The organism is Blastococcus sp. SYSU DS0510 (assembly GCF_054050835.1).
This window is the reverse complement of the sequence record NZ_JBJHAC010000005.1, coordinates 57672-115086: the sequence shown is the minus strand read 5'-3', so window position 1 is coordinate 115086 and position 57415 is coordinate 57672. Positions and strand designations below refer to the sequence as shown.

The 57415-nt window shown below is 73.7% G+C and carries 50 protein-coding genes, 2 tRNA genes and 2 pseudogenes (2 of these 54 only partly in view); 18 read left to right on the top strand and 36 right to left on the bottom strand.

Annotated elements, in window-relative coordinates:
• The 13 genes from ACI79P_RS06160 to ACI79P_RS06100 form a co-directional block, all read right to left on the bottom strand.
• Positions 1-908, bottom strand: the 5' portion of a protein-coding gene (locus ACI79P_RS06160) for a glycosyltransferase (protein ID WP_456580145.1). It extends 307 nt beyond the left edge of the window; the window shows 908 of its 1215 coding nt (coding positions 1-908); its start codon is at positions 906-908; its stop codon lies off the left edge, out of view.
• Between the two features lie 52 nt (positions 909-960).
• A complete protein-coding gene (locus ACI79P_RS06155; RefSeq protein WP_456580144.1) occupies positions 961-1941 on the bottom strand; it encodes a glycosyltransferase in 981 nt (326 codons plus the stop codon).
• Positions 1938-3047: a glycosyltransferase family 9 protein gene (locus tag ACI79P_RS06150; protein ID WP_456580143.1), complete on the bottom strand. Its 1110-nt coding sequence runs from the start codon at positions 3045-3047 to the stop codon at positions 1938-1940. The genes ACI79P_RS06155 and ACI79P_RS06150 overlap by 4 nt, the downstream gene beginning before the upstream one ends.
• Positions 3044-4534 (bottom strand): HAD-IIIA family hydrolase, encoded by a 1491-nt coding sequence (locus ACI79P_RS06145; protein WP_456580142.1) that lies wholly within the window; start codon positions 4532-4534, stop codon positions 3044-3046. The genes ACI79P_RS06150 and ACI79P_RS06145 overlap by 4 nt, the downstream gene beginning before the upstream one ends.
• Positions 4535-4755: 221 nt before the next feature.
• A complete protein-coding gene (locus ACI79P_RS06140) occupies positions 4756-5433 on the bottom strand; it encodes a 3-oxoacid CoA-transferase subunit B (RefSeq protein WP_456580141.1) in 678 nt (225 codons plus the stop codon).
• The gene (locus ACI79P_RS06135) at positions 5430-6095 is read right to left on the bottom strand and encodes a 3-oxoacid CoA-transferase subunit A (protein WP_456580140.1); all 666 of its coding nucleotides are present in this window, start codon (positions 6093-6095) and stop codon (positions 5430-5432) included. Before ACI79P_RS06135 ends, ACI79P_RS06140 begins: the two co-directional genes overlap by 4 nt.
• Positions 6096-6161: 66 nt before the next feature.
• Positions 6162-7841 (bottom strand): tripartite tricarboxylate transporter permease, encoded by a 1680-nt coding sequence (locus tag ACI79P_RS06130; RefSeq protein WP_456580139.1) that lies wholly within the window; start codon positions 7839-7841, stop codon positions 6162-6164.
• Positions 7842-7844: 3 nt separating this feature from the next.
• On the bottom strand, positions 7845-8297 hold the full coding sequence (locus ACI79P_RS06125) for a tripartite tricarboxylate transporter TctB family protein (protein WP_456580138.1): 453 nt from the start codon (positions 8295-8297) through the stop codon (positions 7845-7847).
• 84 nt (positions 8298-8381) lie between these two features.
• A complete protein-coding gene (locus ACI79P_RS06120) occupies positions 8382-9389 on the bottom strand; it encodes a Bug family tripartite tricarboxylate transporter substrate binding protein (protein ID WP_456580137.1) in 1008 nt (335 codons plus the stop codon).
• 42 nt (positions 9390-9431) lie between these two features.
• Entirely contained in the window at positions 9432-10433 is a 1002-nt protein-coding gene (locus ACI79P_RS06115) for a tripartite tricarboxylate transporter substrate binding protein (protein WP_456580136.1), read from the bottom strand.
• 131 nt (positions 10434-10564) lie between these two features.
• Positions 10565-12115 carry an acetolactate synthase large subunit gene (locus ACI79P_RS06110; RefSeq protein WP_456580135.1) on the bottom strand — a complete coding sequence of 517 codons (1551 nt, stop codon included), beginning with the start codon at positions 12113-12115 and terminating at the stop codon, positions 10565-10567.
• A 100-nt stretch (positions 12116-12215) separates the two neighbouring features.
• Positions 12216-12716 carry a MarR family winged helix-turn-helix transcriptional regulator gene (locus tag ACI79P_RS06105; RefSeq protein ID WP_456580134.1) on the bottom strand — a complete coding sequence of 167 codons (501 nt, stop codon included), beginning with the start codon at positions 12714-12716 and terminating at the stop codon, positions 12216-12218.
• Between the two features lie 39 nt (positions 12717-12755).
• Complete coding sequence (locus ACI79P_RS06100) at positions 12756-13769, bottom strand: hypothetical protein (protein WP_456580133.1); 1014 nt, start codon at positions 13767-13769, stop codon at positions 12756-12758.
• A gap of 305 nt (positions 13770-14074) precedes the next feature.
• Here ACI79P_RS06100 and ACI79P_RS06095 point away from each other — a divergent pair, with 305 nt between their 5' ends.
• Positions 14075-15355, top strand: a complete 1281-nt coding sequence (locus ACI79P_RS06095; protein WP_456580132.1) for an alpha-hydroxy-acid oxidizing protein — start codon at positions 14075-14077, stop codon at positions 15353-15355.
• 173 nt (positions 15356-15528) lie between these two features.
• On the opposite strand, the gene ACI79P_RS06090 is transcribed toward ACI79P_RS06095, so the two are convergent.
• The 5 genes from ACI79P_RS06090 to ACI79P_RS06070 form a co-directional block, all read right to left on the bottom strand.
• Positions 15529-18105: a transglycosylase domain-containing protein gene (locus ACI79P_RS06090; protein WP_456580131.1), complete on the bottom strand. Its 2577-nt coding sequence runs from the start codon at positions 18103-18105 to the stop codon at positions 15529-15531.
• A 369-nt stretch (positions 18106-18474) separates the two neighbouring features.
• Positions 18475-19779 (bottom strand): heparin lyase I family protein, encoded by a 1305-nt coding sequence (locus tag ACI79P_RS06085; RefSeq protein WP_456580130.1) that lies wholly within the window; start codon positions 19777-19779, stop codon positions 18475-18477.
• Between the two features lie 426 nt (positions 19780-20205).
• Positions 20206-20278, bottom strand: a tRNA-Arg gene (locus tag ACI79P_RS06080).
• A 20-nt stretch (positions 20279-20298) separates the two neighbouring features.
• A tRNA-Ser gene (locus ACI79P_RS06075) sits at positions 20299-20387 on the bottom strand.
• Positions 20388-20512: 125 nt separating this feature from the next.
• Entirely contained in the window at positions 20513-21712 is a 1200-nt protein-coding gene (locus ACI79P_RS06070) for an MFS transporter (protein ID WP_456580129.1), read from the bottom strand.
• Positions 21713-21816: 104 nt separating this feature from the next.
• On the opposite strand from ACI79P_RS06070, the gene ACI79P_RS06065 reads away from it, so the two are divergent.
• A complete protein-coding gene (locus tag ACI79P_RS06065; RefSeq protein WP_456580128.1) occupies positions 21817-22347 on the top strand; it encodes a CGNR zinc finger domain-containing protein in 531 nt (176 codons plus the stop codon).
• 115 nt (positions 22348-22462) lie between these two features.
• Positions 22463-23029 (top strand): phosphatase PAP2 family protein, encoded by a 567-nt coding sequence (locus ACI79P_RS06060; protein ID WP_456580127.1) that lies wholly within the window; start codon positions 22463-22465, stop codon positions 23027-23029.
• Here ACI79P_RS06060 and ACI79P_RS06055 read toward each other — a convergent pair.
• Both ACI79P_RS06055 and ACI79P_RS06050 read right to left on the bottom strand, forming a co-directional pair.
• Complete coding sequence (locus ACI79P_RS06055; RefSeq protein WP_456580126.1) at positions 23014-23349, bottom strand: hypothetical protein; 336 nt, start codon at positions 23347-23349, stop codon at positions 23014-23016. The genes ACI79P_RS06060 and ACI79P_RS06055 overlap by 16 nt on opposite strands.
• Positions 23350-23415: 66 nt before the next feature.
• The gene (locus ACI79P_RS06050) at positions 23416-23871 is read right to left on the bottom strand and encodes a hypothetical protein (RefSeq protein ID WP_456580125.1); all 456 of its coding nucleotides are present in this window, start codon (positions 23869-23871) and stop codon (positions 23416-23418) included.
• 140 nt (positions 23872-24011) lie between these two features.
• Here ACI79P_RS06050 and ACI79P_RS06045 point away from each other — a divergent pair, with 140 nt between their 5' ends.
• Together ACI79P_RS06045 and ACI79P_RS06040 are read left to right on the top strand one after the other, a co-directional pair.
• On the top strand, positions 24012-24596 hold the full coding sequence (locus ACI79P_RS06045; RefSeq protein WP_456580124.1) for a DoxX family protein: 585 nt from the start codon (positions 24012-24014) through the stop codon (positions 24594-24596).
• Entirely contained in the window at positions 24593-25642 is a 1050-nt protein-coding gene (locus ACI79P_RS06040; protein ID WP_456580222.1) for a PHP domain-containing protein, read from the top strand. Before ACI79P_RS06045 ends, ACI79P_RS06040 begins: the two co-directional genes overlap by 4 nt.
• A gap of 164 nt (positions 25643-25806) precedes the next feature.
• On the opposite strand, the gene ACI79P_RS06035 is transcribed toward ACI79P_RS06040, so the two are convergent.
• Positions 25807-26658: a hypothetical protein gene (locus ACI79P_RS06035; RefSeq protein ID WP_456580123.1), complete on the bottom strand. Its 852-nt coding sequence runs from the start codon at positions 26656-26658 to the stop codon at positions 25807-25809.
• Between the two features lie 298 nt (positions 26659-26956).
• Between ACI79P_RS06035 and ACI79P_RS06030 the strand changes: the two genes are divergently transcribed.
• Together ACI79P_RS06030 and ACI79P_RS06025 are read left to right on the top strand one after the other, a co-directional pair.
• Positions 26957-28204, top strand: a complete 1248-nt coding sequence (locus tag ACI79P_RS06030) for a hypothetical protein (protein ID WP_456580122.1) — start codon at positions 26957-26959, stop codon at positions 28202-28204.
• A 143-nt stretch (positions 28205-28347) separates the two neighbouring features.
• Entirely contained in the window at positions 28348-29853 is a 1506-nt protein-coding gene (locus ACI79P_RS06025; RefSeq protein WP_456580121.1) for a sugar transferase, read from the top strand.
• A 60-nt stretch (positions 29854-29913) separates the two neighbouring features.
• On the opposite strand, the gene ACI79P_RS06020 is transcribed toward ACI79P_RS06025, so the two are convergent.
• Positions 29914-31137, bottom strand: a complete 1224-nt coding sequence (locus tag ACI79P_RS06020; RefSeq protein ID WP_456580120.1) for a hypothetical protein — start codon at positions 31135-31137, stop codon at positions 29914-29916.
• A gap of 277 nt (positions 31138-31414) precedes the next feature.
• On the opposite strand from ACI79P_RS06020, the gene ACI79P_RS06015 reads away from it, so the two are divergent.
• Complete coding sequence (locus ACI79P_RS06015; RefSeq protein ID WP_456580119.1) at positions 31415-31585, top strand: hypothetical protein; 171 nt, start codon at positions 31415-31417, stop codon at positions 31583-31585.
• Here the strand turns inward: ACI79P_RS06015 and ACI79P_RS06010 are convergent.
• Positions 31582-32379: an arsenate reductase/protein-tyrosine-phosphatase family protein gene (locus tag ACI79P_RS06010; RefSeq protein WP_456580118.1), complete on the bottom strand. Its 798-nt coding sequence runs from the start codon at positions 32377-32379 to the stop codon at positions 31582-31584. The genes ACI79P_RS06015 and ACI79P_RS06010 overlap by 4 nt on opposite strands.
• A 251-nt stretch (positions 32380-32630) precedes the next feature.
• Between ACI79P_RS06010 and ACI79P_RS06005 the strand changes: the two genes are divergently transcribed.
• Complete coding sequence (locus ACI79P_RS06005) at positions 32631-33467, top strand: ATP-grasp fold amidoligase family protein (protein WP_456580117.1); 837 nt, start codon at positions 32631-32633, stop codon at positions 33465-33467.
• Entirely contained in the window at positions 33464-34585 is a 1122-nt protein-coding gene (locus ACI79P_RS06000) for a glycosyltransferase family 4 protein (protein ID WP_456580116.1), read from the top strand. Before ACI79P_RS06005 ends, ACI79P_RS06000 begins: the two co-directional genes overlap by 4 nt.
• On the opposite strand, the gene ACI79P_RS05995 is transcribed toward ACI79P_RS06000, so the two are convergent.
• The 5 genes from ACI79P_RS05995 to ACI79P_RS05975 form a co-directional block, all read right to left on the bottom strand.
• Complete coding sequence (locus ACI79P_RS05995; protein ID WP_456580115.1) at positions 34579-36087, bottom strand: sugar transferase; 1509 nt, start codon at positions 36085-36087, stop codon at positions 34579-34581. The two genes, ACI79P_RS06000 and ACI79P_RS05995, sit on opposite strands and share 7 nt — an antisense overlap.
• Positions 36088-36352: 265 nt before the next feature.
• Positions 36353-37957 carry a polysaccharide biosynthesis tyrosine autokinase gene (locus ACI79P_RS05990; protein ID WP_456580114.1) on the bottom strand — a complete coding sequence of 535 codons (1605 nt, stop codon included), beginning with the start codon at positions 37955-37957 and terminating at the stop codon, positions 36353-36355.
• Positions 37958-38055: 98 nt separating this feature from the next.
• Positions 38056-39123 (bottom strand): glycosyltransferase family 4 protein, encoded by a 1068-nt coding sequence (locus ACI79P_RS05985; protein ID WP_456580113.1) that lies wholly within the window; start codon positions 39121-39123, stop codon positions 38056-38058.
• Positions 39120-40085 (bottom strand): glycosyltransferase, encoded by a 966-nt coding sequence (locus ACI79P_RS05980; protein WP_456580112.1) that lies wholly within the window; start codon positions 40083-40085, stop codon positions 39120-39122. Before ACI79P_RS05980 ends, ACI79P_RS05985 begins: the two co-directional genes overlap by 4 nt.
• Before the next feature lie 115 nt (positions 40086-40200).
• Positions 40201-41709: a hypothetical protein gene (locus ACI79P_RS05975; protein ID WP_456580111.1), complete on the bottom strand. Its 1509-nt coding sequence runs from the start codon at positions 41707-41709 to the stop codon at positions 40201-40203.
• Between the two features lie 301 nt (positions 41710-42010).
• Here ACI79P_RS05975 and ACI79P_RS05970 point away from each other — a divergent pair, with 301 nt between their 5' ends.
• Together ACI79P_RS05970 and ACI79P_RS05965 are read left to right on the top strand one after the other, a co-directional pair.
• The gene (locus ACI79P_RS05970; RefSeq protein WP_456580110.1) at positions 42011-43330 is read left to right on the top strand and encodes a UDP-glucose dehydrogenase family protein; all 1320 of its coding nucleotides are present in this window, start codon (positions 42011-42013) and stop codon (positions 43328-43330) included.
• Positions 43331-43373: 43 nt separating this feature from the next.
• Complete coding sequence (locus ACI79P_RS05965) at positions 43374-44699, top strand: hypothetical protein (protein ID WP_456580109.1); 1326 nt, start codon at positions 43374-43376, stop codon at positions 44697-44699.
• A gap of 1 nt (position 44700) precedes the next feature.
• On the opposite strand, the gene ACI79P_RS05960 is transcribed toward ACI79P_RS05965, so the two are convergent.
• Positions 44701-45684 carry a polysaccharide lyase gene (locus tag ACI79P_RS05960; RefSeq protein WP_456580108.1) on the bottom strand — a complete coding sequence of 328 codons (984 nt, stop codon included), beginning with the start codon at positions 45682-45684 and terminating at the stop codon, positions 44701-44703.
• Positions 45685-45985: 301 nt separating this feature from the next.
• Between ACI79P_RS05960 and ACI79P_RS05955 the strand changes: the two genes are divergently transcribed.
• A complete protein-coding gene (locus ACI79P_RS05955; protein ID WP_456580107.1) occupies positions 45986-47218 on the top strand; it encodes an acyltransferase family protein in 1233 nt (410 codons plus the stop codon).
• Positions 47219-47507: 289 nt separating this feature from the next.
• Here the strand turns inward: ACI79P_RS05955 and ACI79P_RS05950 are convergent, their stop codons facing one another.
• The 3 genes and pseudogenes from ACI79P_RS05950 to ACI79P_RS05940 all read right to left on the bottom strand — a co-directional run bounded on the left by ACI79P_RS05950 (position 47508) and on the right by ACI79P_RS05940 (position 49759).
• Positions 47508-47993, bottom strand: a complete 486-nt coding sequence (locus tag ACI79P_RS05950) for a transposase (RefSeq protein ID WP_456580106.1) — start codon at positions 47991-47993, stop codon at positions 47508-47510.
• A 232-nt stretch (positions 47994-48225) separates the two neighbouring features.
• Positions 48226-48576: pseudogene (locus ACI79P_RS05945) on the bottom strand (hypothetical protein); the annotation flags it as partial.
• A 167-nt stretch (positions 48577-48743) separates the two neighbouring features.
• Positions 48744-49759, bottom strand: a pseudogene (locus tag ACI79P_RS05940) (leucine zipper domain-containing protein).
• 198 nt (positions 49760-49957) lie between these two features.
• Here ACI79P_RS05940 and ACI79P_RS05935 point away from each other — a divergent pair.
• Positions 49958-51271 (top strand): O-antigen ligase family protein, encoded by a 1314-nt coding sequence (locus ACI79P_RS05935; protein ID WP_456580105.1) that lies wholly within the window; start codon positions 49958-49960, stop codon positions 51269-51271.
• A 43-nt stretch (positions 51272-51314) separates the two neighbouring features.
• On the top strand, positions 51315-51464 hold the full coding sequence (locus ACI79P_RS05930; protein WP_456580104.1) for a hypothetical protein: 150 nt from the start codon (positions 51315-51317) through the stop codon (positions 51462-51464).
• Between the two features lie 261 nt (positions 51465-51725).
• Here the strand turns inward: ACI79P_RS05930 and ACI79P_RS05925 are convergent, their stop codons facing one another.
• A complete protein-coding gene (locus ACI79P_RS05925) occupies positions 51726-52424 on the bottom strand; it encodes a class I SAM-dependent methyltransferase (RefSeq protein ID WP_456580103.1) in 699 nt (232 codons plus the stop codon).
• 707 nt (positions 52425-53131) lie between these two features.
• On the opposite strand from ACI79P_RS05925, the gene ACI79P_RS05920 reads away from it, so the two are divergent.
• Together ACI79P_RS05920 and ACI79P_RS05915 are read left to right on the top strand one after the other, a co-directional pair.
• Positions 53132-53395, top strand: coding sequence for a hypothetical protein (locus tag ACI79P_RS05920; RefSeq protein ID WP_456580102.1), 264 nt, complete (start codon positions 53132-53134; stop codon positions 53393-53395).
• Between the two features lie 136 nt (positions 53396-53531).
• Positions 53532-54647: an LCP family protein gene (locus tag ACI79P_RS05915; RefSeq protein WP_456580101.1), complete on the top strand. Its 1116-nt coding sequence runs from the start codon at positions 53532-53534 to the stop codon at positions 54645-54647.
• A 27-nt stretch (positions 54648-54674) separates the two neighbouring features.
• On the opposite strand, the gene ACI79P_RS05910 is transcribed toward ACI79P_RS05915, so the two are convergent.
• Positions 54675-55379, bottom strand: coding sequence for an arsenate reductase/protein-tyrosine-phosphatase family protein (locus ACI79P_RS05910; protein WP_456580100.1), 705 nt, complete (start codon positions 55377-55379; stop codon positions 54675-54677).
• Positions 55380-55507: 128 nt separating this feature from the next.
• On the opposite strand from ACI79P_RS05910, the gene ACI79P_RS05905 reads away from it, so the two are divergent.
• The gene (locus ACI79P_RS05905; RefSeq protein ID WP_456580099.1) at positions 55508-56122 is read left to right on the top strand and encodes an arsenate reductase/protein-tyrosine-phosphatase family protein; all 615 of its coding nucleotides are present in this window, start codon (positions 55508-55510) and stop codon (positions 56120-56122) included.
• Here the strand turns inward: ACI79P_RS05905 and ACI79P_RS05900 are convergent.
• Both ACI79P_RS05900 and ACI79P_RS05895 read right to left on the bottom strand, forming a co-directional pair.
• Positions 56119-57198 (bottom strand): LCP family protein, encoded by a 1080-nt coding sequence (locus ACI79P_RS05900; protein ID WP_456580098.1) that lies wholly within the window; start codon positions 57196-57198, stop codon positions 56119-56121. The genes ACI79P_RS05905 and ACI79P_RS05900 overlap by 4 nt on opposite strands.
• Before the next feature lie 153 nt (positions 57199-57351).
• Positions 57352-57415, bottom strand: partial view of a nucleotide sugar dehydrogenase gene (locus ACI79P_RS05895; RefSeq protein WP_456580097.1) — the final stretch only. Its footprint extends 1268 nt past the window's final position; 64 of the gene's 1332 nt are visible here — the last part of the coding sequence; its start codon lies off the right edge, out of view; it ends in the stop codon at positions 57352-57354.

Sequence of the window (57415 nt, the reverse complement as noted above, 5' to 3'; positions counted from 1 at the left end):
TCGTACCACGGGACGGCGAGGACGACGTCGGCCGAGCGGATCCAGGCCGGGACGTCGGCGCGGGCCACGGCGCCGGTGAAGACCAGCCGATCGGCGACGCCCGCCGCGGCCGCGAGCGCGCGCAGCCGGGTCACCTCGGGGTCGGCGTCGAGCTCCCCCGCCGGCGGGCCGCCCACGACGACGAGCTCGGCGTCCGGCACCGCGCGCAGCGCCCGCACGGCGTCGTCCTGGCCCTTGCGCTCGACCAGCCGGCCGAGGACCAGCAGCCGCCTGCGCTCCCCCCGCGGGGCGACCGCGCCGCGGGGCGTGAACAGCGAGGTGTCGACGCCGCAGGGCACGATCGAGACGCGGTCGGTGGTCAGCCCGAGGCGGCGCAGCTCGAACACCTCGTCGGAGCAGGTCGCCACCACGTGGGTCACGTCGCGGCAGAGCCCCCGCTCGAGGTCGATCCGCTCGGCGGGCGAGGTGTCGGCGTCCCCCTGGTGGCGGCGCTTGACCGAGCCCAGGGCGTGGAAGGTCTGCAGCACCGGGACCGGCGTGAGCAGGCTGGCCGAGGCCTCGACCGAGGCCAGGCCGCTCATCCAGAAGTGCGCGTGCACGACGTCGGGGGGCTGGACCGCCCAGCCGTGCCGCAGCACCCGCGCGAAGGCCGGCATGTGCTCGAGCAGCTCGTCCTTGGGCAGCGGCTCGGCCGGGCCGGCGGTGACGTGGACGACGTCGTAGCCGTCCGGCGTGACCACCCGCTCGGGCAGCGACGCGTCGTCGCGGCGGGTGTGCACGGTGACCTCGTGCCCGCGCTGCGCGAGCCCGGCGGCGAGGGCCGCGACGTGCACGTTCTGCCCACCGGCGTCCACGCCGCCGATCGCGGCGAGCGGGCTGGCGTGCTCGCTGACCAGGTGGATCCTCATCGACGCACCTCCGGTGTCGGAGCGGACCGGCTTCGCCGGACTGACAGGCACATCACCGGGTCACCTCCTCGAGCAGCGCGTCCCAGTCGCGCAGGAACCGCGCCAGGCCGTAGCGCTCCAGTGCCGCCGCACGGGCGGCCTTGCCGGCGAGACGGGCCGCGTCCGGGTCGTCGAGGAACTGGCGCACCCCGTCCCAGAGACGCTCGGGGCGGGTGGAGACGACGCCGGCGTCGGCGGGCACCGCCTCGACCACCTCGGTGGTGGCCAGCGCGACCACGGGCATGCCCAGGTGCATGGCCTCCAGCAGGGAGAGGCCCAGGGAGGTCCAGCGCACCGGGTGCACGTAGACCCGGCGGCGGGCGAGCTCGGCGTGCATCGCCGCCTGCGGCGGGTCGTCGAAGAGCGCCACGCGGTCGGGGTCCAGGCCGCAGGCCTCGTGCAGGCCGGTCAGGCCCATGCCGAAGACGTCGACCGGTGCGACCGCGGCGAGCCCGGGCAGCAGGTCCGCGCCCACGGTGCGCCCCCGGCGGACCGGCTCGTTGGTGACGACGGCGGCGCGGGCCAGCTCGCCGGTCCACCGCTCCCCCGGGTCGACGATGCCGTGCTCGATCACCGTCGTCGGCGCCCGGCCGTTGTCGTAGAACAGCTCGTTGAAGTGCGTGACGTGCACGATCGGGATGTCGTCGCGGCCGGCCATCGGGTGCCGGGTGTGCGGGACCGGCCCGTCACCGGGCTCCAGCCCGGGCGCGTTGTGCTCGAGGAAGACCGCGGGCAGGTCGCGGCCCGGCTCGCGCCCCAGCCACTCGCGGCAGAGCTCGAGGTCACGCGGGCGCTGGAGCACGACGACGTCGGGCTGCTCCGCCCGCAGCTGCGCGGGGGTGACCTCCCGCGCCGACGCCGGCCAGTCCCAGGTGCGGGCGCGACCCAGCCCGTCGCCGTCGCGGCCCGGCGTCACCGGGAGCAGGTACTCGTGGCGGCCCTGGACGAACGCCGTCGTCCAGGAGCCGTGCACGTGCCAGATCAGGATCTTCACGCTCTCACCTGGGTGCTCGTCGCCGCCTCTCGGGCTGCGGGGCGGATGCGGTGGACGGCCGGCTGCTGGACCGCGCGCAACTTCTCCACCGCGGCGACCACGTCCGACGCGGTCACCTCGGTGAGGCAGGGGTGGCCGGGCACGGGGCACTCGCGGGCCCGGGTGCCGGCGCAGGGGGCCGACTGGTCGCCCAGCAGCACGCTGGGCACGCCGTAGGGCGCCCAGCGGACGGCGGGGACCACCGGCGCGAACAGGGAGACGACGGGCGTGCCCACGGCGGCGGCGAGGTGCGCCGGGCCGGTGTTGCCGACGACCACCGCGTCCGCGCCGTCGAGCAGCGCGGCCATCTGGGCCAACGAGGTCTCGCCGCCGAGGTCGACGCCGCGGTCGCCGGCGACGGAGGCGGTGAGCGCGCGCTCGGCCGGACCGCCGGTGACCAGGACCCGGTGGCCGGCGTCGGCGAGCGCCTCGACCGCCTCCGCGCAGCGCCGGGCCGGCCACGCACGCGCGGGCACGGAGGCGCCCGGGTGCAGCACGATGTACCCGGGCGACAGATCATGGCCCCGCGGCTCGACGGCGGAAGGGTGCGCGACCGGGGGCAGGGGCCGGCGCACCGCCAGCCGGCCGTCGTCGCCGGCCGGCAGCTCGAACCCGGCGGCCCGCGCGAGCGACAGCGCGCGCTCGGGCTCCGGGAGGTCGTCCTCGACCCGGTGGCGGACGTCGAGCAGCGCGCCGGGGTAGTCCACGCTGATCGCCGAGATGCGCGGCACGCCCGCCGTGCGGAGCACCAGCGCCAGGGGCAGGGGCGACTGGTGGAACGACGTGGAGATGACCGCCTCGTCGGGCGCGAGCGCCCGCACGCGGTCGGTGAGGGCGGCGAGGTCGTCGGCGTCGACCGGCGGCGCGTCGCCGAGGATCCAGGGGCAGGCCCAGGTCCACACCTCGTCGACGCCGGGAAGCAGCTCCGCCGCGGCCGCACCCGACGGTCCGGCGAGGAAGACGACGCGGTCGGCGCCGTGCGCGACCGCGCGCACGAGCGGGCCTTGCAGGAGGACGTCGCCGGCGTTGTCGAGCCGGGCGACCAGGACGGTCCGCGGGGCCCTCACCACAACCCGGCCAGGACGTCGTCGACGGCCGCGGGCAGGCTCGTCGCGCGCTGTGGCGCCGCGGCCACCTCCTCGCGGCGGGTCACCGGGGTCGGCACCAGGATGCCCCGGGCGCCGGCCGCGGCCGCCGCCTCGACGTCGGCCCCGATGTCGCCCACGACGACGCAGCGGGCCGGGTCGACGCCGAGCTCGGCGCACGCGGCGAGGACCATCCCGGGCGCGGGCTTGCGGCAGTCGCAGCCGTCGTCCGGCCCGTGGGGGCAGACCTGGATCGTCTCGAAGGGGCCGAGCAGCTCGTCGAGCCGCTTCATGCAGGCGTCGACCTGGTCGGGGGTGATGAGCCCGCGGGCGACGCCCGACTGGTTGCTGACCACGCCGACCCGCACGCCGCGGGCGCGCAGCCGGTCGAGCGCCTCCAGCGCCCCGTCCACCGGGCGCACCCACTCGGGGTCGCCGTTGTAGGGGAAGTCGTGCACCAGCGTGCCGTCGCGGTCGAAGAGCACCAGCTCGGGCAGCCCGCGCCACCGCTGCACGCCCACGTGCCGCACGACCCCCCGCAGCCAGTGCCAGGTGGCGAGCGGCGGGATCAGCGCGCTGGTGGCGAGCATCGTCGTCACCTCGGCGCGGTCCCGGGGACCGGGGGCGATCCGCCGCCAGGCGAACTCCGCGGTGCCGGCGGCCCAGGCGGCCGCCGCGGCGAGGGCGGCCCGGGGTCGCCGGGCTGCCGCGAGGCCGAGCGCGGCCACCGCCGCGGCGGTGACGGCGGTGTGCTGCGGCCGGCGGCCGAGGGCGGCGTCGGCCCGCTGCCGCCAGCCGGCGCCGTGCAGCCGCCGCATGAGGACGTCGTCGGCGTTGCCGGCCTGGACCCGGATGCTGATCCAACGGTCCGCGGGCCGGACGGGGTGGGTGATCCACCGCTGCCCGCGGACGAGCCGCGCGCCGGTGTCCATGACGCGCAGCGCGAGGTCGGAGTCCTCGCGGAAGGCCCGGGGGAAGCGTTCGTCGAAGCCGCCGACGGCGGCCAGCGCGCTGCGCCGGTAGGCGAGGTCGGCGGTGATCCAGCTGGAGGTGGCGAGCCCCGCGGTGCCGCGCTCCCAGTCGGTGGGGCGGCGGCCCTCGGGCAGCGGCACCCGGACCCGTCCCTGGCTGCCGGCGACGTCGGCCGGCAGGTCGGCGAGGTCGGCCGCCAGGCGCTCGTACCAGTCGGGGTCGGTGATCACGTCGTCGTCGAGGAAGGCGACCCACTCGGTGCGGGCGGTGCGCCAGCCGAGGTTGCGGGCGCGGGCGGGGCCACCGCCCCCGGTGCGGACCACGCGGACCGGCGGCAGGCCGGGGCGGTCGGGGTCCAGCGGCTCCCCGGTGGGGCGGTCGTCGACCACGATCAGCTCGGCGGGGCGCGGGCCCGGGGCGGCGGCCAGCGCGTCGAGCAGGACGTCCAGCGAGGGACGTCCGATCGTCGGCACGACCACGGTGCACTGCGCGAGCATGATCGCGTCCTGCCCGTTCTCGTACGGGCGAAACACTACGGGCTTGAAGTGTTCGGGAGGGCACGCCTCCGGAGGATCCGCCCGACCCGCGCGGCCGGTCGCTCCGACCCGCGGGAAAGGGTCCCCGACACGTCGGTCTCTGCCCACGCTGCGTGGGCAGAGACCGACATCCCGCGGAACAGGTCGACCGGGAGAGGAACCCGATCCCGGCGCCCGACGGGTCAGCGGCCGGACGGCTCCAGGACGGCGACCTCGTCGGCGAACTCCAGCGGGGCGGCGGTGCGCCGCTGCAGCTCCTCGCGGGTGAGCCCGGTGACCATCTCGCGCACGAGCAGCCCGCGCGGGGTGACGTCGATGACGGCGAGCTCGGTGAAGACGCGGTCGACGACGCGCGCGGCGGTCAGCGGGTAGGTGCACTCCGGGAGCAGCTTGGGCCGGCCGTCGGGGGTCGTGTGCATCATCAGCACGAGCACCCGCTTGGCGCCGACCGCCAGGTCCATCGCGCCGCCGACCGCGGGGGGCAGGTGCGCGTCGTCGGTCGCCCAGTTAGCCAGGTCCCCCTGCGCGGAGACCTGGAAAGCGCCCAGCACGGTGACGTGGATGTGGCCGCCGCGCATCATCATGAACGAGTCGGTGTGGTGGAAGTACGAGCCGCCGGTGACCAGGGTGACCGGCACCTTGCCCGCGTTGATCAGCTCCCAGTCCTCCTCGCCGGGCGCCGGGGCGGGGCCCATGCCGAGGATGCCGTTCTCGCTGTGGAAGACGACCTCCTTGCCAGCGGACACGACGTCGCCCACGAGGGTGGGCATGCCGATCCCCAGGTTCACGTAGGAGCCGTCGGGGATCTCCTGGGCCACGCGGGCGGCCATGTCGGTCTGCGACAGCGGGACGGCGGTCATGCGCCCACCTCGACGACCCGGTCGACGAAGATGCCGGGGGTCACGACCGCCTCGGGGTCCAGGTCGCCGAGCTCGACGAACTCCCGCACCTGGACGACGCTCAGCTCTGCGGCGGTGGCCATGGTGGGCCCGAAGTTTCGCGCCGCCTTGTTGTAGACGAGGTTGCCCCAGCGGTCCGCGCGCAGGGCCTTGACCAGGGCGACGTCCCCGCGCAGGGGCTCCTCGAAGACGTGCTGACGTCCACCGATCATGCGCAACTCCTTGCCGCGAGCCAGCAGTGAGTCGGCGCCGGCCGGCGTGAAGAAGCCGCCCAGCCCCGCCCCCGCGGCCCGCATCCGCTCGCTGAGGGTGCCCTGCGGCACCAGCTCGAGGTCGATGTCGCCGGCCCGGTAGAACTCCTCGAACCAGATCGAGCCGGCCGACCGCGGGTACGAGCAGATGATCTTGCGCACCCGCCGTTCCCGGATGAGCGCGGCGACGTCGGTCTCCCCGCTGCCGGCGTTGTTGGTGACGATCGTGAGGTCCCGGGCCCCCTGCTCGAGGAGGGCGTGCACGAGTTCGACGGGCACGCCCGCCGCACCGAACCCGCCGACGAGGACGGTCGCGCCGTCCTGGACGCCGTCGACCGCCTCGGCGAGCGACGCCACCCGCTTGTCGATCACTTTCCCCCCGATGCGTAGGCCGGTGCGTGGTGAGCGGGTGCTGGCGGCGCTACCCACTCGGTTCGGTCAGGAACGGTCAGGCCCCGGCCCCCCGCCCTGTGCCGTCGAGCCGGTCGAGCCGGTCGAGCCGGTGCCCTCCCGCGGCGCTCCGGTCGTGGCGCCCTGCGTGTCGTCGGTGTTCTCGAACCCGGGCGTGCCCTCGGGCTCGGCGGTGGTCCCGGTCGCCGCCAGGTCCTCCTCGCCAGGGACGCTCGGCCGGCTGCGGTTCCGCCGACGACGGATGCCCTGGACGGTGCTCCAGATGATCACCAGGGCCATCACTGCGAAGAGCGTCCCGGACATGGGACGGGTGAAGAACGTGGAGAACTCGCCGCCCGAGATCAGCATCGACCGGCGGAAGTTCGACTCGAGGATCGCGCCCAGGACGAAGGCCAGGACCAGCGGGCCGGGCTCGAACCCGGTCTTCTTCATCAGCCAGCCGATGATCCCGAAGATCAGGACGATCCACATGTCGAAGGGGTCGTTGTTGACCGAGAAGACGCCGGCCATCGTCACCAGCAGGGCGAACGCGGCGAGGATGCCCGCGCGCACTCGCAGCAGCTGGACGAAGAAACCGACGAGCGGGACGTTGAGGATGAGCAGCATCAGGTTGCCGATGGCCATCGACGCGATGACGCCCCAGAAGATCTCGGGCTGCTGCTCGATCAGCTGCGGACCCGGCGTGATGCCCTGGATCAGCAGCGCGCCGAAGATCAGCGCCAGCACCACGTTGGGCGGGATCCCGAGGGTGAGCAGGGGGATGAACGCCGAGGTGGAGGAGGCGTTGTTCGCCGTCTCCGGCCCGGCGACGCCTTCGATGGCGCCCTTGCCGAACCGGGTCGGGTCCTTGGCCCTCCGCTTCTCCATCGCGTAGGAGGCGAGCGAGGAGATGACGCCACCACCGCCGGGCAGCACCCCGATGAAGAACCCGATGACCGAACCTCGCGCGATCGCGCCGGAGGAGTCCTTGAAGTCCTTGCGGGTCGGCCAGATGTTCTTGACCTTGCTCTTGATCGCCTGGGCCTTCTCCGTCTTCTCGACGTTGTAGAGGATCTCGCCGACGCCGAAGAGCCCCATCGCCACCGCGACGAAGTCGAACCCGTCGAACAGCGAGATCGACCCGAAGGTGAAGCGGCCGGTCCCGGTGATCAGGTCCTGCCCGACCGTGGCCAGCAGCAGGCCGAGGGCGGCCATGGACAGGCTCTTCACCGGGTGCCGGGTGCCCAGGTAGGTGACCAGCAGGATGCCCAGCGCGGTCAGGGCCACGTACTCCTGGGAACCGAACTGGACCGCCAGGTCGGCCAGCGGCGGCGCGAGCAGGACCAGCCCGACCACGGAGATCGTGCCGCCGATCCAGGAGCCGACCGCGGCGATGCCCAGTGCCGGGCCGGCGCGGCCCTGCTTGGCCATCTGGTAGCCGTCGAAGGTGGTGACCACCGAGGCGGCCTCGCCCGGCAGCTGCAGCAGAACCGAGGTGATGGTGCCGCCGTACATCGACCCGTAGTAGATGCCCGCGAGCAGGATGACTGCGGTGACCGGCTCGATCTCGTAGGTGATCGGCAGCAGCAGCGCGATGGTCGCCGTCGGCCCGAGGCCCGGCAGCACGCCGATGACCGTGCCGATGAGCACGCCGATGAAGACGTAGAGGAGGTTCGTCGGGTCCAGCGCGACCGAGAACCCCTGGCCGAGACCTTCGAGGATGCCCATGACTCAGCTCCCGGCCGGTGCGAAGAGGATGCCGTCCGGGAACGGTACGGCCAGCGCCTCGACGAAGACGAGGTGGAACGCCAGCGCACCGAGGACGGCGAGGGGCACGGCCAGGCGCCACGGCTCTCGCGCGAAGATCCGCAGCCAGAAGAGCAGCATCAGCACCGCCGAGACCAGGAAGCCGATCGTCTGGAAGAGCACGATGAACACCGCGAGGCTCACCAGCCCCAAGGCGATCCCGAGGGTGCCGCGGGTCCACGGCTCGTAGTCCTCGGGGTCGTCGATGAAGAGCAGCACCACCCCCGTCGCGGTGAGCACGAGCGACACGATGAAGGGCCACAGGCCGGGACCAGGGGCGCCCAGCTCACCGAGACCCAGCCCGCGGGCGCCCAGCATCGCGGCCACACCGAGGGCCACCAGGATCAGCGGCGCGAGCCGGTGCAACTGCTTCGTCATCAGATCTCCGGGGGAAACGGGCGGACGGCACCAGGCGTGCAGCCGCGGGGACCGGCGCAGTGCCGGTCCCCGCAGCTGCGGGGATCACTCCTGCAGGATGGGTCCGTAGGCCTCGACGATCTCGTCGATCCGCGTGGCGAAGTCGTCGCTGCCGATGAACTCGTCGGGAACGTACTGCTCGCCCAGCTGCTGCCGCACCTCGTCCTTCTGGAGGCAGGTGTCCACCGTCTCCTCGAGCGTGGAGACGACGTCGTCCGGGACCCCCGCCGGGGCGGCCAGGCCGAAGACCGAGACGCTGTTGGTCAGCTCCTCGAAGCCGGACTCGGCCAGGGTCGGCGCCTCGATGTAGTCGACCGGCTCCGGCGGGCTGACCGCGAGCGGGACGAAGCTGCCGGCCTCGATGTTCTCCAGCACGTCCTGCGAGCTGTTGATGAAGATGGCGTCGACGTTGCCGCCGAGGATCGCCGTCGTCATCTCGGCGTTGCCCGTGAACGGCACCGCGGTGACCTCGACGCCGTACTCCTCTGCCAGGCGGCGCAGCTCCATCGCCTGCGACGTCGTGGTGCCGGGGACGCCGACGTTGAGCTCGCCCGGGTTCTCCTCCGCGTAGGTGAAGAACTCCTCCGCGGTCGAGAACTGCGAGTCCGCCCCCACGATGAGCGCCGAGGGGATCTCGGTGACCGCGGCGATCGGGACGTAGTCCTCGTTGGTGTAGCCGACGTCGTCCTGCAGCGGGTTGGTGGCCGAGGCCGGCACCGCGATCAGCGACAGCGTGTACCCGTCGTTCCCGCCGGCGAGCATCGCCTGCATGCCGACCGAGCCGGAGGCGCCCTCGCGGTTCTCCACGATGACGGTCTGGCCCAGCTCCTCCTCGATGCAGCTGCCGATGGTGCGCGCCGCCAGGTCGGTCGGGCCACCCGCGGCGTAGGGGACGATCAGGTTGATGCTCTCGGTCGGGTAGTCCGAGGCCGCGGCCTCGCCGCCACCGCCGCCGGTGGCGGCCTCCTCACCACCGTCGTCGCCGCCGCAGGCGGCGAGGGTGAGCACGGACGCGGCGATGAGCGCGGGGAAGGTCGAGCGGGTACGGCGCATGGGTTCCTCCGGTGGTCGGGGGCGGGTCGTACGGGGATCGGATCAGCCGAGGATCGGTTCGTAGACCTCCTGGGTGCGGTCGAGGACCGCGGCGAGCTCCTCGGCGCCGGCGAACTCCTCGAGGACGTACTCCTCGCCGAGCGTCTGCTGGACCTCGGGCTTCTCCAGGCAGGTCTGCAGGGTGTCCTCCAGCGTCGAGACGACGTCGTCGGGCAGCCCGGCCGGGCCGGCGAGGCCGAAGGTCGACCCGGACAGGGTCAGGCCGTCGTAGCCGAGCTCGGTGAACGTCGGGGTGTCGGGCAGCCAGGACAGCCGCTCCTCGGGCGAGGCCACGAGCGGGACGAACGCGCCGGACTCGATGTTCTGCACGACGTCGCTCGAGGCGTTGATGAGCACGGCGTCGACGTTCCCGCCGAGCAGGGCGGTGGTCATCTCGGCGTTGCCGTTGAAGGGCACCGCGGTCACCTGCACGCCGTGCTCCTCGGCCAGCCGCTGCAGCTCGATCGCCTGGGGCGTGGAGGCTCCGGGGGTGCCGACGGTGATGGTGCCCGGCTGGGCCTCGACGGCGGCGAAGAAGTCCTCCGCGGAGGCGTACGGCGAGTTCTCCCCCACGGCCAGGACCGACGGCACCTCGGTCATGACGCCGACCGGGGTGATGTCGTCCTTGGTGTAGCCCACCTCGTTGGCCAGCGGGGTCAGCACCATGGTGCCGGCGGTGACCAGCGACAGGGTGTACCCGTCGGGCTCGGCGGCGATGAGCTCGGTCGTCGCCAGGGCACCGGAGCCACCGGGCAGGTTCTCGACCACCACGGTCTGCCCGAGCTCCTCCTCGATGCAGGCGCCGACGGTGCGGGTGGTCAGGTCGGTCGGCCCACCCGCGCCGTAGGGCACGATCATGCGGATCGACTCGGTCGGGTAGGACGAGGCGGCGTCACCGCCACCGGTGCCGCTGTCGGCCGCCGTGCCACCTCCGCCGTCGTCCCCGCCGCACGCGGAGACCAGTCCGATCAAGGCCACGCCTGCGAGGCCTGCCGAGATGCGCATGCTTCCTCCCCCATCGGTCGTCGTCGACCGCTCGCCACCGCCGGATGCCTCCGGTCGGTGGTGTGGATCACCTGGATACAAGCACAGGGTCCGCGCACGCACGGCCCCGGGAGGCAACGATCCGGACTCGGTCAGCCCACGGAGAGCACGACGTCGATCACGTGCGGTCCGGGTTCGGTGACCGCGCGCCGGAACTGCTCGACGAACTCGTCCGCGGTCGTCGCCCGGCTGCCGGGAACGCCCATCCCGGCGGCGAGCGCGACGAAGTCGAGGTCCGGCCGGTTCAGCTCCAGCAGGTCCCTGGACCGCGGCCCGGAGGCCTCCGCCCCCACGTTGCGGAGCTCGCCCTCGAGGATGCGGTAGGAGCGGTTGCTGAAGACGACCGTGGTGACGTCGAGCTGCTCGCGCGCCTGGGTCCACAGCGCCGAGATCGTGTACATGGCGCTGCCGTCGCCCTCCAGGTTGACCACCCGCCGCCCCGGGCAGGCGACCGCCGCGCCGGTGGCGACCGGCAGCCCCTGGCCGATCGCACCGCCGGTGAGGGTCAGCCAGTCATGGCGTGGCGCGCCCGCGGTCGGGACGGGCATCTGCCGGGTGGAGGTGACCCCCTCGTCCACGACGACCGCCCCCTCGGGCAGCAGGGCGCCCAGTGCCGCGCCGACGGCGTCCGGGGTCAGCGCGCCGGTCGGCAGGTCGGGCCGCCGGAGGGGCTGCAGGTCGGGCTCGACGTCCGGGCCCACGAGGTCGGCGAGCCGGGCGAGCGCCCCGACGACGTCGTCCCCGCCGTCGCCGAGCACGTGGACCTCGCAGCCCTCGGGGACCAGGCTGCTGGGCCGGTCGGGGTAGGCGAAGAACTCCACCGGCGGCCGTGCGCCGACGCAGACGAGGTGGCGGACGCCGGCCAGCCGGGCGGCGACCTGCTGGCCCGCCCGGGGCAGGCGCTCGACGGCCGGCAGGCCGGCCCCGCGCTCCAGCCGCGCCGGGAAGGTCTCGCAGAACAGCCGCGCCCCGGCCGCCTGCGCGACGCGGCTCGCCGCGAGCAGCCCGGGCTCCCTCGTCGCCGCGCCGCCCACGAGGAGCGCGCAGGGCTCGCCGGAGGTCAGCAGCGCGGCGACCTGCGCGACCGCGTCGTCGGCCACGGTCGCCGGCCGGCCGGCCGGCCGGGGAGCCGCCGTCGCCGCTCCCTCGGACCAGGAGACGTCGGCGGGCAGGATCAGCGTGGCGATGCCGGTGGGCGCGGTGCAGGCCGCGGCGATCGCCTCGGCCGCGTCCCCCGCCACGTCGGCGGAGCTCCCCGAGCGGCGCACCCAGCGGGACACCGTGCCGGCGAGCGCGTCGATGTCGCTGTCCAGCGGGGAGTCGTACTGCTTGTGGTACCCGGCGTGGTCACCGACGACGGTCACCATCGGGGTCGCGGCGCGGCGGGCGTTGTGCAGGTTGGCCAGCCCGTTGGCCAGCCCCGGGCCGAGGTGCAGCAGGACGCCGGCCGGCCGGCCGGTCATCCGGCCGTAGCCGTCGGCGGCCCCGGTCGCCACCCCCTCGAACAGGCAGAGCACGCCGCGCATATCGGGGACGGCGTCGAGCGCCGCGACGAAGTGCATCTCGGAAGTGCCCGGGTTGCCGAAGCAGACGTCGACGCCGCCGTCGACGAGCGTCCGGATGAGGGCCTGCGCGCCGTTCACGCGGCACCCCCCGCTCGCTCGGAGCCTGCGTGGCGGGGATCACCCTGGGCACCCATGGAGGGCACCGTACGCAGCACCCCCCGCACGCCGGCGGGTGGGTTCAGCGACGGGTGCGGGTGGCGGCCGAGACCCGGGCGAGGGCGTCGGTGACGACGTCGGCGTCGGTGCCCAGCAGCGTCAGCAGGTGGGCGACGAGCTCGTCGTGCGTGGTGCAGGCCGCCGTCACCCGCGCCCGGCCGGCGGGGGTCAGCCGGGCGTGCAGCAGGCGCCGGTCGCCGTCGACCCGCTCCCGCACGACCAGCCCCTGGGCGACCAGGCGGTTGATCGTGCTGGTGACCCCCGGCCGGGAGAGGCCGACGGCTTCGGCCACCTCTCCCATCGAGGCCCGCTCCCCCGGTGACTCGGCGATGCGCCGCAGCGCCTCGAAGCCGGTGAGGGAGAGGTCGTGGTGGCGGTGGAGCGCGGAGTCGACCCGCCGGGTGATGTGGTCGTGCACCTGCACGATGCGCAACCAGGTCTCGGCGGGGCGGGGGGCGGCTCCGGGAAGAGCGGCGGCGTCCCGGGGGACCCCGCGCGCGAGCGCGTCCTCGGACAGTGGCACGCGATCAGGGTCCCCTGAACGGGCGACGGCGAAACCGACTCAGGCGGCGGAGGCGGATCCGACGGCGCGTCGGCCGGCGTGCTGCTGGCCGGCGACCGAGACGAGCCCGCCGGCGGTCGTGACGAGCGCCAGCGCGGCGATCGCCAGCGAGGCCAGCGAGACGACACCACGGGCGGGCGGCTCCTCCTCGACGGAGGCCGCCACCTGCAGCGCGACACCGGCGCTGACCGCGGAGTCGGCCCCGACCAGGTCGAGCGTGGCGGCGCCCGCGGCGACCCCCTCGGGGATGCGGACGTCGACGCGGAAGGCCCCGCTGGGGTCCGCCGTCACGGTGGCCAGCACGGTCCCGCTGCCGTGGAGCAGCACGTCCACCCGCTCGCCGGGGATGAAGCCGGCGCCGCGCAGGACCACCGTGCCACCCGGCTGCACGGGGGATCCCCCGCCCCGGGAGCCGGCCGGGACGAGCGCGCCCGCCTCCTCGGAGGTGCGGGGCTGCCCGCCGATCGTGGCCTCCGGGCTGGTCGGCGCCCCGGTGCCACCGGGGGTCGTCGGTGCGGGCGCCGTCGTGCCGGCGGAGGAGCCCGGGTCGGCGGGCTCCACCCCGGCGGTGGGCGGGGCCGGCGGTGGCGGCGGCGGGGACATGGCGGCCTCGCAGTCCTCGACCGTGGGCCGGGTCAGCGTGTAGTCCGCCAGCTCATCGACGAAGGTGTCGCCCGACCCGTCCTGGGCGGTGAACTCCAGCCGCGGGTCGATGGTCTCGCCCGGGGCGACGTCACCCGTCCGCAGCACCACGCTCCCGAGGGCCACGAGCACGGCCTCGTCCTCGCCCGAGGGCGTCCGCCCGGTGGCGAGCACGACGCTGTAGGGCACGGTGCCGGCGACGACCTCCACGACGATGCCGCCCGGTCGGCAGCTGGGGCCGTGGGTCACCCGCGCGTCGGGACGAGACGGGTCGTCGAGGGCCTGCGCCGGGGCCGCACCGGCCACGGCGAGGCCCAGCAGGACGACGAGGAGGCCGGTCACCACACCGGCGGGGAGGGCACCGTGGCCCATCCGCGCCGACGTCGTCCACGTCGGCCCGGCGATCCGCCCGCAACCGCTGTTCAGCCCTGCTCCCCTTCCGATGCCCTCGAGTTCCAGATGATGACGGAAGTGACGCTTCGTCGCTAGCCCGTTACGGGCGTGTCGCGCGTGTCGCGCGGTGTGTCGGCAGAAACCCGTCGATCACCCGACGAGGTGAACCTCCGGGACCCGTGATGTCATCCCGCGCTACCCCGCATCCGGCGATCGCACGCGCGTCCTGGCCGGCCACCCGCCCCTGCCGCAGCACCCGTGAGCAGGGTCACTACGGTGGCCGGGTGACCGAAGCGGGCGCCGGCCGACGGCGGCAGAACGAGGTGTACCGGGCCGGCGTGTACGGCCGCTCACCCCGGGTGCCGGTCGGCGTCCGGCGGCTGCAGGAGCGCGCCAAGCGGGCGCTCGACGCCCGGGCCTACGCCTACGTCGCGGGTGGAGCCGGCGACGAGGTGACCCAGCGCGCCAACCGCGCCGCCTTCGACCGCTGGGCGGTGGTCCCGCGGGTGCTGCGCGACGCCAGCGTGCGGGACACCTCCGTGGAGCTCTTCGGGCGCCGGCTGCCCGCCCCGCTGCTGCTGGGGCCGGTCGGGGCGCTGGAGCTGGTGCACCCGGAGGCCGACCTCGCCGTCGCCCGCGCCGCCGCGGCCACCGGCGTCCCGATGGTCTACTCGAACCAGGGCTCGCGCTCCATGGAGGAGTGCGCCGCGGCGATGGACGGCTCCCCGCGGTGGTTCCAGCTGTACTGGTCGACCTCCGACGAGCTCGTGGAGAGCCTCGTCCACCGCGCCGAGAAGGCCGGCTGCGAGGCGCTGGTGGTCACCCTCGACACCACGATGCTCGGCTGGCGCCCGCGGGACCTGGACCTCGGCCACCTGCCGTTCGCCCTCGGCAAGGGGATCGCGCAGTACACCTCCGACCCGGTGTTCCGCCGCCTCGTCGAGGAGCGGGCCGCCGCGGCCGGCCCGCGGGAGCCCCAGCCGCGGCCCACCCCGGCCGCCGTGCGTGCGCTGGTCACGATGGCCCGCGCCTGGCCGGGGCCGTTCCGCGAGAACCTGCGCTCACCGCTACCCCGCGCGGCCGTCGAGACGTTCCTGGCGATCTACTCGCGGCCCTCCATCAGCTGGGCCGACCTCGCGTGGCTGCGCGCCCGCACGGAGCTGCCCATCCTGCTCAAGGGCGTGCTGCACCCCGACGACGCGCGCCGCGCGCTGGACGAGGGCATGGACGGCGTCGTCGTCAGCACCCACGGCGGGCGGCAGGTCGACCGGTCGATAGCCGCGCTCGACGCGCTGCCCGACGTCGTCGCGGCCGTCGGCGACCGGGCGCCGGTGCTGCTCGACAGCGGCATCCGCAGCGGCGCCGACGTCTTCACCGCCGTCGCCCTGGGGGCCCGTGCGGTGCTGCTCGGCCGGCCCTTCGCCTGGGGCCTCGCGCTGGCGGGCGAGGCGGGCGTGCGTCAGGTCGTCGAGGACGTCGTCGGGGAGTTCGACCTGACGCTGGGCCTGACCGGGCACACCGCCGTCGACCAGCTCGGCCCGGGGGTCCTGCGCCGCGTCGGCTGACCGACCCCGGACGGATCGGTACCGCGGGTTGACGACGCCTGTGGCCTGGGTCACAGTAGGGACGGGCGGGGGCAGCCGGGAAACAGTGGCTACCCACTGCTGGGTAGACCGACCAACGCGGCCAGACCGCCAGGACCGGCCCCCCGCCCCTCACCCTCTCGCCCCACCCGCTCTCACTGCACCGCGTCCGGCGGCGTCGTCGGCTCGGCGGGCGGCTCTGCCGGTGGCCGCGGCGGCTCCGGCTCGCCCGGCGGCTGGGGCGGCTCGGGCTCCGATGGCGGCGGGGGCGGCCCCGCCGGCGGCGGAGGAGGCGGCGGTTCCGGCGGGGGCGGCGGTTCCGGCGCAGGCGGCGGCGGCTCCGGCGCGGGAGGCGGCGGAGGCGGGGGCTCCGGCGCGGGAGGCGGCGGAGGCGGGGGCTCCGGCGCGGGAGGCGGCGGAGGCGGGGGCTCGGGCGCGGGAGGCGGAGGCGGCGGCGGAGGCGGGGGAGGCGGCGGCGGCGGCGGCGGGTTCCAGCGGGCGCCGTTGCTGACCAGGACCGTCACGGCCTGGGTCCGGTCCAGGATCGCCCCGGGCCCGGGGTCGACGCCGACGACGACGCCGGGCGGGCGGGCGCTGTCGACGGGCACGACGCTCGCCGTCAGGTCCCGTGAGCCCAGCAGGCCGCGACATCTGTCGGCGGACCGGCCGACGCACCCCCCCGGCACCGTCTCCCGGGTGCCCTGCACGTAGAACGGGTCGGCCGGCGGGAACGGCACCGGTTCCCGCGCGCTGAGGATCGGCTGCATGGCGTCGTGCCAGATCTGCGCGGGGACACCCCCGCCGAAGCCGCCGACGTCCTCGTTCCGCACCGGGTTGTAGACCATCACGCTCGCCGCGACCTGCGGGGTGTAGCCGACGAAGGTGACGGAGAAGTTGTCCTGCGTGGTGCCGGTCTTGCCGGCGATCTGGTGGCCGGGGACGTAGGCCCGGCGGCCGGTCTGGCCGGGGAAGCCTGGCTCGACGTCCTTGCGGAGGGCCTGGTTGAGGGTGTGCGCCAGGCCGGGGGCCACCACCTCCGCCTCGCACCGCGGGCCGCCCAGCGGCTGCCCGTCCTCGCCGAGCAGCGGCTGGCCGTCGCGGTCGAGCACCCGGCTGATCGGCGTCGGGGCGCAGCGGGTGCCGCCGGCGGCCAGGGTCGCGTAGGCGTTCGCCAGGTGCAGCGGGCTGGTGGCCTCGGCGCCGAAGGTGAACGAGCCGCGGTTCTCGGCGATGACCTGGTCGGCGACCGGGTCGAGGGAGGCCAACCCCAGCCGCTGCGCCATGCGCACGGGCGCCTCGACGCTGCCCAACTGGTCCTCCAGCGCGAGGAAGTAGGTGTTGGAGGACATGTAGAGCGCCTGCTCCATGTCCAGCCGCTGCCGGTAGCGCCCGGCGTTCCGGACGTCGTAGGGCCCGTCGCCGTCGCGGTACACCGTCGACACGTACGGGTCCGGCGTGGTGATCACGTGGTCCAGCCCGAAGCCCTGCTCGAGCGCGGCGGCCGCGGTGAACACCTTGTAGGTCGACCCGGTGCCCTGACCGGCCACCACGTTGAGGTTGACCGTCGTCTTCGCCGGGTCACCCTCGGCGGCGCCGAACAGCCGGTTGACCGCCATGGCCAGCACCCGGCCGGTCCCCGGCTCCACCGCGGTGTAGATGCCGGCGCGCGAGTCCTCTCTCGCCAGGGCGTTCAGGACGGCGGCGTCGCCCGCCTGCTGCATCGCCGGGTCCAGGGTCGTCTCGACGGTGAGGCCGCCCGTCTCGATCCGCTCGCGCGAGATGCCGAGGACGCCGGTCAGGTAGTCCATGGCGTAGTCGCAGAAGAACGCGCCGAGCCGCACCTCGCGGCAGCCGCGCGGGTCCCCTGGTCCGGGTGTCAGGACGACGGGGCCGCTGCGGGCCTCGGCGACGGCGGCGGGATCCGCCAGGCCGAGCTCCTCCATCCGCGCGAGGACGACGTCGCGGCGCTCGGTGGACCGCTCGGGGGCGACGAAGGGGTCGTACTGGGCGGGGCTCTGCACCAGGCCGGCGAGCGTGGCCGCCTGCGCGAGGGTCAGCGCGTCCGGCGTCACCCCGAAGTAGGTCTCGGCCGCCGCGGCGATGCCGTAGGCGCCGGCACCGAAGTAGACCCGGTTGAGGTAGCGGGTGAGGATCTCGTCCTTCGTGTACTCCTGCTCCAGCGCCAGGGCGAGCTGGGCCTCCCGCAGCTTGCGGCCGATGCTCTCGTCGGTCGCGGCCTGCCGGGCTTCGGGGTCGGTCGCCGTCTGGACCCGGATCTGCTTGACCAGCTGCTGGGTCAGGGTCGAGCCGCCCTCGACCACCTCGCCGGCGCTGAGGTTCCGCAGCAGCGCACGGGCCAGGCCCTTCCCGTCGACGCCGTTGTGCGAGAAGAACCGGCTGTCCTCGATCGCCACCAGCGCGTCCTTCATCACCGGGGCGATCGCCTCGCTGGGGACGACCGTGCGGTTGCGCCGGTAGAACTCGGCGATGAGGGAGCCGTCGGCGGCCAGCACCCGGGTGTTGCTCGGCGGCGTGCGGTCGAGGAGCTCGTCCCCGACCGGCCGCATCAGATCGGCGCCCGCGCGGGTGGCCATGGTGGCGCCGCCCACCAACGGGAGGGCGAACCCGGCGAGCAGCGCCCCGGCCAGCACGACCGCCAGCGCGAGCTCCAGCAGTGCGTTCGACCGCCGGCGGCGCCGCACCGGCGCCTCCTCCACCCCGGGCAGGGGCAAGCCGTCTGTGACGGGACGGGGCGACACGGAACTCCTCGGCGCAGGGGGCAGCGGCGGCTCCCACGCGGAGCGGGACCACGTCCCTCGGTACCCCGCGATCGGCGCGGTGCCAGCTGGCGGACCGATCTGTCACACGATCGCAAAGAGCCGCCGCCCTGCGTTCCGGGCACTCCCGGGCGGGCACCACTCGCACGGCTGCGGCGGCCCGACGGCAGCCGGCCCAGCCAGCGCGGCAGGGACCAGTTGCGCTCCCCCGGCAGCCGCACCACCGCAGGCAGCAGCAGCGCCCGGCCGACGGTGGCGCCCGGCATGACGGCGACCGCTAGCCCCCAGCCCGCCGACCGGTGGCCGAGGCGGTGCGGGAGGCGATCAGCCGGCCGGCCGGTGGAGCTGGTTCAGCGATGCGACCGACTCCAGGGTGGGGCCGAACCCGATCGGCGCGTGCTGCAGGTAGTGCGACCGCGCGGTGCCGGCCGCCGAGTAGATGCCCTGCTTGATGTAGACCGACTGGTCGACGTACAGGTTGGCGACCTTCTCCGACAGCACCTTCTCCCCCTGGTGCCAGACCTCGATCAGCCCGGTCGTCGGGTCCGGGGACCACACGAAGCGGACCGTGAGGTCGTTCCAGGCACCCTTGTCGATCGGGCCCAGGTCGAAGGTCTCGACGTACTGCGCGTCACCGGCGACCCGGCCGCCGGCACCGCCACGGACGTCGACCATGAGGTGCTCGTCGACGTCGGACCAGAAGTGGACGTTCGGGTTGCCCGAGTTCACCGTCTGGTGCCACTGGGTGAAGATGAGGAACTGGCCGCGCTCGTCCCAGTCGTGGTCCGCCGGGAAGAACGTCGACCAGGCCCAGTACTGCTCGTCGCCGGGACGCACGTCGCCGGAGTCGGCGATCGAGTCGCGCACCTCGGACCGCAGGGTGCCGCTGGTGCCGTTCCAGCCGGTGTCACCGGGGTGGACCGTGAAGAAGGCCGTCCGGGAGCTGCCGGGGTACGGGTTCTCCGTGGTGAGGCCCTGGGTGTCGGACCGCAGGGAGTGGACCTCGTCCCACGGGTCCGGGAGGAGGCCCGTGGAGGTCTCGTAGCCCCAGACGCGGGTGGGCCGCGGGGTGGACTGCTCGGGCTCCGTCGCCGGCGGCGTCGGCGGCTCCGTGGGAGTCGGCTCCGTGGGAGTCGGCTCGGTGGGAGTCGTCGTCGGCTCGGTGGGGGTGGTCGGAGTCGTCGTCGGCTCCGCCGGCGGGGTCGTCGGCTCGGCGGGGAGCGTGGCCGGCGTCGACGGCTGGCCACCCGGGAAGACCTGCACCGGCTCGGTGCGAGCGCCCTGCGTCTTGGCGGAGTCGCGAGCCACGACGACGAACGAGTAGGCCGCGGTCGACAACGGCAGGCGCGGCGAGGTCCACGACGTGCCGGTCGTGGAGCCGACCAGGCGCCCGGCGTCGCTCCGGGTGACGTCGATGACGACGTAGTCGCGGGCTCCGGCCACGCCCGACCAGTCGAGCACCGCCCGCTGGGCGACGGCGTCACCGGTGAAGTCGGCCGGCGCGGGGAGCGCGGTGGCGGCCTGGGTCTGCGATGCCGTGGGGCGCGGTGCCGCGAGAGCGGCACCGGCGAACCCGGTGCCACCGATCACGGTCATGGCGGCCAGGACGGCCAGGGTGCGCTTGTTCACGACGTCGGTCCTCACATCCGGTCGAGCACGGCGAGTGCGGCCCCGCACCGGCTGGCGCGGCCATCTGGAGCGGGGGGCGCCGTGACGATCCCACGCGCAGAGTAGTTGAGCAACTACTCAGCGAGGCGCATCTCGGGTCAGGGGCGTGGCGTCGCGTCGCACGGCCGGGTGGTCGTCGCCGCGGGCGTCCGCGCCCGCGAGCGCGCGGTCGTGCGACCTCGTGGCGATCAGCGCGCCATGGCCTCGAGCTCGCCCCAGCGGACGAGGTCGCAGTCGGCGCCGCCCGGGACCAGGGCCGGCGGGCCGGCCGCCGCGCGCCGCGCCTCGGAGCCGCGGCCGCCCGCGGACGAGGCGGCGCGGCGTGACAGACGAAGCGGCCCCGCACTTCCGTCGAAGTGCGGGACCGCTCGGTGTCTCAACCAGACGTGCACCCGAAGGGATTCGAACCCCTAACCTTCTGATCCGTAGTCAGATGCTCTATCCGTTGAGCTACGGGTGCGTGTGTTCAGTTGTCGTGCGCGGAGGCTCCGGGATTTGAACCCGGGATGGGGATTAACCCAAACCGCATTAGCAGTGCGGCGCCATAGACCGGACTAGGCGAAGCCTCCCGGGGCTCGAGTCGCCTCGGAACCACCGAGGAAAGAGACTACCAGCGCCCCGCGGCCGGTTGTCCCGGGGGTCGGGCGGCGTCCCGTCCGCCGACCGACGAGTGCAGCCACTCGGGCCGGCGCGATCAGGCGGCGACCGGCTCCCGGCGGACGGCGGCGGCGCGCGGCCCACGCCCGGGCACGAGGGTGACGGCGACGGCCGCGGCCGCCCCCGCGCACGCCAGCACGAGCGCACCGGAGACCCCGGCGGAGGTCTCGATCAGCGCACCGCCGAGAGCCGCGCCCACGGCCGAGGCCCCGACGGTGATCGTGGACAGCCAGGTGAACGCCTCGGTGGTGGCGTGCACGGGGGCGAGCGAGCCGACCAGAGAGTTCTGCACGGTCAGGGTGGGCGCGATCGCCGTCCCCCCGAGGAAGAGCAGCACGCCGAGCGCCCACGGGCTCGACACCCAGGCCAGCGGGGCGAGGCCGATGGTCACGCCGAAGAGCAGCCAGCGGTACTGCCGGGGCAGGGAGGCGCTCATCACCCGCGCACCGAACCAGAGGCCGCCGGCGACCGAGCCGAGCGCCCACACGGCCAGCAGCACCCCGGACATCCCCGGCGTGCCGATGGAGTCGGCGAAGGCAGGGATGGCGACCTCCAGCGCGCCGAAGCCGAGCATCAGGCCCGACCCGCTGGCGAGCACGCGCGGCATGCCCGGAGCGAGCACGGTGGAGAAGAGGCTCGCCGACGGCGCCACCTCCGGCACCCACGAGCGAGCGGCCCCGGCGACACCGACGGCTCCCACGACGGCGAGCGCGCCGGCCACCCCGACCGCCCAGGACGGCGCGGCCAGCACCGCCAGCGTGGCGACGAGGGCGGGACCGACCACAAAGACCAGCTCGGTGGCGGTGGCGTCGAGGGCGTAGGCGGTGGACCGGCGCCGCGGGTCGGTGCGCGACCACAGGGCGCGGACGGTCCCCGACACCAGCGGCGTGGTGGCGCCGGCCAGGGCCGAGGCGGCGACGACGGCGAGGTCGGGCGCGCCGCCGAGGGTCACCGCCACCAGCAGCGCGAGCAGCAGCGGGTAGAGCGCCGCCTGGGTCAGCAGGATCCGGCGCGGCCCGCGCCGGTCGGCCAGCCGGCCGAGGACCGGCGCCATGATCGCCGAGGCGATACCGAGCGTGGCCGCCGCGAGGCCGGCGATCGCGTACGAGCCGGTCTGCTGCTGCACCATGAGCAGGAGCGCCAACGGCACCATGGCCGACGGCAGACGACCGGCGAAGCCGCCGAGGAGGAGCACCGGGGCGGAGGGAAGCCGCCAGACGGCGAGGTAGGCACGCACGCTTGCACTCGTTTCACACTGCAGGGAATCGGAACAGTAGGCGGTCAAAGACCGTTGACCGCCTACGCAGTCCCGAGACTAGGGACGAAACGGTAGGGAGTCAATTGGACTACGACACCTACGGGTCGACCGCGGTCGAGCTGGCCATCGATCTGGCCAACGCCGACCTCGAGCCCGACGACGGTGTGGCGCTGTTCCTGGCGTCCCACGGGGAGTGGTTCACGGCCGGGACGTCGCTGGACCTGAGCTCCTCCGACGTCGAGAAGGCCGCCGTCACCGCCCGGCTGGTGCGCGCCGTCGCGCTGGCCGAGTCGCAGGCCGACGTCCTCACCCGGCTCAACGAGCTGCTCGCGCTGGCCCGCCCGCGGCCCTACGCCACCGACCACGACGGCGAGCTGCACCTGCACTACGCCCGCCCCGACGCCCCCGCCCTCGAGCAGCTGACGACGACGGTCGCGATGGGGCTCTCGCAGGTGGTCGTGCAGCACGGCTGGCAGCGCCTGGGCGTGTGCTCGGCCGAGGGCTGCGACGACGTCTACGTCGACACCTCGCGGAACGCCAGCCGCCGCTACTGCTCCAACACCTGCGCGAGCCGGTCGACCGTCGCCGCCTACCGCGCCCGCCAGAAGAGCTGACCCCGCCATGATCAGGGAACCTGATCATGGCGCGTCCTCCCTCAGCGCCCACCGTGAGGGAGGACGCTCGACGATCAGGTGAGCTGATCGTGGCCGGGGTGGTTAGCGTCCGGGCGTGCGCTTCCCTCGCGACCTCGACGCGCGGCTGCACGCCTGGATCGGCGAGCTGCCCACCACCCCGGCCGACCGGTGGCTGCGCCGGCTGTCGACCGCTGCCGACCACGGGAAGCTCTGGCTGCTGATCGCGCTGGCCCTGGGCGGACGGCGTGGTCGGCTGCGCCGGGGCGCACTGCACGGCACCGCCGCGATGGCGCTCACCAGCGCGCTGGTCAACGCCGTCCTCAAGCCGCTCTTCGGCCGCGTCCGCCCCGACCTGGAGAACCTGCGCACCGAGCGCCGGCTGCGCCGCGAGCCCGGCAGCCTGTCCTTCCCCAGCGGGCACTCCGGCTCGGCCGCCGCGTTCGTCACCGGCCTGGCGCTGGAGTCGCCGGCCGCCGGCGCCGCGCTCGCCCCGCTGGCCCTGGGCATCGGCTACTCGCGGGTGCACCTCGGCGTGCACTACCCCGGCGACGTGCTGGCCGGGCTCGCGGTGGGCGGCGCGGTGGCCGCGTCGACGCGGAAGCGGTGGCAGGTGCCGAGGCGGTGGCAGGCTGCAGTGACCCCGCCTCACCCGCTGCCGTAGGCCAGCAGGCCCGCGGCGAACAGCGGCACCGCGACGAAGAGGAAGACGCCGAGCGCGGTCAGCGCCCCGCCCTGGTCGCCCGGCTCCGCGGTGACGGGGCCGTGGCCGAGGAACGCCCGCAGCTCGGCGTCGGCCATGCGGGGCAGCACGGTGCCGCCGGCGAGAGAGAGCAGCGCCGCGACCAGCATCAGCGAGAACGCGAAGCGCGACCGGAACCCCTCACCGGTCACCGACGACCAGACCCCACCGGCGACCGCCGCGGCCACGGCCCCCAGCAGCAGCGAGACGACCACCTGGCGCACCGCGGGGAGCAGCGACATGACGGGACGGTAGCCACCAGGAGGCACCGGCGGACCGCACACGGTCCGCCCGACCGTCGCCGGCGGTCAGGCCGGGGCGAGGAACCGGTCGAACAGGAAGCCGGTGGCCTGCGCCTGCAGGTACTTCTCCCCGACGTCGATCGCCCAGTCCTGCGCCGTCCAGGTGCGGGGCGCGTAGACGCCGAGCGCGGTGGCCAGCGCGACGTCGGCGGGGTAGACCACCGCGAAGACGGCGTTGACGGCCTTCTGGCCACGGAGGCCGCACCGGGCGGCGACCGCGTGCCCGGTGCCCCACATGCCGCCGAGCGAGAAGTGGGACGCGTAGTTGAGGGCGGTGCGCCCCGACTGCGTCGACGGGTGCACCGGCAGCACCCGCTCGGCCAGCTGCGCGGGCGCGAAGCTGGCCGGCCGCCCGGTGAGCGGCATCTCGACGAGCTTCTGGAACGCGGTCATCACGACGGTGCCGGCGACGCCGGCCAGGACGCCGCGCCCGAGCAGGGAGGAGAGACCGGAGGAGGACATCGCCCGGGCCTACCCGGCGCGCCGCGCGGGACACCTCGCCCCCGAGCGCCCGCCCGTGGGACCCCGGTGATTGCCGGGTGGATCCTCGGGGCAGTGCACCGTGCGACTGCCCCCAGACCCTCCGAGGAAAGAGGTTCCCCATGCTGGTTCGCCGGATCGCGCGGCCCCTGCTCGCCACCCCCTTCATCTACGGAGGCATCAGCACCCTGCGCAAGCCGCAGGACCGCGTGGCGGGGGCGCGCCCGGTGGTCGAGAAGATCGCCGAGACCGCCGACAAGCAGCTGCCGGTGCAGCTGCCCCGGGACGTCGAGCAGTGGGTGAAGGCCGACGCGGCGATCAAGGTCGCCGCCGGCACGCTGTTCGCGCTGAACAAGTTCCCGCGGCTGACGGCCATCGTGCTGTCGGCCTCGATCGTGCCCACCACGCTGGCCGGGCACCGTTTCTGGGAGCACGACGACCCGACGGAGCAGTTCGGGCAGATCTCGAACTTCGTCAAGAACACCGGCCTCTTCGGCGGCCTGCTGCTGGCCGCCGTCGACACCGAGGGCAAGCCGTCGGTGGGCTACCGCACGCGCCGGGCCGCGAAGCGCGCCGCCGACGTCACGGAGAAGAACTACGAGAAGGCCACCAAGCGCGCGATGAAGGCGCAGAAGAAGGCCACCCGCACGGCAGGCAAGAAGGCGGGCAAGAAGACCGGCAAGGGAGCCCTGAAGGTGTTCAGCTGAGCACCCCGCTCCCACCCGCGGCCGCGCTCCGGAGGATCGCCTTCCTCCTGGAGCGCGGCCGCGAGGCCAGCTACCGCGTGGCCGCCTACCGGACGGCCGCGGCGATCGTCGACGCCCTGGACGACGCCGAGCTGGACCGCCGCATCCGCACGAACACGCTGAAGGACCTCAAGGGCATCGGCCCGAAGACGGCGACGGCGATCGCGCAGGCCCACCGCGGCCAGGTGCCCGAGGCGCTGGCGTCGCTGGAGGAGGCGTACGCCGGTGAGCTGCCGGCCGCCGAGGAGGTCGCCGCCTTCCGCGCCGCGCTCCGGGGCGACCTGCACGCCCACTCCGACTGGTCCGACGGCGGCAGCCCGATCCGGGAGATGGCCGAGGCCGCCATCGCGCTGGGCCACGAGTACCTGGCGCTCACCGACCACTCCCCCCGCCTCACGGTGGCCAACGGCCTGAGCCCCGAGCGGCTGGAGCAGCAGCTCGACGTCGTCGCCGCGCTCAACGAGGAGCTGGCGCCGTTCCGGATCCTCACCGGCATCGAGTGCGACATCAACGTCGACGGCAGCCTGGACCAGACCGACGAGCTGCTGGGCCGGGTCGACATCGTCGTCGCGAGCGTCCACTCCGACCTGCGCGCCGACGCCCGGTCCATGACGGCGCGGATGCTCGCCGCCGTCGCCAACCCGCACACCGACGTCCTGGGCCACTGCACCGGGCGACTGGTCATCGGGCGCCGGCAGCGCAACGGCACGCAGAAGCCGCGGCCGGAGAGCCGGTTCGACGCCGAGGCGGTGTTCTCGGCCTGCGTCGAGCACGGCACGGCGGTGGAGATCAACAGCCGCCCCGAACGGCTGGACCCGCCTCGGCGGCTGCTCACGCTCGCGGTGGAGCTCGGCTGCGAGTTCGCCGTCGACACCGACGCGCACGCGCCGGGCCAGCTGGACTGGCAGTCCAACGGCTGCGAGCGGGCGGTCGAGTGCGGCGTCCCGGTGGACCGCGTGATCAACACCCGCACCGCCGATGACCTGCTCGCCTGGACCGCGGGCTGACGGCTCGCTCCCCGCAGCGTCCCGCCTTGACCACGCGGGGTGGCAGACCGGCTCCGAGGGGTCGGGGTGGCTCGTTCCGCACGCGACGACGGGGCCCGGGGCGCCCCGAGGAGGCGGCAGGCGACCGACAACCGGCCCGCGCGCTGACGCCGCGGGCCCCTGGTTCAGCGGGCCGGCTTCTCCAGCGGCGCGACCGGCTCCAGACCGTAGGCGTCGTCCGCGCGGCGCATCGCCCAGTCGGCGGGCAGCACCAGGCGCGGCGCGACACCGACCAGGACCGCCATCAGGAGCGCGACGCCGGCCAGCGCTTCGCCCGACTCCTCCACGAAGGTGGCGGCGAGGCGCAGCGAGGCGGGGGCGAGGGCGGAGAGGGCCGAGAGGCCGACGGCGGCGACGCCGTAGCCGGCGAGGCTGCCCAGCACCCGGCGCCGGTCACGGCGCTCGGTGCGGCTGAGGAAGAAGAGGGCGCCCACGACGGCCAGGGCGGCGAGCGCGCTGAGGGCGATGGCCGCGGGCCGGCCGACGGCGGCGTCCAGCCCGGCCATCGCGTCGGCGTGCACGGTCCCGCCGGCCTTGACCGACGCGATGCCGGCCGAGACCAGCCCGACGGCCAGCCACCAGGTGCGGCGGCCGGGGTTGCGGGCGGCGCCGGCGACGGCGGCGACCGCGGCGACGGCGAAGAGCCCGGCCACGAACAGGCGGGGCAGGGAGAGCGGGGCGTCCATGGAGAGGGCCTGGGCGGCGGGGCCCGTGGCCCCGTTCAGGCTCAGCACGAAGCCGGTGGCCATGAGCACCACCGCGGCGGCGGACAGCCCGATCCCGACCGGCGGCAGCGGGACGGCGCGGCGGCGGGTGCGCGCGGCGGTGGCTACGGGGGCGGTCGCGGGGGCGCGGCCCGCCGGGACGGACGCCTCCTGCTGGTCCGCGTGCCGGATGACCCGGCCGATCACGACCCCGAGCACGACGGCGATCGCCGTCCAGACGACCAGTCCGCCGACGATCCAGGCCCACCACACGCGCTGATCATCGGCACGGCGGCGGCAGAACTTGACCCTGTGGCCCACGTGTCGCCACGAGCGGGGCGGAGGGGTCAGCTGGGACCGGCGAGGTGGCGCCGCAGGGCCTCGCGTCCGTGCAGCGGCGCCAGCCCCCGTTCATCGGCCACCGGGCGACGCCGTTCCGACTCCCTCCGGTCACCGAGAGTGAGGCCGGGCCGCATCGGGCCGCTGTTCACCCGCGCGCCACCCGGGCCCGGTTCCCCTCACCCACACTTCGGGCCGAAGGTGTCCTCGAGAGGAGCCACAGGGGGTTCGCATGTCCATCGGTCGGCCGTGGGGCCACGCGCGGGAGCCGCGCGGCCTCCGCACGCCGCCGACCGGACCCGCCCGCTGGTCCTGGCGCCTGCTGGTGACCACGTTCCTTCTCCTGGGCGCCTGGGCGCTGCTCGGCGCCACCGCCGACGACGCGGCGCGGGCCGACGCCGGAGAGCCCCCGGAGGGCGACACCTCCGTCGTCGAGCCGGCCGGTGAGGGGACGACGCCGCCCGACGACGCGGCCGGTTCCCCACCGGGTGCGCCCGTCGACCCGCCCCCGGACCCAGCGGAGCCGCCGCCCGTGCCGGCCGACCCGCCGCCCGGTCCCGCCGACCCCCCTCCGGCGCCCGCCGATCCCCCGCCCGCACCCGCGGACCCGCCGCCGGTCACCGACCCGCCGCCCGCCGAGGAGCCGCCCGCGGAGGAGGTTCCGGCCGCGCCCGAGCCGCCGCCCGCCGCGGAGGTCCCGCCGGAGCCGGCCCCCGTCACTGACGTCCCGGCCACGGACGCCCCCGCCACGGAGACCCCCGCCACGGAGACCCCGGCCACCGAGACCCCGGCCGTCGAGACCCCGGCCACGGAGACCCCCGCCGTCGTGGAGACGCCGTCCACCGACACCGCGACCACCGACACCGCGACCACCGACACCGCGTCGACCGACGTCCCCGTCACCGAGCCCCTCGCTCCCGCCGAGGTGCCCGCCGACCTGCCCGCCGAGGGCACGGAGGAGACCGAGCCGGCGCCCGCCGATCCCGCGGCGGCCGACGAGGCGGCCGGCCCGACTCTGCTAACGGTCTCGGTCACCGCTGCGGAGGCGGCGCTGATCGCCGCCGCGTCGCCGGTCACGACCCTCACGGCCCCCTGCCCGGAGCCCGGCGCCGTCACCGTCTCGTCGACGCCCCCGTCGGGCGGCGGGGCGGCGGTGGTCCGCGCGACCGGGCTCGCCACGGCCGCACCGGCGGACGACCCTGCTCCGGAGCGCGCGCCACCGGTCCGTCGACCGGCGCCCCCGGCCCCTCCTGCCACGCCGGTCGCACCCGTGCCGGCGTCCGCCCCCGGCGGCCCTGCCTCGGCGTCGGTGTCGGGCGGCGGGTCGTGCGGGACCGGCCACACCGATCACGCCGACGCCGCGCTCGCGGTGCTCGACGCGGGCTTCCCCGCCTTCCTCGTCGGCTCGATCCGGGCCGCTCGCGGGCACGACGCCGCCCTCCTGGGCCGCATCGACGAGCCGGGTGCCAGCCCCGACTGACGGGCGCACCCCCCTCGTCCTGCCCCGCCGGTCCCTCGATCGGCTCGTCGACCAGTCCATGACTCGCACGCGCGCGACCACTCCCGGTGCGCTTCTCCGCACCGGGCGCCGGATCGCCGTTCGCACCGCAGGGAACTCACGCGATGAGCAGTGAAGCCATTCCGTCCGAACACCTCACCGAGCACCCGTCCGCGCCGCTGCCGGGGCTGCCGCGGCCGGATCCGCTGCGGGGAGCCGGTACCGCCGCGCGGCGAGCGTGGCGCGCTCCCTACGTCCGCCGGCTGGTGGTCTGGGACGCCCTCTGCGCGAGCGCGGCCGCCGGGAGCGGTCTGCTCGCCCGCTTCGCCCCGCCGGACGTCGGCGCCACGAACGCCTCCCTGGCCATCGCCGTGGCCCTGCCGGCCGTGTGGGTCTTCGCCATGGTCGTCGCGCGCAGCTACGAGAGCCGCTACCTCTGGGAGGGCCCGGAGGAGTTCCGCCGGGTCTTCTTCGCCGCCGCGCTGCTGCTCGCCATCGTGGGCACGGTCTCGTGGGGGCTGAAGCTGGAGGTGGCCCGCGGCTTCGTCGTCGTCGCCCTCCCGCTCGCCACCCTGCTCACCCTCGCCCACCGCCAGGCGCACCGCTCCTGGCTGCGCCGCCAGCGGGCGCACGGCCGCTTCCAGCAGACGACGCTGCTCGTCGGTCACCGCAACGGCGTCGCGGCGCTCCGCGAGCAGCTGCACCGCGAGGCCGACCAGGGCTACCGGGTGATCGGCTACTGCATGCCGCACGGCTCGGGGCGCAGCAGCGGCCCCGGCGGGCTGCCGGTGCTCGGCGGCCTGGGTGAGGTCGTCGACGTCGTCGAGCGGTACGAGGTCGACACCGTGGCGGTGCTGCCCTCCCCCGAGCTGGACGGCGCGGCGCTGCGCCGGCTGGGCTGGGAGCTCGAGAAGACCGAGGCCGACCTGCTGCTCGCGCCGTCGGTCTCGGAGGTCGTCGGGCCGCGCATCCGCGTGCGCCCGGTCTGCGGGCTCTCCCTGCTCCAGATGGAGCGCCCCGAGCTGCGCGGCCTGCACCTGCTGGTGAAGGAGACGTTCGACCGGACCTGCGCGGTCCTGCTCCTGGTGCTGCTGGCGCCGGTCCTCGTGACCGCCGCGCTGGCCATCCGGTTCGACAGCCCGGGGCCGGTGCTCTTCCGGCAGGAGCGGGTGGGCCGCGACGGCCGCCGGTTCGCCATGCTGAAGTTCCGCAGCATGCACGTCGGGGCGGAGCGCCAGGTCGCCCGCCTGGCCGCGGTGGACGAGGGCAACGGGGTGCTGTTCAAGATGCGCCAGGACCCGCGCGTGACGCGGGTGGGCCGGACGCTGCGGCGGTACTCGATCGACGAGCTGCCCCAGCTGCTCAACATCCTCCGGGGCGAGATGTCGCTGGTGGGGCCGCGGCCGCCGCTGCCCTCGGAGGTCGAGCGGTACGGCGTGGAGATGCACCGCCGGCTGGTGGTCAAGCCCGGTCTGACCGGGCTCTGGCAGGTCAGCGGGCGCTCCGATCTGTCGTGGACCGACTCGGTGCGGCTGGACATCCACTACGTGGAGAACTGGTCGCTGACGCTGGACCTGATGATCCTCTGGCGGACGGTGGGGGCGGTCTTCACCGGCCGCGGTGCCTACTAGGGACGACGAAGGGGCGGGCGCCGCGCGTCTGCGCGGCACCCGCCCCCTCGAGCGGTCAGGTCAGCGGTAGCCGGGAGAGACGTACCCGATGCCGACGGAGCCGGCCGGGACGAAGTCACCCGACGCGGGCTTGCCCTGGGTGAGCGTGCCGCTCAGGTTGCCGATCGAGGGCCACGAGACGACGCCGTTGCTGATCTTCGCGGGGCAGCTGCGGTCGTCGGTCTGCGGCCACACGCTGTAGCCCATGTCGCGGCCGGCGCGTGGGTCGATGAAGACGTTCTCCAGGGCCAGCGGGTAGGTGTTGCAGTCGATGCGGATGAACTGCCCGCCCCGCTCGATGGGGGTCACCCCGGAGCTGCCGACGTTGGTGTTCCGGATCGTGCCCTTGCCGATGGCGCCGAGGTCCTGGCGGACCTGGATGCCCTGGTAGTTCGTCGTGCCGCTGAGCCGGTCGATCCGGTACTCCCGCACCCCGCCCCACGGCTGGAAGACGTCGGCGTGGTTCACCGAGTAGGTGCCACGCAGGGCCTCCATGCGGACGTTCTGGATCTGCACGGTGGCCTCGGGGGCGTTCACGGCGATGCCGTCGGCCTGGGAGCCCGGGACGTTGCCGTTGATGAGGACGCCCTCGATGTGCACGGTGCCGGTGCACTTGTGCACGTAGATGGCGCGCTGGTCGTCGTTGCCGAAGCGGGCGGTGGGCGCGACGGTGATCTGCCCGCCCATGATGACGGCGTTGCGGCAGTTGGCGATGGTGATCGGCCCGGCCGGGCGGTCGGCGGGCAGCTTGATCAGGACGTCGCCGTTCCTGGCCCCGATGGTCGTGACCGAGTTGCTCGGGGTGACGTTGTGGACCGGGTAGTTCTCCCAGCCGGCCGGCGGGGCCCAGCTGAGGGCGCCGGTCGACGGGGTCGTCGCGCGGGTGGCCGGGGTGCTCGGGGTGGTCGCGGCCGGGGTGGTCGGGGTCGGGGCGGCCGTGGTCGGCTTCGGAGCCGCCGGGGCCGGGGTGGCGGTCGTGCCGGTGGAGGCCGGGCTCGTGCCGGAGCGGGAACCGGCCACCGCGGTCGGCTGCTCCGTCGGCGTACCGGCGGTGGGCTGGTCCACGGGGACCTCGCCGGCCGGCGCCACGTCAGGGGCGGGGGGGCTCGTGGGCGGCTGCACGGCGGGGCGGGAGTCACGGGACTCCACCGCCGGCGGGGTCGCGACGGCGTCGGACCCTCCGTCCTGCACGAGCGGATAGCTGAGGGGAAGGATCCCGACGAGCGCGAGGAGCAGCTGCGTCATGCGTCGGCGCGACATGCGCCGCCGGCGACGGGGTCGGATGCTTCGCCACTGTCGGTGAGCGTTTCGTGACACGCCGCTAAAGGTAGCGTCACGGTTCCATAACGCCAAGCCCGTTCGAGTGAATTTTCTCGGGCGCACGGCGAGTCGTCACCGGTTCTGTTAAGCGACTCGCGCCCCGACCAGCACGGATACCCACACATGCGGGGATGGACTTTTTCGGCAGCTTCTGCCCGCGTCGGACCCGCCCGCGGCGCGTCGGGGCCCCTAGGAAGGTCCCATGACGTGGGTGCTGGTCCTCCTGACCGCCTGGACGACGCTGGCGGCGCTGCTGGCGCTCGGCATCGGCCGGGCGGTCCGCACGGCCGACCGGCGGCAGGCGACGGAGACCGCCCCGGTGCCGGACTTCGTCCCCGCGGAGTGGACCGCCTCCCCGCCCGTTCCCCGCTAGGAGCCCGAGCCGGCCCGCCGGCGGCGGCCGAGCGCACCGAACGCGCGCCGGGCAGGACCCGGGCCGGCGGAGCGGTGGTCGAGCGGGGCCGGCTCGGCCCAGACCTCCGGGTCGCCGGGCAAGCCCAGGACGCCGCCCGGGTGGATGTGCGAGGCGTTCGCGACCGGATCGGGCAGCTCCGCGGCGTCGACCGCCGGGTGCAACCGCAGCACGGCGGTGAGGACGGGCAGCAGGGCCTCGGACACGGCCTGGCCCACCGCCTCGTGGCCCTCCAGGGAGCGGCCGATCGGATCACCGATGTCGTCGCCGTCCCCGCCGCTCCGCCCGGGACGGGCCGCCGCCAGGGCGGACACCAGCCCGCGCACCCGGTCGGCGAACTCCTCCCCCTCCGGCTGCCGGTCGCCGAGCGCGCCCAGCAGCGCCGCGGCCTCCCGGAGGGTGAACGTGCGCGCCAGCGCCCGGGGCGCGAGCCCCAGGACGTCGCGGCGGTGGTCGCGGGTCAGGGTGAGCACGAGATCGGCCTCGTCGACCATCGCCGGCTCCAGCTGCCGGGCCACGAACCCCTCGGGGTCGCCACCGAACCCGGACAGGACCAGCGCGCTGCGGGGGTGCATCGGCGAACCGGCGACCGCGCGCGTGCCCGCGCTGACCAGGCGGACGTCGTCGGCCGCCGCGCCGAGGTGCTCGCGCAGGTAGGACCGTCCCAGCCCCTGCCCGAGGGCAGAGCGGCAGATGTTGCCGGTGCACACGAGCAGGACGGTGACGGGCGGCGGGGGGCTCTCCAGGGCGGGCACGACCCCAGTGTGATCGGTGCCGGCCGCCGCCCGACACCTCCGATGGGGTGGTTGCGCACGGGGAAAAGGCCCTGGCCCGCACCGGGTACTAGGCTCGCCGCGACACCGGACGCCCGGATCGGGCGTCCCCGGCGGACACCAGCCGGCGTGCCCACGTCTCACACCTGGAAGGGGTCAGGATGCCCCGGAGCGGCCTGAACGAGAGCCTCCGACATTTCTTCCAGCCGGCCCACCGCAGGGTCGCCGGGCTCATGCCCCTCCCCCTCCGGCGGCGGTACCTCTACCTCGCGGGGCACGGCAGGCTGCCGCGTCTGCGCGACCCGCAGACCTTCGGCGAGAAGATCAACTGGCGGATCATGCACGACCGGCGCCCGCTGCTGGCCTGGACGTGCGACAAGCTGGCGATGAAGGAGCACGCGGCGCAGGTGCAGGAGGAGGCCGGCATCTCGGTGCCGGAGACCTTCTGGTCCGGCACCGACCTCACCGAGGTCGCCGGCCGGATGTTCGACCGCCCGTGGGTGCTCAAGCCCAACCACCGCAGCGGCCTGGTCCACTTCGGCCGCGCGGACGAGTCGGTCGACGCCCGCACGATCGCGGCGACGAAGAACTGGCTGCGCGACGACCAGAGCGTGCTGCTCGGCGAGTGGGCCTACAGCCAGGCGCGGCCGCTCTACGTCGTCGAGGAGGCCATCGGCGACGGCGTGACCCCGCCCGACGACTACAAGTACCTGATGTTCGACGGCAAGATCGCCGCGATGTCGGTGGACACCGGCCGGTTCACCAGGCAGCACTCGCGGACCTTCTACACCGCCGAGTGGGAGCCGCTGCGCATCGCGACCGCGCTGGGCAGCGGCGAGCCGAGCCCGCCGCCGGAGAACCTCGCCGCCCTGAACCACGCGGCCGAGGTGCTCGCCCGCCCCTTCGACTTCATGCGGGTCGACCTCTACAACGTCGACGGCGTCATCTGGTTCAGCGAGTACACGCCGTACCCCGGCGGGGGCGTGCTGCCCTTCGAGCCGCCGAGCTTCGACGCCTGGCTCGGCGAGCAGTGGACCCTCCCCGACCTCGACGACGTCGCGGCCCGGTGAGCACCGGGACGACGCGGGACGGCACGGCCGGCCACGACGACGACGGCGCACTGCGCGTACTCAGCGTCGGCCCGACGGGCGGCCAGCCCGGCGGGATGGCGTCGGTCGTCGCCGAGCTCGAGACCCAGAACGGCCTGACCAGCGCACCCGTGGCGCTGCGGGTCGTGGACTCCGGCGGCATCGGCCCGGCCCCGCGGCGGGCGGTGAACTTCGCCCGCAGCCTCCTCACCACCGCCACGGCCCGCGCCGACGTCGTCCACCTGCACGTCGCCAGCCGCGGCAGCACCTGGCGGAAGATGGCCGTCGCGCGGGCGTGCACGCTGCGCGGCCTGCCGTACGGCATCCACCTGCACGGCGCCGGGTACCGCGGCTTCCTCGAGGCCGTCTCCCCCGCCGCGCGGCGCCGCATCGAGCGCTTCTTCGACCGGGCGGCGTACGTCGTCGTCCTCGGCGGGCCCTGGGCCCGGCTGGTGACCGAGGAGCTCGGGGTGCCCGCCGAGCGGGTGCGCGTGGTGCACAACGGCGTCGCCGACGGCGCCCCGCCCACGACGCCCTGGCCGGCCGACCGCGCCCGGCGGGTGGTCCTGCTGGGCCGCATCGACGAGTCCAAGGGCGTCCCCGAGCTGCTGCGCGCCTTCGAGCAGCTCGGCGACCTCCCCGACGTGGAGCTGGTGCTCGCCGGCCCGCCGGCCGACCCCCGCGTCGTCGCGCTCGTGGAGGCGGCGGTCCGGGCGAGCCCGGGCCGCCTCACCTACGCGGGCTCGCTGCCCCGTGCCGCCGCCCAGGAGCTCCTGCGCGAGGCCTACCTGCTCGCCCTCCCCAGCCACGCCGAGGGGCTGCCGATGGTGGTCATCGAGGCGATGTCCCGGGGCATCCCCGCCGTGACGACGCCCGTGGGCGCCATGGAGGAGCTGGTCGCCCACGGGGCCAACGGGTTCCTCGTGCCCCCCGGCGACGTCGACGCCCTCGCCGAGCACCTGCGGCGCCTGCTCGCCGACACGGAGCTGCGCGACCGGATGGCCCGGGCGGCCTACGACACGTGGGCGGCGGGCTTCGACGCCCGCACCATGTACGCCGACATCCGCGCGTGCTGGCGGACGGCGGCCGGCGGTCAGTAGGCGCCGCGCCCGCGGAGGACGGCGCCGAGGGTCTTCCAGAGGATCATCATGTCGAAGCTCAGGGACCAGTTCTCCACGTAGCGGACGTCGATCCGCACCGAGTCGTCCCACGAGAGGTCCGAGCGCCCGCTGATCTGCCAGAGGCCGGTGATGCCGGGCTTGACCAGGAAGCGGCGGCGCATGTCGAAGCCGTAGCGCTCGGTCTCGCTGGGCAGCGGCGGGCGCGGGCCGACCAGGCTCATGTCCCCGCGCAGCACGTTGAGCAGCTGCGGCAGCTCGTCGAGGGAGTAGCGGCGCAGCACCCGCCCGACACGGGTCACGCGCGGGTCGACCTTGCGCTTGTAGAGCACGCCGTTGCCGTCGTTGTCGGCCTCGAGCACCTCGGACATCTTGTCGGCGCCGTGGACCATGCTGCGGAACTTGAGCATGGAGAAGGTCTGCCCGTCGCGGCCGACGCGGGTCTGCTTGAAGAACACCGGCCCGCGGCTGGTCGTCTTCAGGGCCAGCGCGATGAGGAGGAACAGCGGGAGCGTCAGGAGCAGCGCCGTGGCGGCCAGCGAGGCGTCGACCGCCGTCTTGGCCAGGCGGCGCACCCCGCGGAGCTCGGGGCGCTCGACGTGCAGCAGCGGGAGACCGCACACGGGGCGGATCGCCACCCGCGGGCCGACGACCTCGGTGACCGCGGGGGCGAGCAGCAGCTCGGCCTCGGTCTTCTCGAGGTCCCAGCCGAGCCGGCGCAGCGACGGCCCGTCCAGCTCGGGGCAGGGCATGACGGCCACGGTGTCGACCTCGAACCGCTGCACCACGTCCAGGACCTCGTCCAGGCCGCCGAGGACGGGCAGCCCGTCGAAGTCGGTGGGGCGGTCGCTGGCCCTCCCGTCCGGCAGGCAGCAGCCGATGACCCGGTAGCCGTGGTAGGCGGCGCGGTCGAGCTCGGCGCGCAGCGACGCGACGGCGTTGCGGTGCCCGACGATGACCGTCGTCTGCTCGAAGGCCCCGCCGCTGCGGGCCCGGTGCAGGGCCTGCCGGCGCAGGTAGCGCTGCAGCAGCGTCAGCAGCGTCGCCAGCGGGAGGGCGATGACGACGAAGCCCCGGGCGACCCGCAGGTCCAGGCCCCAGGAGACGACGGCGACCGCGGCCAGCAGGACGGCGGCGGCGTGCAGCACCCGCCGGAACTCCTCGGCACCCACCCAGAGGAAGCGCTCCTCGTAGCTGCGGCCGATGTGCATCGCGGCCACCCACACGACGGGCATCGCCAGCGCGGCCCACAGCGAGTACTGGGCCGCGCCGTCGACGTCGGTGCCGAACCGGCCGAAGTAGCCGATGGTGGCCGCGAGCACGGCGGCGACCGCGTCCCCGAGCACGATGCTGCGGACGTACGCGGCGCGCCAGGCCCGGCGCGCCGCGGTGCCCTCGCCGCGCAGGCGGCGCAGGCCGGGGAAGCGGGACCGCCCCGTGGTCGGCAGGACCTCACGAACGGTCTGGTCGTGAGTGACGTGCATGGAGATACCGAACTCCCTGGGTGCGTGTGGTCGTCGTGGCGACGACCGTCCACGCACCGACCCACCCACGATTACACAGAGTGGCCGCGCGCGATCAGAGAGGCACCATTGCCTGGCCGGTCGAGCCGCCAGGTGATGACGTTAGCCGCTCGGAGACGATTTGGCCCGCTCACGACATAACTGTACGTAACGAAAGTGTCCGCCTACGCTGCGTCAGCGGAGTAGGTCACATCCGTGTCGGCGGCTGCGCGCCGCCCACCCCGGATCAGCTCCGGCTGGGCGTGTCCTTGCGCTGGGCCGCCGTGGGCTCGCCCACGGTGCGCGGGGTGTGCGAGGCCGGCGGCACGGCGGTCGGCCCGTCGGCGGCCGGCTCGGCCGCCGGCACCTCGACGCGCGTCGCGCCCCCGGGCTGGGTTCCGCGGTCGCCCCCGGTTCGCTTGCCCGGCGCCTGGGGGGTCTCCTGGACGGCGGCGGGCCGGGGCTTGGGGTCGGGCTCCGTGGGGGCCTCGACGTCGTAGCCGTAGGCCTGCGGCGTCGACGACGCGGGGGCCATGTTGAGGATGACCCCCAGGGTCCGCGCCCCGACCCGGTCGAGGATCCCCACGGCGCGCTCGAGCTCCTCCCGCCGGGTCTTGCCCTGGCGCACCGACAGCAGCACGCCGTCCATGGCGACGGCGACGGCGCTGGCGTCGGCGACCGGCAGCAGCGGCGGGGTGTCGAAGATGACGTAGTCGTGGGTGGCCCGCAGCTGCTCGACCACGGTGCGGAGCTGGCTGGACGCGAGCAGCTCGCTGGGGTTGGGCGGGATGGACCCGGCGGCGAGCACCGACAACCCGGTGCTGCCGTAGGGCTGCAGCACGTCGTCGAGGTCGGCGGCGCCGGCGAGGATGCTGGTCAGCCCCGCGCCGTCGACGAGGCCGAGGTACTTGACCACCCGGGGGTGGCGCAGGTCGGACTCCACCAGCGCGACCCGGTGGCCGCCCTCGGCCAGGGTGAGGGCGAGGTTGACCGCGAGCGTGCTCTTGCCCTCGGTGGCGACCGCGCTGGACACCATGATCACGCGGGGCGGCTCGTCGACGTTGAGGAACTGCAGGTTGGTGCGCAGCTGGCGGAAGGCCTCGGCGTTGGCCGACCGGCTGTTCCGCTCCAGCACGTGCGACGACCCGAGCTTCGAGTCGCGGGCGATGGTCCCGATCACCGGGGCGCCGGCCACCTCGGCGGCGACCTTCCCGTCGCGCACCGAGCGGTCCAGCCGCACCCGCGCGTAGGCGAGCACCAGCCCGACCAGCAGGCCGATGAGGACGCCGACGGCGATGTTGGCGTACAGGTCCGGCGACGAGGGCTCCGAGGCGACCTCGGGGGTGTCCAGGACGGTCACCTTGACCGGGATGGTGGTCACCGGGTCGACCGCGGGGTCGGTGGGCGTCGTCGTCGTCGCCTCGACCTCCTCCACCAGCTCGGTGAACTCGGCGGCGACGGCGGCCGCCAGGTCGCGCGCCCGCTCGGGCGAGGTGTCGGTCACCGTGATGTCGAGGACGCTGGTGTCGGGCACCACGGCGGCCGCGATCCGCTCCTGCACGGCCCCGGCGGGGAGGTCGAGGTCGAGCCGCTCGACGACGCCGTCGACGAGGCGCTCGCTGCCGAGGATCTGCACGTAGGAGGCGACGCGGTTCTGGGCGAACTGGCTGCCCTGGAAGGCGGCGGTGGTGGAGGTGGCGTCGGTCGACGTCACCCACAGCTGCGCGCCAGACGTGTACGTCGGCGTCATGGTCAGCGCGGTCGCGGCCCCGACCCCGCCGCCCAGCAGGATCCCGATCACGGGCAGGAACCACCCGGCCTTGAGCGCCGCGATGGTGTCTCTGAGTTCCACTACTTCCTCGTCTCCATGATCGACACCCACTGACGTGGGTTGCAGCCGGGCTCAGCACTGCCGTCCAGCCGACCCAAGCAGTTGCTGAGCAGTCCAGGCTAGATATCCGGCGGATCCGAGGGGGGAGCCTCACCCGTACGTGTCGCACCGACACACCTGTCCCAGTGCTCGACGAACACCCGCCGGACGACGGCGTTGGAGTGCCGCGCCCGTACACGGTCCCACGCGCGGCGCCCGAGCCCCTGCGCCAGCTCCGGGGAGCCGGCCATCGTGCGGATCGCCGTCCCGAGGGCGTCGGCGTCGGCCGGGGGCACCACCATGCCGGTGTCGTGGACCACCTCGGCGATCTGGCCGACGTCGCTGGCGATGACCGGCGTCGCCAGGCTCATCGACTCGAGGATGATCATCGGCATCGCCTCCGCCCGGCTGGGCAGGACGAGCGCGGTCGCCGTCCGCAGCCGGGCGCGCACCGCCTCGGGGGAGACCGGCCCCTCGAACACCACCCCGTGCGGCAGCGGTTCCGGCAGCTCGAACTGGGGAGCGAGGTCGCCGAAGAGGACGAGCTGCTGGCCGTCTGGCCGGGCGGCCGACCACGCGTCGAGGAGCACGTCGGCGCCCTTGCGCGGCCCGATCTCACCGGCGAAGACGAAGCCCGAGCGGCCCGACCCCACCGGCTCCTCCTCGATGGGCACGGAGTTGGCGACCCGGACGGCGTCGATGCCGAGCGAGCGCAGCACCTCCGCGGCCGGGTCGGTGAGCACGAAGACGACCGCGGGCTGGCGGAGCACCAGGCGGGCGAGCCGGCGGTTGCCCTCGGCGAACGCGACGAACTGCGAGCCGTGCACGAGGACGGTGCAGCAGACCCCGCGCCGGCGGGCGAGGGCGAGCAGCAGCCCCTCGCGGAGGAAGGAGCCCTCCTGCGTCAGGTGGAAGTGCCACACGTCGGTGGGCTCCACCCGGTCGGTCAGCACCTTCAGCGCCGTGCGGGCGAAGGTGGCGAGGGTGCGCCGGCGGTCGCCGTGCCAGTAGGAGGGCCACTCCCGCATCTCCAGGTCGGGCCCGGCCCAGGTGTTCATGGTGCGCACCACGGAGGAGACACCACCGCGCCCCTGCGACGCGTTGCCGATCTGCGTGACGCGCAGGGCGGGTCGCGAGGGGCGGCTCACGCCGACGTGTCCCCGGCTCGGCGGATCACCACGCCGGAGGGGTCGAGCTCGTCGGAGGTCAGGTCGCCGGGGGCGCGCAGCAGGACGAGGTCGCGCTCGGCGAGCTCGCGGGCCACCTGCACCTGGTGGTCGTCGACGTGCTCGCCGCGCTCGGCCAGCCGCGGGACGACGACGGGCCGGACGCCGAGCTCGAGGGCGCGGAGCAGCGTCCCCACGCCGGCGTGGGTGACGAAGACGTCGCTCTCGGCCACCAGCCGGTCGAACTCCTCGGCGCGGAGCTCCAGGTTCACGTCGCCGGGCAGGTCGTCGCGGGTCGTGGCGCCCAGCTGCCAGGTGACGACGTCGCCGGGGCGCAGCCGGTCGCGGACGGCGTCGACGAGCGCGTCGAAGCGGAACGGCTTGATCGTGCCGAGGCTGACGAAGATGCGGCGGCCGTCGCCGTTGCGGGCGGGGCGGTCGGTCGCGGGGACGGCGGTGTAGTCGTCGAGCAGCGAGGGGCCGAGCTGCCAGCCGGGGCGGTCGGCCCAGGCGGCGTGCTGGCAGTAGCGCTGCGCCCGCGGCAGCCGCTCGAGGATGCGGCCGGTGGCGGAGGGCCCGTCGAAGCGGGAGACGCTCTCGATGTAGACGAACGGGATGCGGCGCAGCTGCGCGATGGCGTACGCGGGGATCGCGACGGCGGCCCCGGTGCTCAGGACGACGTCGAAGCGCTCGCGGCGCACCTCCCGGTGCAGCCGGAGGCCGGCGCGGACCGCCGGCGCCAGGCCCCGCGGGGGGACGTAGTCGAGGGTCACCACGCGGCGGCCGCGCAGCAGCGACCGGCTCTGCTCGGAGTCGAACGTGGCGAAGACCGAGTCCGGCTGCAGGCCGAACCGCTCGGCCCAGCGGACGATCTGCGCGAGGTGACCACCGGTCGAGGCGACCAGCAGCGCCCGCTTGCCGCTGAGCGCGGCGGACAGCTCCACCCTCTCACCTGCCGGTTCGGCTCGATCGCGTCGTGGTGGCACGACCGAAGCGTAATGGGGCGCGGCGGCGCAACCGCCTCCGCGCGCGCCTTTTCGCCGGTTGGTGTGGACGGCGTCAGCCGACCGGCGCCGGGCGGGTGACGCGGGCCACGCGGCCCGCTCCCCGCCGGTCGGTCGACCCGGCGTCGGCGGCGGGCCGGCCGGCTCCCGCGTCGCTGTCGGCGGACCGGGCACCGAACGATCCCAGCAGACCGATCAGGAGGAAGAGCGGGATGTAGGACGGCGGGGAGACGAACACCGGGTTGCCGGTGGACTCGAGCAGGTACTGGACGATCCAGGCGATGCCGGTCAGGCCGAGGAAGCGGGCGGCGGGCTCGCTGTCGCGCGAGAGCGTGCTCAGCCGCCGGAAGACGACGACGAGCGCCCCGAGGAACGCCAGCATCCCGATGAAGCCGCTCTCGGCGAGCACCGCCGGCCACATGGTGTCGGTGAGGAACATCGCGTTGCCCGTGCGCTCCGACAGGCCCCACACGTACTGGTAGCCGCGCTCGAGGTAGAGCGGGCTGTAGAACTCCGAGGCGGTGTCGGAGCCGAAGCGGCCGAACCCGGCGCCGAGCGGGAAGTAGTCCTGGGCGACGAAGAAGGAGTCGCGGGTCATCAGGGTGCGCGCGGCGGTGCCCTCGGACTGGTCGACGTAGGTGGCGACGATCCCCTGGATGGCGTTGAGCAGCGTCGACCAGAACAGGATGACGATGGCGACGACGACGGTGACCGCCGTCGCGAAGACGCCGGGGCGCCCCGCCCGCGAGCTCAGCCACAGGAAGCTGCCCATCATCCCCAGCCAGGTCTTGCGCCGGAAGGAGAGGACGGCGACCAGGGCCATGCCGCCGGCGAGCAGCCAGGTGAAGCGGGTGGAGCCCATCGTGGTGTTCCACGCGACGACCCCGAGGAAGCCCAGCGCGGCCATGATCCCGAGCGTGCCGGGCTCGACGAACGGGCCGATGAGCGAGGGGATGGCGGCGCGGAAGCTGAGCTGGTCGATGTTGCCGACCGTGCTCTGCCAGGTCTGCGGGATGGCGAGGTTGACCAGGCAGCAGGCGATGATGAAGAGCAGGACGCCGACCCCGCCCTTGGCCAGGCGGCGCACGTCGTCGCTGGTCCACTGCAGCTGCGCCACGGCCAGGGCCAGCAGGATCCCCTTGCCGGCGAGCGCGGCCCCCGAGCCGAGGACGACGAGCGGCACGTCGGCCACGAGCCCGCTGACCACGCCGAGCGCCCCGTAGAGGGCGAACAGGCCCAGGCCCGGGAAGCTCCGGATCGGCTGCCCGCGAACCAGCCGGGGCCCGACGCACACGAGCACGGAGGCGGCGATCGCGAGCTCGTCCAGCAGGTCCACCGCGGAGCTGCCGGTGATCTGCGCCGCCGTCTTGCCGAACAGGCTGACCAGGACGGCGGCCGCGATGAAGCGCTTGGGGTGGCGGACGCCCCACGCCAGCACCGGGACGCCGACGACCGCGAGGAGCACGAGCACCGGCTCGTAGGCCGCGGCGTACGTCAGGCCGGCGACCGCCAGCACGCAGACGGCGAGGGTGCGCGGCATGGTCCTGGTCAGCGCGTCGCCCACCTCGACCCCTCCGCTCCCCCGGCCGATACGGTTCCTCCCGGTCCGCCGCGCAGCGTTGCACGCGGGCCGACCCTCGACAATGCCACGCCCCCGCAATCCACCCGGGTGCGCGGCGACGGCGGTCACACCCGTTCGGGTGAGCTGCCACCTGCTCGGACGATTCTCCGCCTCCCGTGGCCGCTCCGCTGGCGTCCGGGCCCCCGCGTGGTCGAACATGGCGGGGGCCTGCACACGGACGGACGGGGAGACCCGGGACCGGGCTGCCGGTCCCACCCCACACTCGGACCACCTGGAGCACTGCGTGAAGATCTCGGTCATCGGCTGCGGATACCTCGGAGCCGTGCACGCCGCGTCGATGGCCGAGCTGGGTCACGACGTCGTCGGCATCGACGTCGACGAGGCGAAGATCGCCTCGCTGTCGAAGGCCGAGGCACCGTTCTTCGAGCCGGGGTTCGAGGAGCTGCTGGAGCGCACGCTGGCCACCGGGCGGCTCCGCTTCTCCACCGACTTCGCCGACGCCGCGGGCTCCTCCGTCCACTTCGTCTGCGTGGGCACCCCGCAGAAGCGCGGCGAGTACGCCGCCGACATGCGCTACGTGCAGGGCGCGGTCGAGTCGCTGCTCGACGTCCTCGCGCCCGGCGAGCTCGTCGTCGGCAAGTCCACGGTGCCGGTGGGCACCGCCGCGCAGCTCGCCGAGCTGATCGCCGACAAGGCGCCGGGCGCGCTGCTGGCGTGGAACCCGGAGTTCCTGCGCGAGGGCTTCGCCGTCGAGGACACGCTGCACCCCGACCGGCTGGTCTACGGCCTGCCGGCCGGTGCCGACGGCGACACCGCGCGGAAGCTGCTCGACGAGGTGTACGCGACGATCGTCGAGCGCGGCACCCCGAAGGTGGAGAGCGACTACGCCACCGCCGAGATGGTGAAGACGGCGGCGAACTCGTTCCTGGCCACGAAGATCTCCTTCATCAACGCCATGGCCGAGCTGTGCGAGGCCACCGGCGCCGACGTGAAGCTGCTCGCCGACGCGATCGGCTACGACGACCGGATCGGCCGCAAGTTCCTCAACGCCGGCCTCGGCTTCGGCGGCGGCTGCCTGCCCAAGGACATCCGCGCCTTCATGGCCCGCGCCGGTGAGCTGGGTGCCGACCAGGCGCTGACGTTCCTGCGCGAGGTCGACAACATCAACATGCGCCGGCGCATCCGCATGGTCGAGCTGGCCCGCGAGGTCTGCGACGGCTCGCTGCTGGGCAAGCGGGTCGCGGTCCTGGGGGCGGCGTTCAAGCCCGACAGCGACGACATCCGCGACTCCCCGGCGCTCAACGTCGCCGCCCAGCTGCAGCTGCAGGGCGCCGTCGTGCGGGTGACCGACCCGGCCGCGGTGGAGAACAGCCAGCGGCTGTGGCCGCAGCTCGACTACGCCGCCACCCCGGAGGAGGCCGCCGAGCGCGCCGACGCCGTCCTGGTGCTCACCGAGTGGAAGCAGTACCGGGAGCTCGACCCGGTGGCGTTCGGCCGGGTCGTCAAGCAGAAGCGGGTCCTGGACGGGCGCAACGCGCTCGACCGCGAGGCGTGGACCGCGGCCGGCTGGAGCTACCGGGCGCTCGGCCGGCGGGCCGGCTGATCCCCGTCCCGCCGACTCCCCCTGCCGTGCCGCCGACCCGCCGATGGTGATCCGACGGGTCGGCCGGGCCGTGCGCGGGGGCAAGCTGGTCAGCCGGGGCCTCACCGTCGCCGACCAGGCGATCTCCAGCGCCAGCAACATGCTGCTGTCGGTGGCGATCGCCACCGGCGTCAGCGCCGCCGTCTTCGGTGAGTTCGCGCTGATCTACAGCATCTACTGGCTGCTGCTCGGCGGCACGCGCGCCGCCGTCCTGGACCCGCTGCTCATCACCCAGCGCAACGTGCTCAAGGGCGCGCCGGTGCACCTGGTCGCGGCGGTGTCGGCGACGGCGGTCGGCGCGCTCGGCATCCCGGTCGGGCTGCTGCTGCTGGCCACGCCGCTGGACCTGGCCTGGGCCGTGTTCTTCCTCGGCCTGCCGGTCCTGCTGCTGCAGGACGCGCTGCGCTACGTCGGCTTCCTGGAGCAGCGGCCGGGCCGGGCCGTGCTGCTGGACGGCGTGTGGCTGGTGGTCATGGTCGTCGCGACGGTCCTGGCGCTGACCGGGGCGATCGCCGGCACGGCCGCCGTCCTGGCGCTGTGGATCCTCGGTGCGCTGCTGGCCGACGTCATCGGGCTGGTGGCCTTCGGCATCCGGCGGGAGCCGGTGCGGCTGCGGGCGCGGCTGAAGGCGATGTGGCCGGTGTCCGGCCCGCTGCTGGGCGACTTCGCGCTCTCCTCCGGCTCCGGGCAGCTGACGATCTTCGTGCTGCCGCTGGTGGCCGGCACAGCGCTGCTCGGCCAGCTCAAGGCGGCCCAGGTCGCCAACGGCCCGCTCAACATCACCGTCGCCGCGGCCAGCGTCATCTGCCTGCCGATGGTGGCGAGCGCGGTGGAGGCCGACGCGCGCCGGGCGCTGCGGATCGGCCGGATGGCGTCGCTGGCGCTGGCCGGGGTGGCGGTCGTCTACGGGACGGCGCTGGTGCTGCTGCCGGAGAACGTGGGGCGGGCGCTGTTCGGCGAGTCGTGGGGCTCGGGCTGGCTGGTGGCCGCGGTCAGCGCGCAGATGGTGCTCTTCGGCGTCACCCACGGGGCGCTGCTGGCGATGCGCGGCTCCCGCAACACCGCGGCCGCGCTGCGCGTGCGCATCGCCGTCGCGCCGATCGCGGTCGTCCTGCCGGTCGCGCTCACCGCCGTCTGGGGCCGGAACGGCCTGATGGCCGGGCTGGTGATCGCCGCGGCCACGATGTCGCTGGTGAGCTGGCTGGTCGCCGTCCGGGTGGTGCCGCAGACACCCCCGGCGGAGGACCCGCACGTCGAACCCGTCGACCCCCGGGAGAACGCCCCGACCGGCAAGAACCCGCTGGGCTCGCCGGCGTCGGCGACGCAGTAGCTCAGTCCGCGGCGGGCTCGAGGGCGACGCTCTTCCGCGACTCGCCCCAGCGGGCGTCGGAGAAGTAGACGGTGTGCTCGCGGCGGGTGTTGCTCGCCGCGTAGATGCCCTGCTTGAAGTAGATGCTCTGGCCCTCGAACAGGGTGGCCCCGACGGCGTTGACCAGGCGTTCGCCGTCGATCCACACCTGGACGTTCCCCTTGTCGGGGTCGGTGGACCACTCGATGCGGACGGTGTGGTCCAGCCACTCCCCCAGCACCAGCGGGCCCAGGTCGTAGGTGGCGACGTACTGCGCGGACTCCTGGCCGAGCAGGCCGCCACGCAGCGAGAGGCGGATCTCGGGATCGGGGCCGTCGGTCACCCAGAGGTCGACGTTGGGCGAGCCCTCGTTGGCCGTCTGGTGCCACTGCGTGTAGATGAGGAACTCGTCGCCGCCGTCCCAGAAGAAGTCCTCGGGGAAGTAGGTGGACCACGAGTACCACTGCACATCGCCCTCGCGGGGGGCGCCGGCCTCCTCGATCGTCGAGCGCACCTCGCCGCGGATGGTGGTGTCGACGCCGAAGGTGAAATCGCCCGGGCGGGCGGAGAAGGCGGCGGAGTACTCGTAGCCGGGGCGGACCGGCTCGTCGACGACGCGTACCTGCTCGGGCCGGGCGGCCTGGACCTCGCTCCAGTCGTCGAGGTCGCCGTCGGCGTAGCTCCACACCTGCACGGGCTCCGGCGTCTCGTCGGGCGACTCCGAGCCGGAGGGGGACGCCGCGCTCGACCGCGACGGGTTGAACCGGTCCCCCGTCGTCGGCACCGGCTCGAGGTCGGACCGCGGGATCGCCGTGCTCTCGATCGGGGTCGACGTCGGTTCGGCGGTGGCGTGCGGGGCCTCGCCCTGGCCCTCGCTCTCGTCGGGACCGCTCGAACCGCAGGCGCTCAGGACCAGCGACGCCGTCACCACCAGGGTGAGCGGGAGCGAGCGGCGTCCACGTGTCACAACGGTTCCCTCTTCGTCCTGGTCTCGGCGCGGTGGGCGGCGCAGCGCCCCGGACGGCGGCCGGCTCGCGCGGTGCGAACCCGCGCCGGGTGACCACGGGCGGGATGCCCGAGGTTACTCATCGAGAGCTCGTGACCGCAGAGTCACCGCCACGCACCGGGGAACGAGGTGTTCACGTCCCGTGTTCCCCGGCGTACAGCGGCGAGAGCGAGCAGGCCTTACTGTTGGAGGTAATGATCATCTTCCCCGGGCGTGTCGACGAGCGACCAGCGGTGCCCGGCGTACCTCGGGAGGGCTAGCGGTGTCGGCACCACGCCCCACCACGACCTCACGCGGCACCCCGGCCCGCTCGGCCGGTCAGGGCTCGGGTGAGCGGCCGGCCGGCCGTCCGGCGGCGATCCCCGCCCGGCCCCGGGCCTCGTCGTCCGGCCCCACCCCCGCCCGGCCGACCGCCCGGCTGGACTCGCTGACCGGGCTCCGGTTCATCGCGGCGCTGCTGGTGTTCGGCTCGCACACGATCGCGACGTTCGAGACGACGCCGGTGGGCGACGCGGTCTACCCCTTCCTCGAGCCGGGCGCGGCCGGGGTGAGCTTCTTCTTCATCCTCAGCGGGTTCGTGCTCACGTGGACCCACCGCCCGGGTGACAAGGCGGGCCCGTTCTACCGGCGCCGGTTCGCCCGCATCGCGCCGGCGTACTGGGTGGCGGTGATCGCGTTCATCCCGCTGAACGCGCTGGCCCGGCCGGAGGAGACCGGGGAGCTCCTGTGGCACATGGCGCCGTCGTTCATCGGGCTGCACGCGTGGATCCCCGACAACGAGTACTACTGGGCCGGCAACGGCGTCACGTGGTCGATCTCGTGCGAGATGTTCTTCTACGCGATGTTCCCGCTGCTCATCGTGCAGGCGCTGCGGCTCTCGCAGCGGGCGCGCTGGTGGGCGGCCGCGGTGCTGTGCGTGCTGGTGATCGTGCCGCCGATCGTGCTGGCGCCGCTCACCCACGGCGAGACGGTGGCCGACTGGGCGATCTTCATCTTCCCGGTGCAGCGCCTGTGGGAGTTCTGCCTCGGCATCCTGATCGCCCTGTGGATCAAGGAGGGGCGCCGCATCCGGCGGATCGGGCTGGGCGGCTCGCTGGCGCTGGTCGCCGTCGCCTACGTCGTCGCCGCCTACGCCCCGGCGTACCTCATCTGGGTGGCCATCCCGTTCATCCCCTTCGCGCTCACGATCGCGACGGCGGCGCAGGCCGACCTGGACGGGCGCCCGTCGATCTTCCGGCACCCGGTGCTGGTGAAGCTCGGCGAGTGGTCGTTCGCCTTCTACCTGACCCACCAGCTGGTGATCAGGGCGGTGGACTACGTGCTGATGCCGACCACTCTCGCGGTCGCGCTCGGGGCGACGGTGCTGGCGCTGGTCGTGTCGATCGCCAGCGCCTACGTGCTGTTCACCGTCGTGGAAAAGCCCCTGGAGCGGCGGCTGCGCGGCGGCTCGCTGCCGGTCAGCACCGGCGGCGCGGGCCACACCCCGGACCGCTAGCTTTCGCCTCGCCAGTTAAGAGCTGTAGCGGGCAGGGGTCATCGGGCCTGGGGCTTTGGCGTCCGGCCGTCGGTGCAGCGCGGTGGTCGAGTCCGGCGGTGGGGCCAGGTTCGGCAGGCTGATCAGACGCCGTCGAGCGGCTGGCTTTCGTGTGCGCCGTGGGCGGCCCCAGGGCGAGCGGGCGGCAAGCTAGGTTGCGCCGTCGTGCGGCATAGCTGTCGCAGCCGTCACCGCTCGCTCTGGTGCCGGGCTCGACGGTAGCGTTGTTCGTCGAAGGGTTGTTGGGTCTTCAGCAGCGTGTAGGCCAGCCGGCAGGCGTGGCGGGCGAGGGCGACCCGGGCCTGGATCGGGCGCATGCCTCGGGCGCGCAGTTCGTCGTGGCGCTCGATGAAGACGCCGCAGTGTGGGAGAGACCCCAGGCCAGGTTCATCAGGGCGTCGCGGTGCTCGGGCAGCCCCTGGCGGGAGATGCGGCCGCGCCGGTTCAGGGTGGCCGACTGGTAGCTGGCCGGGGCCAGGCCGGTGGCCGAGTAGAGGTGCTCTGCGCTGGGGAAGCGGGCGATGGGGAGGCTGAAGGCGGCGAACGCGGCTGCCCGGCTGGTGGCCACGCCGGGGAGCGTTGTGAGGATCTGTCCGTCGGTGCCGGTCAGCAGGCCGGTGAGGTCGTCGTCGACAGCGGTGATGTCGGCGGCCTGGCCCGCCAGCGGGCCAGGCCGCGGCCCAGCCGAGCAGCGCGGGCCGGCGCGTCGGACGGCGGTGGCAGGCAGGTCCGCCACCGGTCGACCCAGAACTGCGCCTCGGCGTCGAGGATCCGGCCCCGGGCGCGGGAACGCAGCGACCGGATCGAGGGCGGCCGCCCGGCGAAGGCGACCGCGCAGTCCAGCACCGCCTGCCCGATGACCCTTCCAGCTTCAGCGCCCGGCCCTGCCCGACCGGCGCGGACAGGCCCGGGCATAGCGCGTTGAGCTGGTCGTGCAGCCGTTGCTGAGCGACCTTGCGTTCGGCGACCAGGCCCCGGCGGTGCCGGACCGCGGCGGCCAGCGCGTCCTCGATCCGGTCGGTGACCAGCCGGCCCTGCCCCTGGCGGGCCAGATAGGTCAGCGCGGCGCAGTCCCGGTCATCGGTCTTGAAACGGCGCGAGCCAAGCTGCGCGCGGGCGGCGGTGGTCTCCGACGGCGCGAACAGCCGCACCGATCCGGGGAACCGCTGGTCCAGGTCGCGGACCCAGACCTGGTGCAGGCCGCCGGTCGCCTCGATGGCGAACACCGGATCGCAGCCATCCGAATGCTCCAATACCAGCCGCTGCAGTGTCTCCAGGCCGGGCCGCAGCACCGGCAGAGACAGCGGCTCGACGACCATTCCGGCCGCACTGGAGCTCAGCCAGACCCGGTTGCTGACCTTGCCCGGATCGATCGCGATCACCAGCGTCGACGCCGGCAACGCCTCTTGCAGCAGTCACACGACAGCCTCCCGCCCTCCGCAGCAACGTCAGGGAGACGCTTCCGCAGAGGGCGGGTCGACGGCTATCAGCTGTACTGACCGTGCAGGTTGGTCAAGCGGCTGATGGGTGGGTGGCCGCCGATGCCGGTGTGGGGCCGGTGGTGATTGTAGGCGTGTAGCCAAGCAGGAAAAATTGCCCGGCGGGCGGCCTCGCTGGTGAACATCTCGACGAAGGCTGATTCGCTCGTCATGGTGCGGTAGGGCCGGGTTCGTTTAGGGATGATGAACCGCCCCGGATTCAGTGGAGGCTCTGGGATGTCCCGGGTCTGGCGCAGACGGCAGCCCAGTCGCGGCTGCAATAGCAGCCGCCGTTGTCGGTCAGTACCCGGCGGGCGGTCACACCGCGGTCGGCGAACCAGGCCACCGCGCGCCGCAGGACAGCGGTGGCGGTGACCCCGAGTTCGTCGTCGTGAATCTCGGCGTAGGCAAGCCGGGAGCGGTCGTCGAGGATGACATGGATGAAGCCGTGGCCCATCAGCGGGTGGTGGTGACGGTTGCGCGCGCGGCCGCCGTCGAGGTGTCGGTGGCCTTGCCGGCCTGGCGGCCGAGGAACCGCCAGCCACCGCCGGCGGGGATGTTGCCCAGCTTTTCTTCACATCGGCGTGCAAACAGATCCCCGGGTGCGGCGTGTTCGGAGCGTACGACTAGGCGCTCGCGGCGCTCGAGTCGTGACAGCCGGCTGATTCCGCAGCGGCGCAGCACCGCCCCGGCGGTCGAGGGCGCCACGCCGGTCTCCGCCGCGAGCCGGACCGCGCCCCACCGCTTGCGCAGCCGTAGCGACACGAACCGCTTCGTCGTCGCCGCATCGGTCTTGCCTGGGCTGGTGTGTGGTCGGCTGGGAGCGATCGACCATGCCGGCCTTGCCCAGCAGCCGGTATCGCTCGGCCCACCGATTGGCGGTCTTCCACGCGACCCCGAAGAACTCCGCGGCTCGAACCTTCGGCCAGTTCTCCTCGACGACGAGCTGGGCCAGCCGCAGACGCTGGCGTGGGGTCAGGGCGGCATTAGCGTGGAAGACGAGAACCTCCGGTGCTTCGTGCAATGGGTGCCTTCAGCAACTCCACTCCACGCCCGGAGGTCCTCCCCTCACGAGATCCTTCATTCAGGTCCCGGATTCACAGCTCGATCTGCGCCCACGTCGCCAGCCTCGGTCTGCCGGCGCGAACCGTCGGCGACGTCCTCGCCAGGCACTAGCCGCAAGGAGGCCGCCCCCGCCTTAGGGTGAACTACGCTTCGCGCCATGACTTCACCGGCCACGCGGGGGTGGCCGGCGGCGCGACTGCTCCTGACCGCCATGATCCTCGCAATCGCGCTGAGCCCCCGTATCCGCGTTCCTGGTCTCGTCGACAGGGCCGTGGACCTGCGCCTGCAGGACTTCCTGCTCGTCCCGGTGTTGATCTACCTGGGGGCGCGGCTGCCCTCACTACGGCGGACGTGGGGACCGTGGCCGGCGCTGTTCGCCTTTAGCGCCACCTGTCTCACGGCCGTCCATCTGTTCGCCAACCCGGACATGTCGGCGCTTCGCGCGATCGGCTACCTCGGCCGCACGCTCGAGACCTTCGTGCTGGCCGCCGGCATCGCAGGCCTGTATCGACTGGCCGGAGATGGGGCGTGGCGCACAGCCCTGCGCGCGCTGCACCTGGCGATCGCCGCGAACGTCCTATGGGTGACCTACCAATACGTGACCGGCGCCCAACGCACTTTGATCGGTTCAAGCGTCGGAGACCTGGTGGAGGCCTACGGTCCAAAGCTCGTGGGTGAGCCCTCAGCGTTCGGTACAGGCTTCTTCTTCGTGCTGGTGACCGCCCTCGGGGCCGCCGAACTTCTCACCAAGCTGACACCGCGGTGGGTGGGAGGCGGTCTGATCGCCGCGGGTCTGCTGGGCGCCTACCTGGCGCAGTCCCGCGTCTCGGTCATCGCGGGAGTCCTGTGCGCGGTCGCCGTTCTGCTCTTCCCCGACGATCGCGGCCGGTACAGGGTGATCGGCGGGCTGACGCTCGTAGGGGCAGCACTCATCGTGGTGCCGCGCCTACCCGACGCCGGACGGCTGTCCGCGGCTGGGGTGGGAAACGGGATCGGCGTCCGCACGACACCCATCTGGGAACCGCTCTACGCCATCGCTGTCGAGCACCCGCTCCTCGGGATCGGCGTCGGCCGCCTCGGCACCCCGGCCTACCCATGGACAGAAGCGCACAACGTGGCGCTTCGCGCGGTCCTCGACTACGGCATCGTCATCGGGGCCCTGTTCCTGGCCATCTACGTGGCCATCGGCTGGCGCGCACACCGCACCGCCTTCGCCGTGGATGCGAGCCCCCCGGCGAAGCTGTGGGGAACGCTGACGCTGCTCCTGGTCGGTAGCGCGCTGGTGGCGGGCACGGTGCAGGACACGCTCATCGCGGTGATGTCCACCCACCTGGTGATGCTGTCGGCTGGCCTTCTCGGCGGTGAGCGTCTCGGCCCCCTGCCAGACCCGCCCCCACGACTCACCGAGGTCGAGCGACGTGCGAAGCAAGCACTCCGGTACGTCCGGCGACCGTCGGCCGTGACTGGATGACCCCGGAACTCGCGAGAAGCTGTTTCCGGTCGTCGTCGGGCTCGTGGCCGCGGCCATCGCCGCCGTGGCAATCGTCTCCGGTGGGCGTGCCTCCTGGCCATTGGCGACGCTGTCCTCGTCCGGCTCGCTCTGGCTGGGGCTGATCGTCCGCGTCCAGGACGCGGTGCGGGGCCGGGACCACGAGGACGAGTAGCCGCAAGCTGGCCGGCTCTCGATGAGAGGCTCGAGACCTTCGGCGGCGCCGGCGCCTCGCTCCACCGCCGATCGCGCCCGCTCATCCTCAGCCAGGACTCCGGCGCCGGCATGGAGCTTCGCTGGGCGCACTCAGCTTAACCGGACGTCTAGGTTGAGGATGGTCGGCTCTCCGTCTTCAGCGGCCTGGCCGGCGACGCGATGCAGGCCAGTGCTCTCCGCCGTGAAGGCGAAGGGGAGCGGCTGGCTCAGGAGGCGCTCCTCACGTCGTGAGCCGGACCAGTACCTGCTCGTGGAGCGCGTTGTAGGCCAGGTACTCAAAGCCGTGGCCGGTGCGCTCGATGAACTCGCCGAACGCCTTGTGCTCGTGCTGCTGCCAGCCCGGGTAGTTGAGGTACTCGTCGAACAGCAGCACCGTGCCGGCTATGAAACGGTCCTCGCCCTCTCGGAAGATGGTCGCAGTGGAGCTGTAGAGGTCCGCATCCAGGTGGGCGAACGCGATGTGTCTTTCGTGCTCCTTGAAGAACTTGGGCAGGGTGTCGTCGAACCAGCCGACGTGCATAGTCGATCCGGGGATGACCGGCGGCGTCCTGGCGAAATGTCCCTGGTCGTAGCCCGTGCGCCAGTCTTCAGGAAGGCCTTCGAACGAGTCGAAGCCATGTGTGGGCGAACGCCGGGCAGTGATGCGACGCAGCGTGTCTCCCGTGTGCACTCCGAACTCAAGGACTAACCCCTCGGTGGGGCTGGTATCGACGGCCCAATCCAGCAGGCGGTACTTGGCGTCCAGGGCGTTGGCGCCGCGGAACGATCGAGCCTGGGGCATGTGCTCGGTCACGAAGGCAGCGGAGGCGGCGAGCGCTTGTCGCTGACGTTCAGCGTCGATGTCACGCGCCGCCAGGTTCGTGTGGAACTGCGAGGCCTTTCCCATCGCGCCTAGAACCGCACGCTTCAACGAGGACATGCGCAGCACCCTATCCATGGATGAATGACCGGCACGGTTACCTGCATCAGGTTGCCGCTACGTGGCGTAATCCGCGCCTACGCATACTCGGGGCAGCAGGCAAACGAGATACCAACAAGGGCGCCCGCCTCCCAGGCGTCGAAGCCCGAGTGGATGGCAATTGCGCAGGGTCCGACGACGCGGTTGTCCGCGTCGTCGAACTCGCAGATGCGGTGCCCGAGGTCGGCCAGGTCCGACCTGTCAGCACCAACGACGTGCCGCCCGTAGCCGTCCGGCCGGCGGTCTCCCTTTCACTCTGCACCGATCTGGGGGGCTCCCGTCGCGCCCTCTCGCCAGCGGGCGAGCGCCGCCGCGGCCCCGAGCCAGAGGGCGGACACGGTGGCTACCAGAGCCCAGACGACCGGTCCCCATCCCCATCCCCACCGGCCCATCCCGCCTCCTTGCGCGAGAGGGTGCCGGGCTCGTGCGCACCTGACCAGTGCCGTTGAACCGACCCGCCGCCCGCGCACAGGACTACTGGACTCGACGCGTCTGGTCGTTGGGCGATGGCCGTCCACGTCCTCCACCAGGATTGGGGGTCGATGAAGTCTCGAAGCCGTAACACGCTGTCTGACATGCGCGCGTACCTTCGAGGGCAGTAGCAGACCACGGGGAACGGCACGTCCCTGTCGGATCCGGCGTCAGCCGGCGACACCTAGGAAGAGCCCATGAGCTGGGTGCTGATCCTCATCGTGGTGTGGGTGGCCGTCGCCCTGGCCGTCGCACTCGTCCTCGGGCGCAGCATCCGCCTGGCCGACCAGCGGACGCAGGCCGCCCTGGACCGCAGCTTAGAGATGGACAGCGGGCTGTTCACGGAGCCGTCGGTTCCCCGCCCGGCTCGGTCGGCGGACGACCTGCCCAGCCGGATCCGGCGCAGCGCCGCGGCACCAAGCCCTCCGCACACAGCCGAGCCGTACGACCGCTCCGCCTGAGCCTCGCCCCCGACGCACGGTGGCCGGGCGCGAGCACGGCCGGGCATGAGCTCACCCCCACGGGGCAGGGTCTGAGCCAGCCCCTGTGACGTCGCCGTACCCTCGGCCGGGTTGTCTGACGACGGGGGTCCGAGGAATGCGCAGCGACGGGAACAGCGCGCCGGAGCAGGGCGGACGCGACACGTCGCCCATCCCCCTGGTCTCCGACGACGACCACGGGGACGGCGCCGGGAGGGAGCGTCCCCGCCGTCGGGGCCTGCGGCGGGTGCTGATCGGCCTCGGCGTCCTGGCGCTCGTGCTCGGGCTGGTCGTGGGCGGCGGCTTCTGGCTCCTCGCCGACCGGTGGGCCGGCAACATCGACCGGGTCTCCGACGTCTTCGCCGATCTGGAGGACGAGGCGCGCCCCGCGCCGGCCACCTTGCAGCAGAGCGCCACCGAGGAGCCGATCACCTTCCTGCTGGTCGGCTCCGACACCCGTGTCGCGGCCGAGGACGGGGCTGACCCCGGTGGCCGGTCGGACGCAATCATGCTCGCCCGCCTCTCGGCCGACCGGAAGCACGCTCAGCTGATCTCCATCCCCCGCGACTCGTGGGTGGAGATCCCCGGCCACGGCATGAACAAGATTAACGCGAGCTACGCCTTCGGTGGGCCGTCGTTGCTCGTGCAAACCGTCGAGCAGTTCACCCAGGTACGCATCGACCACTACGTCGCCATCGACTTTGACGGCCTGATCAAGGTGACCGACGACCTCGGCGGCGTGGACGTCGTGGTCGCCGAGACGACGCAGAACGGCCCGTACACCTTCGAGGCCGGCCTCAACCACCTGAACGGCGCCCAGGCGCGCTGGTACCTCGGGCAGCGCTACGGCCTGCCCGGCGGGGACTTCGACCGGGTGAAGCGGCAGCAGCAGTACCTGCGGGCCATGTTCGACAAACTGTTCAGCTCCGAGACCTTCACCAGCCCGCCGAAGCTCGACGCGGCCATGCTGGCCATCACCAGCGCCGTGAGCGTCGATGACACCCTGACCAACGCCGACCTGGTGAGCCTGGCGTACTCGATGCGGGGTGTGACGCCCGGCGACATCGAGTTCTTCACCGCCCCGGTCATGGGTCTCGGCACAGAGGGGGCGGCCAGCGTCGTCTACCTCGACGGCAACGCCTCCGAGCGGATGTGGGGCTACCTGCGCAGCGACTCGCTGGGGCAGAACGCCGACGAGTTCGCCGACGAGGCGCTCCCCGACGTTCCGCGCTGAACCCCTTTCTGAGATGCCGCCCAGTGCTCAGCGGACCCCCAGCCGTCCCGGCATCTCGCCGCTGTCCCCGAATCGCCTCCGGCCGCTCACCCGCCGTCGGGCGTCGACAGCCGGCGCCTCGTCGGGGGATCCGCAGTCTTGGCGGAGCGCCGCCAGGCTGTCCAGGATGACCAGGAGCGGGGTGGCGATGAGCTCGCCCACCTCCTCGTGCACCTCCACGGGCAGCCCGATGGGATCACGGATGTCGTCGTCCTCCCCGCTGGGTCGGCGCCCACGCGCCCGCCCCATGGCTCCCACCAGATCGCGGGCGCGTGCGGGCAGATCCGGCGCTCGGAGATCTTCGGTCAGGGCCGACACGAGTACTGCAGCTTCGCGCAGGGTGAAGCTTCGCTGGAGTGCACGAGGAGCTCGTTCGACGACCACTTGGCGGTGAGCACGCGTCATGGTGAGGACCAGATCCGCGCCTTCCGCAATCGCTCCGTCGAGTTGGCGGGCGTGGAAGTCACCGGCGTCCGCACCGTATCCACGGAGCACCAGGGCGCTGTCCGGGTGCATGCTCGAGCCGACGACAGCATGTGTCCCTGCGCTGGTGACCCGGATGTCAGCTGCCCGCTCACCGAGCAGGTCGTCGAGATACGCCCGGCCGAGCCGCTCTGCCAGCGCCGAGCGGCAGATGTTGCCCGTGCACACCAGCAGGACGGAGAACGCGGGACTGGAGGAGGGGGCAGACATCACGGCAAGTCTCCCGCCCTTCCTCGCGGCCTGCAGCGATTCCTAGGCCCGCCGTGAGGACGTCCCTGCCCCAGGCTTCAGCGAGGAACCCACTCAAGGTGGGGTGGTTCGCTGCCGAACACTCGCTCATGAGGTTGCTGTTCGTCTGCACCGGCAACATCTGCCGCTCGGCGGCAGCCGCCGTGCTCGCGGGCGCATGGCCGGCGGGCCATTTGGGGCTCACGGTGGAAACCCGCAGCGCAGGCACTCGCGCCCCCGCAGGGCGGGCGGCGCACCCCCTCACCGCCGCCGCTCTCGAGCAGCGCGGGTTGACGGCCGAGCACCACGTCGCCCGCAGGCTGTTCGCGGCAGACCTGGCATGGGCCGACGTGGTGCTCGCGATGAGCGTGGAGCACCGGGAGGCGGCACTAGCGCTGGATCCCCGGTGCCTGCGGAAGACGTTCACCTTGCTGGAGGCGGCAGCGCTGTGCGCCGTGCTGCCGCCACACAGGTTGGCAGGTGTGATTCCCGAGGAGCGCGGCAGTGCCCTGGCCGAAGCCCTGATGGAAACGCGCGGTCTACACCGGGCTCGCTCCTCCGACGGGGTCGAGGACCCGATCGATGGCGGGGCAGCTCTGCACACCCAGGTCGTCGACGAGATCGCGGCGGCCCTCCGGACCATGCTGATAGCGGTCAGCCGGCAGATCGGCGGCGCCCGGCAGCAGACGGTCCGCGTCAACCGCCTGCCACCGGTGCCGGCCTAGTTCGGGACGGCCGGCAGCGTGTCGACGGCGAACTCGCCAACGTGCTTCGCCAGAGAGTCCTCGCGCAGGTACCGCCACATCTGCTCCGAGCGGTCAGTGTCGAGGTAGACGACGCTCTGCGCCCCTTCCCGGCCCGTACCCGCAACCGGCGCGGTGAGGAAGGTGACCGCGCCGGGGCGGAGGGACCGCAGGTCGTAGGCCATGTCGAGAAGCGCTGTATTGGACAGCGTCTCGTCGACCGCCATGGCATCGGTCAGCGCGACCAGGAAGCCGTCGAGGGCGCCGACGTCGGTGAGCACGTTCTGCTCGGAAACCTTGGCGAACATCGAGCGCAGGTAGGCCTGCTGGCGCTTCACCCGGTCGAAGTCCCCACCGGAGAGCCCGTAACGCTGCCGCACGTAGTACAGCGCCTCCTCGCCGGCGAGGTGGTTGAGGCCGGCCTTATAGGTGTACGGGCCGTGAGTGGTTTCCTCGGCCACCTGGACGTCGACCCCGCCGAGGGCATCTGTCATGCCGACGAAGCCCTCGAAGTCGATGGCGGCGTAGTGGTCGATGCGCACACCGGTGAGCGTCTCCACCGTCTGCACGAGCAGGCTGGGGCCGCCGAAGGCGTAGGCCGCGTTGAGCTTGCTCGGGCCGTGGCCGGGGATGTTCACCCATGAGTCGCGCGGCAGGGACACGACCTGTGCGCTCTGCCGGTCGCTCGTGATGCGGAGCAGCATCATGACGTCGGAACGACCGTCGGGAGCCTCACCTGCCGGCACGTCGGCGCGAGTGTCCGACCCGACGACGAGGAAGGTCAGTGGCGTGCTCGCTCCCGTGGGGGCCGCCGGGCGCCGCGCCTCATCGAGGCTCGCAAAGGCGTCTACCCGCTCGAGGTTCCCGGCGTACCGGTTCGTCAGGTACCAGGCGCCACCGCCCAGCAGCAGGACGATAATCAGGACAATTACGCCCAAGGCGATCGACGCGCGCCGCAGACGCCGCCTGCGCGAATCCGCCGGTGCGGGCCCCTCGGGCTCATAGACGTAATTCCGGTCTATCACGTCGACAGACGCGTCATGGCCGTGCTTCCCCACCGTTCCCCCGCTCGTTGCCTGCTGTCGTCCCCCCAAACGTAACTGCGCAGGTCCTCCTCTTGTGGCACTGCTCAGCCAAGTTGTGGCATCCGAGGCCTCACCTGACCGCCCGTTCACTCGCGGATCATCGTGCCCCAGTGGGAGCGGGGCGGCTCAAAGGCGCTCGACCACATCCCCCACGAGGACGCCGCGGGTGTCGAAGATGCGGACGCCCTCA

Coding starts and splice junctions, on each gene's coding strand:
- ACI79P_RS06145 (WP_456580142.1), bottom strand. CDS start 4,534: ATGCTCGCGCAGTGCACCGTGGTCGTGCCGACGATCGGACGTCCCTCG.
- ACI79P_RS06140 (WP_456580141.1), bottom strand. CDS start 5,433: ATGACCGCCGTCCCGCTGTCGCAGACCGACATGGCCGCCCGCGTGGCC.
- ACI79P_RS06130 (WP_456580139.1), bottom strand. CDS start 7,841: ATGGGCATCCTCGAAGGTCTCGGCCAGGGGTTCTCGGTCGCGCTGGAC.
- ACI79P_RS06125 (WP_456580138.1), bottom strand. CDS start 8,297: ATGACGAAGCAGTTGCACCGGCTCGCGCCGCTGATCCTGGTGGCCCTC.
- ACI79P_RS06120 (WP_456580137.1), bottom strand. CDS start 9,389: ATGCGCCGTACCCGCTCGACCTTCCCCGCGCTCATCGCCGCGTCCGTG.
- ACI79P_RS06115 (WP_456580136.1), bottom strand. CDS start 10,433: ATGCGCATCTCGGCAGGCCTCGCAGGCGTGGCCTTGATCGGACTGGTC.
- ACI79P_RS06100 (WP_456580133.1), bottom strand. CDS start 13,769: ATGGGCCACGGTGCCCTCCCCGCCGGTGTGGTGACCGGCCTCCTCGTC.
- ACI79P_RS06055 (WP_456580126.1), bottom strand. CDS start 23,349: ATGTCGCTGCTCCCCGCGGTGCGCCAGGTGGTCGTCTCGCTGCTGCTG.
- ACI79P_RS06050 (WP_456580125.1), bottom strand. CDS start 23,871: ATGTCCTCCTCCGGTCTCTCCTCCCTGCTCGGGCGCGGCGTCCTGGCC.
- ACI79P_RS06045 (WP_456580124.1), top strand. CDS start 24,012: ATGCTGGTTCGCCGGATCGCGCGGCCCCTGCTCGCCACCCCCTTCATC.
- ACI79P_RS06030 (WP_456580122.1), top strand. CDS start 26,957: ATGTCCATCGGTCGGCCGTGGGGCCACGCGCGGGAGCCGCGCGGCCTC.
- ACI79P_RS06025 (WP_456580121.1), top strand. CDS start 28,348: ATGAGCAGTGAAGCCATTCCGTCCGAACACCTCACCGAGCACCCGTCC.
- ACI79P_RS06020 (WP_456580120.1), bottom strand. CDS start 31,137: ATGACGCAGCTGCTCCTCGCGCTCGTCGGGATCCTTCCCCTCAGCTAT.
- ACI79P_RS06015 (WP_456580119.1), top strand. CDS start 31,415: ATGACGTGGGTGCTGGTCCTCCTGACCGCCTGGACGACGCTGGCGGCG.
- ACI79P_RS06005 (WP_456580117.1), top strand. CDS start 32,631: ATGCCCCTCCCCCTCCGGCGGCGGTACCTCTACCTCGCGGGGCACGGC.
- ACI79P_RS05995 (WP_456580115.1), bottom strand. CDS start 36,087: ATGCACGTCACTCACGACCAGACCGTTCGTGAGGTCCTGCCGACCACG.
- ACI79P_RS05965 (WP_456580109.1), top strand. CDS start 43,374: ATGGTGATCCGACGGGTCGGCCGGGCCGTGCGCGGGGGCAAGCTGGTC.
- ACI79P_RS05935 (WP_456580105.1), top strand. CDS start 49,958: ATGACTTCACCGGCCACGCGGGGGTGGCCGGCGGCGCGACTGCTCCTG.
- ACI79P_RS05925 (WP_456580103.1), bottom strand. CDS start 52,424: ATGTCCTCGTTGAAGCGTGCGGTTCTAGGCGCGATGGGAAAGGCCTCG.
- ACI79P_RS05920 (WP_456580102.1), top strand. CDS start 53,132: ATGAGCTGGGTGCTGATCCTCATCGTGGTGTGGGTGGCCGTCGCCCTG.
- ACI79P_RS05915 (WP_456580101.1), top strand. CDS start 53,532: ATGCGCAGCGACGGGAACAGCGCGCCGGAGCAGGGCGGACGCGACACG.
- ACI79P_RS05910 (WP_456580100.1), bottom strand. CDS start 55,379: ATGTCTGCCCCCTCCTCCAGTCCCGCGTTCTCCGTCCTGCTGGTGTGC.
- ACI79P_RS05905 (WP_456580099.1), top strand. CDS start 55,508: ATGAGGTTGCTGTTCGTCTGCACCGGCAACATCTGCCGCTCGGCGGCA.